This window comes from Rheinheimera sp., from assembly GCF_036568245.1.
Lineage (GTDB): Bacteria > Pseudomonadota > Gammaproteobacteria > Enterobacterales > Alteromonadaceae > Alishewanella.
This window is the reverse complement of record NZ_DATCSY010000383.1, coordinates 1-42,635: the sequence shown is the minus strand read 5'-3', so window position 1 is coordinate 42,635 and position 42,635 is coordinate 1. Positions and strand designations below refer to the sequence as shown.

39 protein-coding genes are annotated in these 42,635 nt (G+C 48.3%); 28 read left to right on the top strand and 11 right to left on the bottom strand.

The features are described from left to right. From VIN66_RS17145 to VIN66_RS17125, 5 genes are all read left to right on the top strand, one after another. Positions 1–631, top strand: a 631-nt coding sequence (locus VIN66_RS17145; protein WP_331925117.1) for an ATP-dependent helicase C-terminal domain-containing protein, incomplete at its 5' end; no start/stop codon positions are given. Continuing rightward, the gene (mrcB, locus tag VIN66_RS17140) at positions 628–2,919 is read left to right on the top strand and encodes a penicillin-binding protein 1B (RefSeq protein WP_331925116.1); all 2,292 of its coding nucleotides are present in this window, start codon (positions 628–630) and stop codon (positions 2,917–2,919) included. The genes VIN66_RS17145 and mrcB, both read left to right, overlap by 4 nt. 18 nt (positions 2,920–2,937) lie before the next feature. Then, positions 2,938–5,091, top strand: a complete 2,154-nt coding sequence (locus tag VIN66_RS17135; protein ID WP_331925115.1) for a winged helix-turn-helix domain-containing protein — start codon at positions 2,938–2,940, stop codon at positions 5,089–5,091. 97 nt (positions 5,092–5,188) lie between these two features. Further along, entirely contained in the window at positions 5,189–5,413 is a 225-nt protein-coding gene (locus VIN66_RS17130; RefSeq protein WP_331925114.1) for a hypothetical protein, read from the top strand. Between the two features lie 86 nt (positions 5,414–5,499). Next, on the top strand, positions 5,500–7,578 hold the full coding sequence (locus tag VIN66_RS17125) for a winged helix-turn-helix domain-containing protein (protein WP_331925113.1): 2,079 nt from the start codon (positions 5,500–5,502) through the stop codon (positions 7,576–7,578). On the opposite strand, the gene hemL is transcribed toward VIN66_RS17125, so the two are convergent. From hemL to VIN66_RS17105, 4 genes are all read right to left on the bottom strand, one after another. Then, complete coding sequence (gene hemL / locus VIN66_RS17120) at positions 7,575–8,855, bottom strand: glutamate-1-semialdehyde 2,1-aminomutase (protein WP_331925112.1); 1,281 nt, start codon at positions 8,853–8,855, stop codon at positions 7,575–7,577. The genes VIN66_RS17125 and hemL overlap by 4 nt on opposite strands. Positions 8,856–8,898: 43 nt before the next feature. After that, positions 8,899–9,912, bottom strand: coding sequence for an aspartate carbamoyltransferase (locus tag VIN66_RS17115; protein WP_331925111.1), 1,014 nt, complete (start codon positions 9,910–9,912; stop codon positions 8,899–8,901). 96 nt (positions 9,913–10,008) lie between these two features. Beyond that, positions 10,009–10,440, bottom strand: coding sequence for a CopD family protein (locus VIN66_RS17110; RefSeq protein WP_331925110.1), 432 nt, complete (start codon positions 10,438–10,440; stop codon positions 10,009–10,011). Then, the gene (locus VIN66_RS17105; protein WP_331925109.1) at positions 10,437–12,143 is read right to left on the bottom strand and encodes a chloride channel protein; all 1,707 of its coding nucleotides are present in this window, start codon (positions 12,141–12,143) and stop codon (positions 10,437–10,439) included. Before VIN66_RS17105 ends, VIN66_RS17110 begins: the two co-directional genes overlap by 4 nt. A 165-nt stretch (positions 12,144–12,308) precedes the next feature. Here VIN66_RS17105 and erpA point away from each other — a divergent pair, with 165 nt between their 5' ends. Then, the gene (erpA, locus tag VIN66_RS17100; RefSeq protein ID WP_092793246.1) at positions 12,309–12,650 is read left to right on the top strand and encodes an iron-sulfur cluster insertion protein ErpA; all 342 of its coding nucleotides are present in this window, start codon (positions 12,309–12,311) and stop codon (positions 12,648–12,650) included. Positions 12,651–13,121: 471 nt separating this feature from the next. Further along, entirely contained in the window at positions 13,122–13,364 is a 243-nt protein-coding gene (locus VIN66_RS17095) for a helix-turn-helix domain-containing protein (RefSeq protein ID WP_134051839.1), read from the top strand. 46 nt (positions 13,365–13,410) lie between these two features. On the opposite strand, the gene VIN66_RS17090 is transcribed toward VIN66_RS17095, so the two are convergent. The 5 genes from VIN66_RS17090 to VIN66_RS17070 all read right to left on the bottom strand — a co-directional run bounded on the left by VIN66_RS17090 (position 13,411) and on the right by VIN66_RS17070 (position 17,503). Beyond that, positions 13,411–14,745, bottom strand: a complete 1,335-nt coding sequence (locus tag VIN66_RS17090) for an AmpG family muropeptide MFS transporter (protein WP_331925108.1) — start codon at positions 14,743–14,745, stop codon at positions 13,411–13,413. Between the two features lie 79 nt (positions 14,746–14,824). Further along, positions 14,825–15,145, bottom strand: coding sequence for a hypothetical protein (locus tag VIN66_RS17085; RefSeq protein WP_331925107.1), 321 nt, complete (start codon positions 15,143–15,145; stop codon positions 14,825–14,827). 54 nt (positions 15,146–15,199) lie between these two features. Beyond that, positions 15,200–15,790 carry a peptidylprolyl isomerase gene (locus VIN66_RS17080; protein WP_331925106.1) on the bottom strand — a complete coding sequence of 197 codons (591 nt, stop codon included), beginning with the start codon at positions 15,788–15,790 and terminating at the stop codon, positions 15,200–15,202. 1 nt (position 15,791) lies between these two features. Then, entirely contained in the window at positions 15,792–16,343 is a 552-nt protein-coding gene (locus VIN66_RS17075) for a YajG family lipoprotein (RefSeq protein WP_331925105.1), read from the bottom strand. A 2-nt stretch (positions 16,344–16,345) separates the two neighbouring features. Next, the gene (locus VIN66_RS17070) at positions 16,346–17,503 is read right to left on the bottom strand and encodes a methyltransferase (protein WP_331925104.1); all 1,158 of its coding nucleotides are present in this window, start codon (positions 17,501–17,503) and stop codon (positions 16,346–16,348) included. 23 nt (positions 17,504–17,526) lie between these two features. On the opposite strand from VIN66_RS17070, the gene VIN66_RS17065 reads away from it, so the two are divergent. The 14 genes from VIN66_RS17065 to VIN66_RS17000 all read left to right on the top strand — a co-directional run bounded on the left by VIN66_RS17065 (position 17,527) and on the right by VIN66_RS17000 (position 32,386). Next, positions 17,527–18,153, top strand: a complete 627-nt coding sequence (locus VIN66_RS17065) for an alpha-ketoglutarate-dependent dioxygenase AlkB family protein (protein ID WP_331925103.1) — start codon at positions 17,527–17,529, stop codon at positions 18,151–18,153. A gap of 133 nt (positions 18,154–18,286) precedes the next feature. Beyond that, positions 18,287–18,628, top strand: a complete 342-nt coding sequence (locus tag VIN66_RS17060; RefSeq protein ID WP_134051821.1) for a BolA family protein — start codon at positions 18,287–18,289, stop codon at positions 18,626–18,628. Between the two features lie 122 nt (positions 18,629–18,750). Continuing rightward, positions 18,751–19,944: an enoyl-ACP reductase FabV gene (fabV, locus tag VIN66_RS17055; protein WP_331925102.1), complete on the top strand. Its 1,194-nt coding sequence runs from the start codon at positions 18,751–18,753 to the stop codon at positions 19,942–19,944. A 320-nt stretch (positions 19,945–20,264) separates the two neighbouring features. Next, on the top strand, positions 20,265–21,602 hold the full coding sequence (locus tag VIN66_RS17050; RefSeq protein WP_331925101.1) for a Na(+)-translocating NADH-quinone reductase subunit A: 1,338 nt from the start codon (positions 20,265–20,267) through the stop codon (positions 21,600–21,602). A gap of 2 nt (positions 21,603–21,604) precedes the next feature. Continuing rightward, on the top strand, positions 21,605–22,810 hold the full coding sequence (locus VIN66_RS17045; protein ID WP_331925100.1) for an NADH:ubiquinone reductase (Na(+)-transporting) subunit B: 1,206 nt from the start codon (positions 21,605–21,607) through the stop codon (positions 22,808–22,810). Then, entirely contained in the window at positions 22,803–23,588 is a 786-nt protein-coding gene (locus VIN66_RS17040; protein WP_331925099.1) for a Na(+)-translocating NADH-quinone reductase subunit C, read from the top strand. The genes VIN66_RS17045 and VIN66_RS17040 overlap by 8 nt, the downstream gene beginning before the upstream one ends. After that, a complete protein-coding gene (locus VIN66_RS17035; protein WP_331925098.1) occupies positions 23,581–24,210 on the top strand; it encodes an NADH:ubiquinone reductase (Na(+)-transporting) subunit D in 630 nt (209 codons plus the stop codon). Before VIN66_RS17040 ends, VIN66_RS17035 begins: the two co-directional genes overlap by 8 nt. Before the next feature lie 10 nt (positions 24,211–24,220). Further along, a complete protein-coding gene (gene nqrE, locus VIN66_RS17030) occupies positions 24,221–24,829 on the top strand; it encodes an NADH:ubiquinone reductase (Na(+)-transporting) subunit E (RefSeq protein ID WP_134051808.1) in 609 nt (202 codons plus the stop codon). 18 nt (positions 24,830–24,847) lie between these two features. Next, entirely contained in the window at positions 24,848–26,080 is a 1,233-nt protein-coding gene (gene nqrF, locus VIN66_RS17025; protein ID WP_331925097.1) for an NADH:ubiquinone reductase (Na(+)-transporting) subunit F, read from the top strand. Between the two features lie 176 nt (positions 26,081–26,256). Further along, entirely contained in the window at positions 26,257–27,168 is a 912-nt protein-coding gene (locus tag VIN66_RS17020; RefSeq protein WP_331925096.1) for an FAD:protein FMN transferase, read from the top strand. A gap of 12 nt (positions 27,169–27,180) precedes the next feature. Further along, positions 27,181–27,393: a (Na+)-NQR maturation NqrM gene (nqrM, locus tag VIN66_RS17015; RefSeq protein WP_134051802.1), complete on the top strand. Its 213-nt coding sequence runs from the start codon at positions 27,181–27,183 to the stop codon at positions 27,391–27,393. A 66-nt stretch (positions 27,394–27,459) separates the two neighbouring features. Next, on the top strand, positions 27,460–28,749 hold the full coding sequence (locus tag VIN66_RS17010; protein WP_331925095.1) for an NCS2 family permease: 1,290 nt from the start codon (positions 27,460–27,462) through the stop codon (positions 28,747–28,749). Between the two features lie 119 nt (positions 28,750–28,868). Beyond that, positions 28,869–31,520, top strand: coding sequence for a hybrid sensor histidine kinase/response regulator (locus VIN66_RS17005; protein ID WP_331925094.1), 2,652 nt, complete (start codon positions 28,869–28,871; stop codon positions 31,518–31,520). Between the two features lie 23 nt (positions 31,521–31,543). Next, positions 31,544–32,386, top strand: a complete 843-nt coding sequence (locus VIN66_RS17000; protein ID WP_331925093.1) for an HDOD domain-containing protein — start codon at positions 31,544–31,546, stop codon at positions 32,384–32,386. A gap of 9 nt (positions 32,387–32,395) precedes the next feature. Here VIN66_RS17000 and VIN66_RS16995 read toward each other — a convergent pair whose 3' ends face one another. Further along, a complete protein-coding gene (locus VIN66_RS16995; protein ID WP_331925092.1) occupies positions 32,396–33,295 on the bottom strand; it encodes a recombination-associated protein RdgC in 900 nt (299 codons plus the stop codon). Between the two features lie 45 nt (positions 33,296–33,340). After that, positions 33,341–35,089, bottom strand: a complete 1,749-nt coding sequence (locus VIN66_RS16990) for a sensor histidine kinase (RefSeq protein WP_331925091.1) — start codon at positions 35,087–35,089, stop codon at positions 33,341–33,343. 184 nt (positions 35,090–35,273) lie between these two features. On the opposite strand from VIN66_RS16990, the gene VIN66_RS16985 reads away from it, so the two are divergent. The 7 genes from VIN66_RS16985 to ung form a co-directional block, all read left to right on the top strand. After that, a complete protein-coding gene (locus VIN66_RS16985; protein WP_331925090.1) occupies positions 35,274–35,639 on the top strand; it encodes a response regulator in 366 nt (121 codons plus the stop codon). Further along, positions 35,636–36,250: a chemotaxis protein gene (locus VIN66_RS16980; protein WP_331925089.1), complete on the top strand. Its 615-nt coding sequence runs from the start codon at positions 35,636–35,638 to the stop codon at positions 36,248–36,250. The genes VIN66_RS16985 and VIN66_RS16980 overlap by 4 nt, the downstream gene beginning before the upstream one ends. Further along, on the top strand, positions 36,250–37,212 hold the full coding sequence (locus VIN66_RS16975; protein WP_331925088.1) for a GGDEF domain-containing protein: 963 nt from the start codon (positions 36,250–36,252) through the stop codon (positions 37,210–37,212). The genes VIN66_RS16980 and VIN66_RS16975 overlap by 1 nt, the downstream gene beginning before the upstream one ends. A gap of 265 nt (positions 37,213–37,477) precedes the next feature. Continuing rightward, a complete protein-coding gene (gene thrA, locus VIN66_RS16970) occupies positions 37,478–39,937 on the top strand; it encodes a bifunctional aspartate kinase/homoserine dehydrogenase I (RefSeq protein ID WP_331925087.1) in 2,460 nt (819 codons plus the stop codon). Between the two features lie 5 nt (positions 39,938–39,942). Further along, positions 39,943–40,911 carry a homoserine kinase gene (thrB, locus tag VIN66_RS16965; protein WP_331925086.1) on the top strand — a complete coding sequence of 323 codons (969 nt, stop codon included), beginning with the start codon at positions 39,943–39,945 and terminating at the stop codon, positions 40,909–40,911. A 9-nt stretch (positions 40,912–40,920) separates the two neighbouring features. Then, entirely contained in the window at positions 40,921–42,204 is a 1,284-nt protein-coding gene (gene thrC / locus VIN66_RS16960) for a threonine synthase (RefSeq protein ID WP_331925085.1), read from the top strand. After that, positions 42,204–42,635 (top strand): uracil-DNA glycosylase (gene ung, locus VIN66_RS16955; protein WP_331925084.1); only part of this gene is annotated, 432 nt, incomplete at its 3' end. The genes thrC and ung, both read left to right, overlap by 1 nt.

Sequence of the window (42,635 nt, the reverse complement as noted above, 5' to 3'; positions counted from 1 at the left end):
GCTAACGGCCGAGCAGAAACAGCAAGCCTGGCTGCATTATATTCGCAGTAAAGGCTTAGGCTGCTTAACCTGGCCGGAGGCTGCTCTCTCGTTAAAAGCGCGCGTTGCGCTGCTGCGCCAGTACCAGCGTGATGCTGACTGGCCGGATTTTTCTGATCAGGCGTTGCTTGATGGCCTGGAAAGCTGGCTTGGGCATCAGCTATCACAAATCAGTAAAAGTGCTGCTCTGGCGCAGTTGCCGCTGTACGATGTGTTATGGCAGCAGCTCAGTTATCAGCAGCAACAACAGTTGCAGCTGCTGCTACCCAGCCACTGGCAGGCACCTACCGGGTCGCGCTTGAGTATTGACTACTTGGCAGAAGGCGGGCCGCGGCTTTCAGTGCGGGTTCAGGAAATGTATGGCCAGATGCAGTCTCCGACGGTACTACAAGGCCAGATTAATATTACTGTGGAGTTATTGTCGCCATCGCGGCAGCCATTACAGGTTACACAGAATTTAGCCAGTTTCTGGCAAAATGCCTGGCAGGAAGTAAGAAAAGAAATGCGTGGGCGTTATCCGAAACACTATTGGCCGGAAGATCCGGCGCAGGCAATGCCAACAACAAAAACGAAAAAGGCGATGCTGAAATGAGTAAAACAAAGAATTCCGGCCCGGCGAAAAAAGGCCGCTCGAAAGCCGGTTCGCAAAACGCACCGTCTTCAGCTATGCTCCGCTTTTTTCGCCAGACCGCGGTGTTTCTGCTGAAGTTAGTTTGCGTATTGGCGCTGATCCTGCTGTTTTATCTGGTGTATCTGGATAGCAAAATCAGCAAGAAGTTCAGCGGCCAGAAATGGCAGGTACCGGCACAAATTTATGCCCGCAGCACAGAGTTGTTACCAGGGGCAACCATTAGTCAGCAGCAACTTATTAACCAGCTGAACAGCCTGCAATATCAGCGTAATGCCGCTTTGTCTGCTCCGGGCCAGTATAGCGTTTCCCGTAACCATGTCACGGTATATCGCCGGCCTTTTACCTATATAGACGGTCTTGAAGCTGCGCAGTTATTCAGTGTTGAATTTAACCGCAGCGGTATTAACCGGATCACCCAGCGCCAGCAAAAAGAGCCACTAAACTTTGCCAGGCTGGAGCCGCAGTTGATAGAGCATTTGGTGGCGGCGCAGCAGGAAGACCGCGAGCTGGTGCGTTTGGAGCAGGTGCCCGAGTTATTTAAAGATACGTTATTGCTGGTGGAAGATCGTGACTTTTATCATCATCACGGCGTATCGCCGTTGTCGGTACTACGGGCATTATGGGTCAACGCGCTGGCCGGGCGCACGGTGCAGGGTGGGTCAACACTGACACAGCAACTGGCTAAAAATATGTACCTGAGCAGCGATCGCACCTTATGGCGAAAAATAAATGAGGCCATGATTGCGCTGGTACTGGATTACCGTTTCAACAAAGACCAAATCCTTGAAGCCTACCTGAACGAAGTGTTTGTCGGACAGAACTACGCCAACGCTGTTCATGGTGTTGGGCTTGGCAGCCGGTTTTACTTTGGGAAACCAGTCAGCGAGTTGCAGCCGGCAGAATATGCGCTGATGATTGGTTTACTAAAAGGACCGTCGTATTTTGATCCGCGTCGTTACCCCGAGCGCGCCCGGCAACGTCGTGATCTGGTGCTGAGGTTAATGTTTGAGCAGCATCTGCTGGACAAAGCGCAGTACGAAAATGCGGTAACTCAGCCAGTCTCTGTCATTCCGCGGGCTCAGTACCTCAATAGTGGTTATGCCGCTTATATTGATGCAGTTAAAAAAGAGTTACGTCAGCTCAGCATCGATGCTGCTGACAAAGAGCAAGGCATAAAAGTATTCACTTATCTGGATACGCAGGCGCAATATGCGGTAGAAACGGCAGTAAAAAACCAGTTAGCAAAGCTAGACCCGCAGCTGCAAGCGGCAGTTGTAATGACGAATTATCAGCACGGTGAAATAACAGCCATGCTGGGCAGTAAAGATGCGGTTCAGGGCGGTTTCAACCGGGCGGTCGATGCGAAACGGCAGATCGGCAGTATTATAAAGCCGGTCATTTATCTTGAAGCATTGGCACAGCGTGGCCGTTATACGCTGGCATCACTACTGGAAGATGTGCCTATCAGGCTGCGCAGTAACGATCAGGATTGGCAGCCGCAGAATTTTGACAAGCAGTTCCGTGGACCTGTCATGTTGATCGATGCACTGGCTAACTCACTGAATGTACCTACAGTACGTCTTGGATTGCAATTGGGCCTGCCAGCTATCAGTGACGGTTTGCGCAGGCTTGGCCTCAGGCGAAAAGTAAAACTGCATCCAGCGGCCTTATTAGGTGCAGTTGAGTTAAGCCCGCTTGAAGTCACTCAGCTGTACCAGACTATTGCCAACAACGGTTTGCATCAACAACTGGCAACCATTCATGCTGTAGCAGGCTATGACGGCCATGCTTTGTACTTACGCGAAGATGAATTAACGCGGCGTTACAACGAGCAGGAAGTTTATTTGTTGCAATATGCATTGATGCAAGCGACAAAAACAGGCACCGGTAAGATACTGCAATCAACCTTCCCCGGGCTTAGCATTGCGGGTAAAACCGGTACATCCAGTGATTACCGCGATAGCTGGTTCAGTGGTTTTGATCAGAACACCTTAACAACAATCTGGTTGGGTCGGGATGATAACAAAGCCATCGGGCTGACAGGCTCTACCGGCGCTCTGAGTGTTTTTAGCCGTTTATACAGCCAGTTAGGGGTAAGCTCCTTACTGCGGCCGATGCCTGAACAGGTTTCTTTACAGGCTTTTTCGTTAAAATCAGGTTACGCCCAGCCACAAAATTGCTTTAACGTATTGTTATTGCCAGCGATTTCGGTTGAAATGCCTGTAATGTCCGAATGTACAGAAGAATAACAACACTTGTCTGACACTATGGCGATAAAATTAGATAAACCATTGCAGGTTGGCGATTGGCAATATGTACCAGAGCAGGACAAACTGATGCAGCTGGCTGCCGATGGTAAAATTGCTGTCACCGCTGATCTGGATAACCTGTCACAGAAAGTGGCGAATTATTTTATTGCTAATGCTGGCAAGCTGATCACCAAAGACGAATTATTGCATGATGTCTGGGGGATCCGGGATGTATCGGATGGCCGGGTTACCCGGGTGATTAGAGTATTACGGGTGGCGCTCGGCGACGATACCCGTGAACCACGCTACATTGAAACCATTCCTAAACGCGGTTATCGCTTTATCGCGCCGGTAACTGTGCTGGAGCCTCAGACTACCGTTGATAAAGATCCATCACCAGCTCAGGTTGGCGTTGACACCTTTGAACAGAAAACAGCACTACTGCCATGGTATGCGGGCTTAGCGTTCATTTTTATCGCAGCAATTACCTGGTGGTTGTGGCCTGCGGCACCTGATGTACAGGATAAAAGTGCTTCAGATATCCCTATGTTGCGTTACAAGCCTGTTACCGCACTGGATGGCCTGGAGTTTTACCATAATGTGTCAGAGGATGAGCGGTATCTGGTATACAGCTATGCCAGCCCTGAACAGGAAAACGTAACCGTGCTGATGCTGCAGGACTTAACTGAGCACAAACGTATAAAGTTAACCGAGTCGTCCTACAACAGTTTCGGCGCGGTATTCAGCCCTGATGGGAAAAGAATTGCTTATCATCGCATGTACGAAAACGGGAACTGTGAGATACGGCTGATTGAATTGAATTTAGCCTCTTTCGCTGCCCAGAGCGATAAGCTGCTGACCGTATGTGGTGCTAACTCAGTATCATCACGTATTTCTTGGTCACCGGACGGAAATTATATTGTCTATCCGACCATGAGTGCACAGAAACAGATGGTCATCATGTTAGCATCACTAAACGGTGAATTGACTGAGCAGCTGACAGTTCCACCGCCGAGCAGTTTTGGCGATTACGTCGCCAGGTTTTCCAACAGCGGCTCTAAAATACTGTTTTTAAGAGATGCGGCAGGCTCTTCCCAGCTTTGGGTGCTGGATTTAACCAGCCGGGAAAACAAGATGCTGGTAAACATTACTGATAATATTCCTGGCAATGTTGACTGGACACCTGACGACAGTTCTATCATCTATCCTTCGACACCAACGACATTAAGTAAAGTCGATGTTGTGACGGGGAGAATCGCTGTAATTGCCTATACTGACTATGCTGCATTTGAGGTTCAGGTTGCTAAAAGTGGTATGGTTTACGTCAGTGTAGGGAGTTTTTCCCATGTTAATATCCGCAAGGTTCCCAATATTTTACTCAATAATGCAGATGCTGCTGAAACTGTATTCAGTTCGAACCGTAATGAAACGATGGCCGAGGTCAGTTCTATACCTGGTAAACCCATCGCTGTTGTCTCCAGACGCTCCGGCTTACCGCAGGTATGGCTGTTCTATCCGGACGGCAATCAAAAGCAAATTACGTTTTTTCAAAGCAGTGAGCGGTTCCGTAGTCTGAGCTTTTCGCCGGATGGCCAGTTTCTGATCACTCAGGTCAACAATGACATCTGGTTATTATCTGCCGATGAGCCAGCAAGGAAAATTGCTGGTGGGGCTGATAATTTGATTTCCTATCCGGTTTGGAGCAGTGACGGGCGGGCTATTTACTATGCTGAGTCTAAAAATGCGCGCTGGAATATTATTCGTTTAGAGCTTAATGACAATATACCAACCGCGCAGATAGTTTTTGAAAACCGTGAGTTGTATATTGAGAGTTATGATGGCGAATACAGCATATGGCGCGATGCTAACACGAAGAGATTCTATATTAAATGGCGTGACAAAGTTACAGCTGAAGAGTTACCCATTCAGTTGCCTGAGAATCAGGTTTGGTTGAAGTTTCAGTTGAAAAAAGATGGGCTGTACTTCACTTACTTACTGGATGATATCCATTACAGATTGAAATATTATGATTTTGCAAAGGGAACTCTGGCAGATGCTGTAGAGTCCACTCTGTATCACAGCAGGTTTAGCCTGTCGCCTGATGAAAAGTCTGTTTATATTCTCGAGTCAGTGAGAGGAGATCTTGATATTGCGCAGCTAGAACTGCCGTAGAGGTTTTATAAAGATTTTATAATGAATTCATAGAGATAAATCAAAGGCTTGCACCTAGTTTTGATGACGAATCGTTATCAACTTCTAAGGTGAAAAAATGAAAGTAAATTTACTCGCAGCCACTGTAATGACAGTATGTGTATTTGCAGTATCAAAAGCTGATTCAGTTAATATACCAGAGCAAAACGCTTCTGGAGATCTGTTAGTATGTGGCTGGTATCCGTTCTGCGGCGATCCAGATGTGTACAGCCCTTTATCAACACCAAAAGATTCTAAATCTAAAACAGAAACTCAGGGAACGAAAAACGAAAAATTAGCCTGACATACTGTCTTACAAATAGAAACGCTAAACATTTCCAATAGTTAAGGTATACTCCGCCCAGATACTTTGAAGTCGGGCGGACCTTAATGTCAAATCTGGACCCTGTGGTACAAATTGGCGACTGGTACTATCAGGTGATCTACGGTCAACTGTGGCCGGCTGGTTCGCCTGCATCCGCAGAACAGATGATTCGGCTCGAACCCCGCTTACATAGCTTACTGAACTTTTTTCTACAGAATCCTGATATATTGCTGGCAAAAGACACTCTTATAGAAAAAGTCTGGCCAGCGAACGAAGGCACGGACGCGGCTGTAATGCGCGCTGTGGGAGCGCTACGTAAAATTCTGGGTGATGATGTCAGGACGCCAAGTTATATCGCTACAGTGTCAAAAAAGGGATACTGCTGGCTGGCGAAAATTCAGTCTGTTTCTTTACCCGTTTCGTCACCTGCCACTACCGTCTTACCTGCCGATGAACACCAACAGATAACGCCGTTTGATGACGCCTCTACTCAGCAACGGCCGTGGCGGTTTATTGCTGTTACTGCGTTATCAATACTGATTGGTTGTGCAAGCCTGGCATTTATTCTGGCAAAGTACACTGCCGCGCCGTTAGTTAAATTGCCGGATACCATAGCGCCGATCAGTGCGTTGAGTGGTCAGGAATACTGGCCGGTGCTTAATGCTGCCCAGACGCAAGTGCTATATCAGCACAAGGCCCCCGATAGTAAGTTGCTAAACTGGAGCTTGCAAAACCTGGCAGATTTGCGGGTGACACATTTGCCACAACGCTATCAACAAATTTCTCAGGCGTTGTGGCAGGACGAGCAACGCATTTTGTTCAGGGCAAATAAGCCAGAGCACAGTTGCTTTTTTTACAGCCAGCAATTGCAGCCAGTTGTTACAGAACCGGTATCATTGTGGCCATGTTATCAGGTTCTGCCGCAAGGCACAGTGCGTTGGCAGGACAAGTGGTTATGGCTTGATAATGATGCAGATAACCAGGTGCAGCTTTGGTTTGCTAAACCAGGTTCCGAAGCAAGCCTGCTTAAGACATTGTCTGGCTCATGGCGAGCATTGCAACACCTGCTGATCTCTGACGATACGCTTTATCTGCTGGCGCAGGAAACCCAGAACAATAGTATTTTGCTTAAACTCGATTTGCCTGACGGAGACCCTGAACAAGTGATCCGTTTTCCTTTTATTGTTAGTGATTTCTCCTGGTGGGAAGAAACTCAGTTGTTGCTGGCACCAGCAAGTCAGGAACTGCAGATCCTGGACATAAACAGCCTGAAATGGCAGGGCCTTGGTGCGCTGACCAGGGATCTAACACAAACTATGCGGTATCCGGGACAGGTATTGGCAACGCAGTTTCTGGACTACACGACTGATATTTTCCAGTTAAAACCTAAAGCATCGCATTACAGCGACGCCACTTTTCTACCCTGGCATGTCAGCAACCGTAGTGAGCGCTCACTGGCCGTGGCCGAGCAACAAACGGCTTTTGTATCTGAACGGGCAGGGCACAGTCAGATTTGGCTGGAGCAGGGACGTGACAGTATACAACTGACGCGACTGAACGAAGATCAGCAGGTACAACAGCTGCTGTGGCATGACAAAGCATTGCTGGTGTTGATTAACAGCGAACTGTACCGGCTTGAGCCGCAAAGCAGTGCACTAACTTTGTACCCGTTGCAGCCTGACAACCCGGGCCGTTATGCCAGCTGCCAGGGGCGGTTGTACTGGACTGAGCTTACCGCTGATGGATGGCAGCTGTTCACTGAAACAGGCGGGGAAAAGCAGCCGATATATGAAGGGGCTGTTGATGTAAGATGCGCACCGGAGCAAGCGTTGGTGCTGCAGTTCAGTAACAGTGACACCTTGTTGTTACGCAGCGCTGGCGGCACTTTGACAACACTGCCGGTGCGGATTGACTGGCGTAAACAAACTGCTGAGCAATGGTTTGTCGATGACACCGGTATTTATTGGCAGGACAATGAACACAGAACAGTGAATACCTATTCCTGGTCGGAAGGGGCGTTAAGCAGTGATAGCTGGACATCGGCATGGCCGGTTGCTATATACTCTGGCGGTCATGGTATTGGCTATGTCGTGCGGCCGAGGCCACACGACACCGACATAGTCTGGTTGCAGAACCGTCGTTAAAGCTGCTTAAAACTCAGCTCCGCCGCCTGTATTGTATGCGCCAGATCTTCAGCGCTGTGAGCCAGTGACAAAAAGCCTGCTTCATAAGCAGATGGAGCAAGGTATACGCCTTGATCCAGCATCAAGTGGAAAAAGCGCTTGAAAGCATCAATATTGCATTGTGTCGCCTGAGCAAAGTTACTGACATTGTTCTCCGTGGTGAAGAAAATACCAAACATGCCACCGACCTGATTCGTCGTTAATGGAATGCCATGCTTAGCGGCGGCAGCACTGAAGCCGTTTAGCAACTCTGTGGTTTTTGCTGTTAACGTCTGATAAACACCTGGCTTGCTGATTTCAGTCAGGGCAGCTAAACCAGCGGCCATCGCGATAGGGTTACCTGATAAAGTACCCGCCTGGTATACCGCACCCAATGGCGCTATATGTTGCATGATTTCACGCTTACCACCAAAAGCACCAACCGGCATACCGCCACCGATAATTTTACCTAAAGTCGTTAAATCCGGTTTTACGTTGTATACAGCCTGAGCGCCGCCGAGGGCAACACGGAAGCCTGTCATCACTTCATCGAAAATCAGTACTGCGCCATACTGATCGCATAACTGGCGCAGGCCTTCCAGAAAGCCCGGTGCCGGTGGAATACAGTTCATATTGCCCGCTACCGGTTCAACGATAATACAGGCAATATCATCGCCATGCTGCGTGAACAGATGTTGTAACTGCGGCAGGTTATTAAACTCGCTGGTCAGCGTATACTTAGCGAAATCGGCGGGTACACCGGGTGAGTTCGGCACGCCCAGCGTTAAAGCACCAGAACCGGCTTTTACCAGCAGCGAGTCAGCATGGCCGTGGTAGCAGCCTTCAAACTTCACTATGGTGTTACGGCCGGTATAGCCGCGGGCTAAACGGATAGCACTCATGGTAGCTTCGGTGCCAGAACTTACCATGCGCACCATTTCCATACTGGGCACCAGCTTACTCACCAGCTCTGCCATCGTCACTTCAGCCGGGCAGGGCGCACCAAAACTTAAGCCTTTTTGCGCCGCTGCAATAACGGCATTGCGGATAGCCGGGTGATTGTGGCCCAGCAGCATTGGCCCCCATGAGCCTACATAGTCAATATAACGCTTACCATCGACATCAAATAAATAGGCGCCGTCAGCCCGGTCAATAAATACCGGGGTGCCACCGACGCTTTTAAACGCGCGTACTGGTGAGTTCACGCCGCCAGGAATAGTGTGCTGAGCTCGTTGAAATAATTCTGCTGATAAAGACATAAATCAAATTCCGGTTGTTAAGGTAACACAGGTCGATTAAAGATTAACCGCTGTGTTTATTGCTGTACCACGGCACAGCGCATTCATAATCGCTGACGATGTTTTCTACACCCAATGTCAGCGCGAAAAGTGCCATTCTAACCAGAATGCCATTGTCAGCCTGGCGGAAAATAGCCAGGTTGGGGTTCAGGTTCAAATCGTTATCGAGCTCATTCGCTTCCATCCTCGAATCCCGTGGCAGCGGATGCATGATGACAGTGTTTGATTTGCAGTAGCGGGTATAAATTTCCTGATTAAGGCGGAATTTACCGCGGTACAAATTGGCTTCAGCCTTAGAGGGAAAGCGTTCTTCCTGAATACGGGTCTGATAAACGATATCAGCATTCAGGTGGCCCTCAAGTACATCGGTAACAGTCACCTGATGCCCTGCATTTTCAATTGCACTGACGATATCGTCTGGCATGGCCAGCTCGCGTGGCGAAATAAGCGTAAAACGCAGGTTTTTATACAGCTTCAATAGCTTCGATAAAGAATGTACGGTGCGGCCAAACTTTAAATCACCCACCATCGCAATATGCATACCATCGATAGTCTGGCCTGAAGCAGCCAGCTCCCGCTCGATAGTAAACAGATCAAGCAGTGCCTGAGTCGGGTGTTCGTTTGCGCCATCGCCACCGTTTAATACCGGTACCCGGCTACCGACTGCGAACTCGGCGACAGACCCGGCTTGTGGGTGGCGCATTGCAATAACATCACTGTAACTGCTAATCACACGGGCGGTATCAAACAAAGACTCGCCTTTGGACAGAGCTGATGACTCCATACCGGTAGTCTCGCGCACTTCACCACCAAGCAGATTAAATGCGCAACCAAAACTGACTCGGGTGCGGGTGCTGGGTTCAAAAAACAGGTTACCTAAAATAGCGCCTTCAAGCACTTTAGTACGTTTTTGCCGGCTGGCGTAGGGCTGCATATTGCGTGCGATCTGGAAGATCTGCTGAATGGTGTCGCGATCAAACTGGTTTACCGAGAGGATGTGTTCGCCTTTAAAGCTCATAGTCTGTGCTCTTTTACGCTGAGATTAACAGAGGCCGGAACCGGCTGTGGACCGGCGTATTATATGCTAATTCAGCGTATAAAAGCGAATGCCGCACTACATAGGTTTAAGATAGGCCAATAAAATGATGGCTAGCAAAACCAGTACCGGCAGCTCATTAAAAATACGATAAAAACGGGGGCTGCGCCGGTTACGGTTGTGTTTAAAATCCGCCAGCAGTTTGAAACAATAGCCATGATAAACGTACAGCAGGCTGACTAATGCCAGTTTGTAATGCAGCCAGCTGCTCACTTTAAACCAGCTGCTGCCGTAGCTATGGATCAACAGCAAACCAAATACCAAGGTCAGGCCGGCAAAAGGCGTGACGAAATACAGCAAACGCCGTTCCATGACCTTAAATTCCGCGTGACACGCTTCGCTCTGGCTACTGGCATGATACACAAACAGCCTTGGCAGATAAAAGATGCCTGCAAACCAGGCGACCATAAAAAACACGTGTAACGCTTTGAAAATGAGCAAAGTTGTCATAGTAGATTGTTCTGTTTAACCAATAAACTGCGTACCTGGTCCCAGCGGATAATGCCTATCAGTTGGGCAGGATCCTGTTCCCGGAAAACATAAACGGCACCTTCGCGCTTATCTTCCAGAATCGCAAAAACTTCAGCCATCGTTGCCTGATGATTTACCCCCTGCAGTGGCAGATATTGCACCGCACTGGCACCTGTCATGGACAACTGCGCGTCGTAGCTGGCCAGCAGATATTCAAATCCCGTTTCAGACTGGCGTTTTACCAACAGTTGCTGCGGTGGTTCCAGTTTGTCGAGCGCCTGCTGCACGTGCTGCTCGTCCGGGGTATCCAGTAACTGATATTGATTGTCCAATAGCGCCAATACTCCGACTTTTTGCAGCACATCGTCGGCAGGTGACAGCTTGTATGGCATTTGCAGAAAATCGAGTTGTAGCAGGAAAATCGACTTGTTATTGAAAAACTGCACGCCAGTAATATAGGCCGTAGTAATTACCAGCATGGCTGGGATAATTATACCCGGGTTGTGGGCCAGCTCCATCACTGCGACAAGTGCGGCAAGCGGAGCGTGCATGGTTGCTGCCATTAATCCTGCCATACCAAGCACCGCATAGGTACCGGCAATACTATTGTCTCCCATCACTGCGGATGGAATAATCGCCAGCAAAGTGCCCAGAACAATACCGATACCAAATACCGGGCCTATAACACCACCCGGCACCCCCAGCCCTAATGCAAACAGCGTCAGTAACATTTTTCCAATGAAGATTGTCAGCAGCAGTGCGACGTCATTCGGTGCGTTAACGGCGTAGAAGATAGCACCTGTTTCTGCCCCCATTGCATGAGGGATCATATAGCCAACAGCTGCTGTTACCGCACCTGCCAGCGCTAACCTGAGTATCAAAGGCCAATTCTTAAACAATCTGATTAACCGCATCATGTTTTTATTAAATACAAAAGCAATGGCGCCAAACACAATACCGCAAAGCACCAGATAAGGCAGGTGCCAACCACTTATCGGGTTTATGTTCAGTAAAGCCAGCTCATTAGCGTTACCGAATACATTTTGTGTCACTAAAGCGCCAACCACAGAAGACAGCATAATTGGGATAAAAACATGTACCCGATACTCCCGCAGTACGACTTCCATCACGAAAATAACCGCTGCTAAAGGGGTATTAAACGAGGCAGAAATACCTGCCGCGATGCCACAACCGGCCAGAATACGAATGCTGTTGTAGGGTAATTGCAGATATTTACCAATAGTGCTGGCGCCATAAGCCCCAAGGTGCACAGAAGGGCCTTCGCGCCCAACCGAAAAGCCACTGGCAAGTGCCAGAATGCCACCAAAAAACTGATTCAGTGTATTGCGGGTCGGCATGGTGCCGTATTTCAATTTAATACGGTGGATAACAAAAGGGATCCCGAGACGGTAATGCTTATAGCCGGTTATCCAGGCGATAAGGCCAATCAGTACGGCGCCGCATAACGGTAACAACCAGCGGATATCAGCGGTAACGGTTGAAAAGTCGTCAGTGCGCTCAAGGAAGAACAGTTGTAAACCGATAATTGCCAGGCGGAACAAAATAATCAGGATGGCTGCGGCCAGGCCGCCCAGCATACCTAAGATACATAGCTGCAATGAAGTTTGCGGTAACGCCAAACGGCGTTGTAACGACGGAAGCCAGATTTGCCAGCGCTGCATAAGCCATAACACCCGTAATATGTACACCAGAGTTTAACATAAGTTGCTGACTATTCAGCTTTAATATCAGCGTATTTATTGATAAAGCGGCAATAGGGCCCAATACTTGAATAAATTAGTCAGGTATTAGATAATTCGCGCCTTAGCGAAACCTGTGGAGTTGTTATGTCAGAACCAGCTGTACCAATTGAATTTACTGAAGCGGCAGCACGTAAGGTGGCGCTGCTGGTAAGTGAAGAAGAAAACCCAGAGCTGAAATTACGGGTTTATATCACTGGCGGTGGTTGCTCAGGTTTTCAGTACGGATTTACTTTTGATGAAAAAGTGAACGAAGGTGACTTTGTCGTAGAAAAGCAGGGTGTTGCCATGGTTGTTGACCCGATGAGTCTACAGTACCTGATGGGTGGGGTAGTAGACTATACAGAGGGGCTGCAGGGTAGTCGTTTTATTGTACAAAACCCCAACGCAACAACGACTTGTGGTTGTGGCTCTTCGTTTTCGGTGTAACTGCTCAGATTTTATGTGAATTTTTTGATGCTATTATGTTGCTGTTTGCGGGCTAGGGTCGCGTCAGCAGCATAATTATCCACAAACATATGGCAATGGTCAGGTTAAAACCAAGGATATAACCAAAGCCTTTCCAGCCTTGCTTTATGCTCCAGCCGTTTTGCTGCAAATATCCATACCATATAGCACACATGATGACAGGCAGCAGAAACAGTAGTTTTATCATGATTTCTTTCTCATCCGGGCAACGTGAGTTGCAATACTAAATTCCAAAGCTTAAGCCGTTTTTCTTCAGAGCCTGCGTAAATTGTAAAGCCCTTTTACAGTTTTTAACGCTTGTAGCTGTACGCTTGTCGCATCCTGTGGTTTAATTAACCGATTTTTATTGCTTATTGCGTTTGCAATAGGGTTTGAGTTTTGCAGGAAGTATTTTAAATAATAAAAGCGTAACACGCTGGGAGAAGAAAAAACATGAAAGGTACAAAAAGCGTTATTTCTGATGAGAACAAGAGGCTGTGTGTTTGGCTGAAACGTCAGCGTCAGGAAAAAGGCCACACTATGCGCAGTCTTTCTGAAATTTTGGGTACGCCTCATTCTTTTATCGGCAAAGTAGAGAATCAGGAGAGAAGGCTGGACGTAATTGAATATGTCCGTTATTGCCAGGCACTGGATGTCGACCCCAAAGAAGGGCTGAAGCAGGTATTATCAGCTTGATTGTTAACACAACGCCGCGCTAAGCGGCGTTGTGTTTTATAGCAGCTTAGGTTCTCATACGTCGCTGTTCAATCAGCACTATCAATACTAACGCCGGCAAGCCAAGTAAGGCTGTCATAGTGAAAAACTGGCTGTAGCCTAACTGTTCGACCCAACTACCTGAAAAACCGCCAACAAATTTCGGCAATAGCAACATCAAAGAACTGAATATCGCATATTGGGTTGCTGTAAATGCCAGGTTTACCAGTGAGGACAGATATGCCAGAAATGCGCTGGTGGCTATGCCTGCACTGAGGTTGTCGGCAGAGATAATAAGGGTAAGCCAGGCAAGGTCATAGCCGATTTGGCTGAGCGCGGCAAACAACAGATTGGTTGCTGCGCTTAGCAACGCACCCAGAAACAAAATCCGGGCTGTACCAAATTGATTGATCAATATCCCACCTAAACCGGCTCCGGCAAGGGTCATGATGACACCGTATATTTTCGATATGCTCGCTACTTCTTCTTTGCTGTACCCCATATCAACATAAAAAGCGTTAGCCATCACGCCCATCACGATATCGGTTAAACGGTAACAGGCTATCAATGCCAGGATCAGCAGCGCCTGCCACTTGTAGCGCTGAAAGAAATCAATAAAAGGGGCGACAACGGCTTGCTTTAGCCACTGATAAAACCGGCTTAATGCATTGCCGGTATGTGTCTGATGTTGTTGTAGCAGGCTGACAGGCTCTTTGCTTAACATGGTTGTCAGAATGCCTGGCAGCATACAACACGCCATAAACATGTAAGCGGTTTGCCAACCGGATAAGTCGTAATTGCTGCCTGACGCGTTGCTGCTATCTGAAAATACTGCAGCCAGCCAGAGTGTGCCGGCTGATGCCAGGATCATCGCCAGCCTGTATCCTGCCAGATAGGCAGCGGCAAGCGCTGCCTGCAGTTTTTCCGGGGCGCTTTCAATTCGAAAAGCGTCAACATTAATGTCCTGAGTGGCTGAAGCAAAAGCCAGCAACACGGCAAAAGCGGCCATTACAGCCAGGTCCTTTTGCGGATCCATCATTGCCATGCATACTATCGCCAGCACTACGGCAAGTTGCGACAATAAAAGCCAGCTACGGCGGCGGCCTAATTTATGATGCAGATAAGGAATTTGCAGGTGATCGGCCAGTGGAGACCAAAGCCACTTTATTGCATAGGCTAGGGCTACCCAACTGAAATAACCTATATCTGCGCGGGATACGCCAGCCTCCCGCAACCAGAATGATAAGACGCCAAACACCAGCATCAGTGGCAAACCGCTGGAAAAACCCAGAGTAAAAATAGCCAGGACTCTGCGCTGGAAATAAATATTGAGGTTTTTTAGCCAGTTAAGATAAATAGGCAATAGCAACACCGGATGACTGCAACAAGTTGATGTAGCTTACCTGTCACCGTAGACGGGTCAAGTATTGTGGTTCAGTTATTTACGGTCTTATGCCAATGCAATCGACTGGCACGATACCCCGGCCTTTCAGGTAACAGATACAATCCTGAATATTTCTGCGCAGCGTTTTGTTCTCACGTAACGTGGTATCAGGCCAGCATTCCAGTTGATGGATCAGATGCCAGAAAACCCGCTCTCTGTTGGTGTAAGGGATATGTATAGTGTGATTAAGATGGGCCCATTCCTCCAGCGTATCCCAGACAAACAGGTGCAACTCACTGTGCGGCAAACGACCGCGCAAATAGCGTGAGATATAAAAAATCAGCTGTTGTGATTTTTGCTCTATAAATTGGTCTGGCATACCTGGCTTTATAGCATCCTGTCATCAGTGCGTTAAAGCCAAGTATAGCCGGTTTTACTGCTCTGGCAGCACGATAGCCGTTTTTAATACAACCTTTTCTACCGGCACATTCGGCCAACCAAGTTCGACTGATGTATCTGTCTGAACTGCACGTATTTTCTCAAGCACTTCCATACCTTCGGTGATGTAACCAAATACGGCATAGCCCCAGTTCCTGCCCGGATCCAGATGACTGTTATCCGACAAGTTAAAGTAAAACTGGCTGGTAGCACTGTGTGGGTCATTCAGCCTTGCCATTGCAATGGTACCGATCTGATTTTTCATACCATTACCGGATTCATTAAAAATAGCTTTGGCTTCTTCAATCGGTTTGTAATTCGTATCATAGCCGCCGCCCTGCAATACAAACTCGCTCTCAAGGCGGTGAAACAGCGTGCCGTCATAACTCTTGTTCTTTACGTAACTAAGAAAGTTATTCACTGTGATGGGAGCTTTACTGCGGTCCAGTTCAACGACTATGTCGCCAAAGGATGTCATCAGCTTTACTTTAGGATACAAATTGTTCGGCTGAATAAACTGACCTGCATCAGCCATAGTGTTAAATCCGGCCAGCGTCAGCAGCACACTGAAAAACACATTGCGCATATTACCCCCTGACGGCTTGTTGCCAGCTGCTATCTTGCAATAACTGTGTCAACACCTGCTCTGTCAGCAGTCGTAATTCACGTTCAACTGCTGCTACATCCATTTTAAACGGCGCCGTAAAACTGCTGTCACCAGAATAAGTCTTACTGAATGTGCCTTGCGCATTTTGTACATAAACTTTAAACGCCACCTGGTTTGTTACCACATGTTCAAGCGTACGTTGATCCACTAAAGCCTGCAGCTGCGCAATCTTAACGGTCATCTGGGTGTTACTGTTGATATCAAGCACGGCACCCTGTGCCGTCAAAGCCTGAGACAACGTTTGCTCCAGTTGACTGCGAACATCATTACTGGTCATGATTTGCTGCACTTTATCACCGTCTTTCAGGCGTAATGTGTAGGCTATACCTCTTTCATCACTCACGGCGAAGGCAAACCTGGCCTGGCTCAGCTGATTTGACGACGCCGGATACACCTGGGGGGCAACGATAAAGTTTGGTACCTGACTGCTGCAGCCTGTCAGCAACAAGGTGGCGAATAGTACATAGCGCATAATTAACTCCTTTTTATCACTTCTAAAATAACAAATTTGGGATCTGCAGCCAGTTGCCGGCAGTTACCGAACAGATGTTTTAACACCTCAGCATAGCCCAGGTGCCGGTTCGCCACTATACGCAAACGCCCTCCCTGTTTCAGTACCCGTTTGGCATCCTGAAACATCTGACGGGCAATATGACTGGTAACGGCATGCTGCTGATGGAAAGGTGGATTACACAAAATATAGTCGGCAGTTTTATCAGCCTGACGGCTCAGACAATCGTCGGTGTAAAACTGACACTGAGATAATTGCTCTGGCAGGTTTTCTGCAATAGTCAGCCGGGCTGATTCCACCGCCATATAGGATTCATCGGCGCAAACTAGCTGAATGTCGTTATTCTGGCTAAGTAAAATAAGACTCAGCACGCCGTTACCACAACCCAGATCTATCACCAGATCGCCGTTTGCTGTTTCAGGCAAGTGCTGCAAAAAGAAGCGGGCACCCTGATCAAGTTTCTCCCGGGAGAACACGTTAGCATGATTAACCAGCGTATAAGGCGTCTGTTCCAGTGGCCAGCGAAGCGGAAAGTCCGATGCCTCGTGCTTCTGTGTATTGACGATGCAGTGTATCAGGCGGCATTTTTTTACAGCGAGAGACGCACTGGCCTGACCGATATTTCGCTCGAATATCGCCAGAACATTTCGGTTAATGTCCTTGGCTTTGGCGCTGGCCAGTACAATAGTATTTGTCGTTACGACTTTTGCCAGCTGCTGCAGAATGTATTGCAGATAGCTGTGGTTATTCGGCAGTTTAAGCAGCACGATATCAACATGTTGCGGATACGGCTGCAAACTGGTTTGCTGCTGCAAAGCGTCAAACCCCAAACCATTGAGCTGCCGGTTATAGCGGGTACCTTGCTCAGCCAGGTAGGAATCATTTACCTGCACATGGGGATAAGCGGCCAATGCACAGGACAGTGCGCCAAAGCTGTCATTAATGATCAGCAATGAAGGTGGCTTGTTATGTTGCGCCTGAAATTCGCTGATTGCTGTCTGGGCATGTTGCAATAATAATTCGTCAGCGGCATCCCATGCCTGTAAACTGGCGTTCGGCTGTTCTAACGGCCAGCGATGTAATTGCAAACTGCCGCCGGCAAAACTAAAAGTGGTATTCATAATGACATTATCGGTGAAGTAAGATGAGCATTTTGACACGGCAGCCAGGCAGCGACAACCGGCAAGCTGCTGCTGAGCATTTTAGTGTGCCTGATGCTGATATTCAGTTATGGCCTGATTGGTTATCACGACCGCACAGCGATGCTTTGCAGCTGCAACTCGAACAGCAATTAAACTGGTCGCAGGACAGTATCATGATGTTTGGTAAGCCGGTTAAAATACCCCGTCAGCAAGTCTGGATGGGGGAACCGCATTGTCACTATCGTTATTCAGGTATGACTTTTTCGCCGCAGCCCTGGCATCCTCAGGTTAAGCAGCTGGCAGAAGAGGTAAGTGGTTTCACCGGATGCCGCTTTAATTGTGTGTTGCTGAATTTATATGCAAACGGCCAGCAACATATGGGGTGGCACGCCGACAACGAACGGGAATTGGGTATCGAACCTGTCATTGCATCGCTGAGTCTCGGCAGTAGCCGGCGGTTTGAACTGAAACACCGTCACCAACCCTGGCAGTTAGCGTGGGATTTGCCTGCAGGCAGTTTGTTACTGATGGCGGGGGCGTGTCAGCAGCACTGGTTGCACCGCCTGCCAAAACAAAGCCGGGTAACACAAAGCAGGGTGAATCTGACGTTTCGTTATATCGCCGCTTAAACTTAGACAAATTTATTTTTAGTAGGCTGGCCAGCCCGTTACTTCTGATTATTTAACTTGACAGCGAACGGTGCTGGCAAGTTTAGTGCTGCCATCTAGAGTTACTGTTAAGGAATAAAAAAGGATTAGAGCTATGTTGATTCATACTGCTATTGAACAGAAGTTACTTAGTGCGTTTGATCCTGTGTTCCTTGAGGTGGTCAACGAAAGCCATCTGCATAATGTACCATCGGGATCTGAATCGCATTTTAAAGTGGTTATTGTTACGCCAGCATTTGACGGTATGCGTCTGCTGCAGCGGCATCGGGCCGTTAATGCGGTTGTTGCCGAAGAGCTGGCCGAGAAAATTCATGCTTTAGCTTTGCATACCTATACTCCATCGGAATGGTATGAGTATTATGCGGAGAAACCACCGGCATCCCCCCGTTGCTACGGTGGTAGCAAACTGGAAAATAACGAAAAAGCGTCGGTATGACGCTTTTTTTCTGCTATGTCTGAACTCAGCATTTATTAAAGGAAAATGGCTGATCAGACCTGTTTTCTGCGGTAAAGTTTTACACTAGCGTCAATTTTGTCGAGACAACAGCAGGAGCTGTCATGGTTATCCAACCGAAAATTCGTGGTTTTATTTGTACAAACGCTCATCCTGTCGGCTGTGCCGAGCATGTAAAAGAACAAATCGAGTATGTTAAAGCTTTGGGGCCGGTTGCAAACGGGCCTAAAAATGTTCTCGTTATCGGGGCGTCAACCGGTTATGGTCTGGCTTCACGTATTACCGCGGCGTTTGGCTCAGCAGCGAAAACCTTAGGTATTTTCTTTGAAAAAGAGCCAACAGAAAGCAAAACTGCCTCTGCAGGCTGGTACAACACTGCCGCTTTTGAACAGGCTGCAAATGCAGCCGGACTTTGGAATAAACACCTCAATGGTGATGCATTTACTGATGAATTGAAAAGTCAGGCAATCGACATCATCAGCAAAGAAATGGGCAAGATTGATCTGGTGGTATACAGTCTGGCCGCGCCACGGCGCAAAGACCCTGTAAGCGGCGAAGTATTCAGTTCTGTATTAAAACCTATCGGTCAGGCATACACGGCCCGGACACTGAACACCAGCAAACGCGAAATCGAAGAAGTGTCTGTGGAACCGGCAAACGATGATGAAATTTATCAGACAGTGAAAGTCATGGGCGGAGAGGACTGGGAGCGCTGGTTGGATCAGCTCAACGCTGCCGGAGTATTAGCAGATAACTGCCAGACGGTTGCTTACACTTACATTGGTAAAGAATTAACCTGGCCAATATACGGTAAAGCTACCATTGGTAAAGCCAAAGAAGATCTGGATCGGGCTGCGGCTGCCATTACTGATAAACTAAGTGCAAAAAAAGGTAAGGCGTACGTTGCGTCGCTAAAAGCGCTGGTTACCCAGGCCAGTTCTGCCATTCCTATCATGCCGCTTTATATTTCATTGTTGTACCGGGTGATGAAAGAAGAAGGTACACATGAAGGTTGTATTGAACAGATTAATGGTTTATTCCGCAAGGGGTTATACAGTGATGCGCCGCTGATGGATGATGCTGGTCGTCTGCGGATGGATGGCAAAGAATTAAGTGCGCATATCCAGCAAGCTGTGAAAGATCTATGGGGCCAGGTTACCACTGACACTATCGATACGCTGACCGATTACAAAGGCTATCATAATGAATTTCTAAGACTATTTGGCTTTGGTTACAACCATGTTGATTATGATGCAGACGTATCGCCTATGGTACCACTGCACAATATTGCCGGATAAAATATTGAAGCCGCCATTTGGCGGCTTTTGTTTATCCGTAAATGGACTAAAGTTGACTAGAATTTGCATTGATAACGAGCTAATGTCGCCGCGCTGTCAGGTTAGACCAATGGCGGAATTGCTCAGCCGGATTGCCGGAAAATTTATGCAATAGCATAGATAGGCCGCGGTAATGATGATAGAATCCGCGACTTTAATACGTGTATCTGGCGTAAAAATAAACAGTGTTTGACACTGAATAAAAAATGCCGGATGCGCTGCGCTCAGAGCAGCTGAAAAACTAGGCCCTGTTTCTTCCCAAAATAGTAGTGCAAGTACGTATGATAAAACTCAAAAAAGGCTTGGACATTCCCCTGGCGGGCAGTCCTAAACAAGAGATCAGTACGGGCAATGCCATTACCACTGTCGCTGTATTAGGCGAAGAGTATATTGGTATGCGTCCGACCATGGCGGTTGAAGTTGGTGATACGGTAAAGAAAGGCCAGGTACTTTTTGAAGATAAAAAGACACCGGGTGTGAAGTTTACTGCGCCGCTGGCGGGCACTGTCACAGAGATCAATCGTGGTGCGAAGCGGGTGTTGCAGTCAGTGGTGATTGAAGCCGCTGGCAATGATGCTGTTCAGTTTGCCAAGTATAGCGCTGATCAGTTAGCAACGTTAAACCGTGAACAAGTCGTACAGAACCTGGTTGACTCAGGGCTTTGGGTGGCGTTGCGTACCCGTCCTTTCAGTCAGACTCCGGCAATTGACAGCACACCTCGTGCGATTTTCGTCAATGCAATGGACACAAATCCTCTGGCGGCAGACCCGGCTGTTGTTATTGCGGCTGACAGCGAAGCCTTTACTCAGGGCCTGACGGTTCTGACGGCACTGACGGATGGTAAGCTTTATGTGTCTAAAAAAGCCGGCGCAAATGTACCTGCAGTGAGCAAAGCAGAAGTTGCCGAGTTTGATGGTCCGCACCCGGCCGGTCTGGTTGGTACCCATATTCACTTGCTTGACCCTGTCAGCGCGAAGAAAGTGGTATGGCACATTGGCTATCAGGACGTAATTGCGGTCGGTAAGTTGTTCACTACCGGTGAGTTGCACAGCGAGCGCGTGATTTCTCTGGCGGGCCCGGCTGTTAAAAATCCACGTTTGGTTAAAGCTGTACAGGGTGCATCAGTTGCTCAACTGACAGCAGGTGAACTGGTTGAAGGCCAGAATCGTATTATCTCAGGCTCAGTATTATCCGGCGTTGCTGCGCATGGTGTGCATGGCTATATCGGCCGCTTCCATACTCAGCTGTCGGTATTGGCTGAAGGCTACGATAAAGAGTTTTTAGGCTGGATTGCGCCAGGTGCAACCAAGTTCTCAGTAACTCGTGCGTACCTGTCTCACCTAAGTCCTAAGCGGTTATTTAACATGACCACGACAACCAATGGTTCTTCCCGTGCCATGGTGCCTATTGGTAACTATGAACGTGTTATGCCGCTGGACATGTTGCCAACATTATTACTGCGGGATCTGATTTCGGGTGATACCGACAGTGCTCAGTCACTGGGTTGTCTCGAATTAGATGAAGAAGATCTGGCACTGTGTACCTTTGTGTGCCCTGGCAAATACGATTACGGCACCATTTTACGTAACTGCCTGACGATCATTCAGAAGGAAGGCTAATCATGAGTTTGAAGCATTTTTTAGAGCGCATTGAGCCGTCTTTTGAAAAAGGCGGTAAATATGAGAAGTGGTATGCGCTGTATGAAGCTGTTGCCACTATTCTTTATACTCCTGGTCTGGTTACCAAGAACGGTACGCACGTGCGTGACAGTATCGATCTGAAACGGATCATGATTTTTGTCTGGTTAGCGCTGTTTCCAGCACTGTTTTTTGGTATGTACAACGTAGGTCACCAGGCGGTTATTGCACTGCAGGCCGGTTTTGGTACACCAGACACCTGGCAGGTTGCCATTTTCCACGCTTTAGGTGGTGACTTAAGTGCTGCATCGGGCTGGGGCAGTAAAATGTGGTACGGCGCCGTATGGTTCCTGCCGATTTATGCTGTCACTTTTGTTGTTGGTGGTTTCTGGGAGGTGGTGTTTGCCTCTGTACGTAAACATGAAGTCAACGAAGGTTTCTTCGTCAGCTCGATTCTGTTTGCGCTAATTCTGCCAGCCACTATTCCACTGTGGCAGGTTGCCTTAGGTATTACCTTTGGTGTGGTTATTGCCAAAGAAGTGTTTGGTGGTACCGGCCGTAATTTCTTAAACCCGGCTCTGGCTGGTCGTGCATTTTTGTTCTTCGCTTATCCGGCACAAATTTCCGGCGATGCGGTTTGGACTGTAGCTGATGGTTATTCAGGCGCAACCTGGTTAAGTAAAGCAGCTGCCGGCGATTTAGACTACGCCTCTAACATGCAACTGTGGTGGGATGCGTTCTATGGGTTTATCCCAGGTTCAGTAGGTGAAACCTCAGTATTGGCGCTGCTAATTGGTGGTTTGGCACTGATTTATTTCCGTATCGCATCCTGGCGCATTGTTGCCGGTGTAATGGTGGGTATGGTGCTGACATCTTATCTGTTCAACGCTATCGGTTCTGAATCTAATGCTATGTTTGCAATGCCTTGGCACTGGCATCTGGTATTAGGTGGTTTTGCCATCGGTATGTTCTTTATGGCGACTGACCCGGTATCCGCTTCTTTCACCGACAAAGGTAAATGGGCTTACGGTATTCTGATCGGTTTCATGGTTGTGATGATCCGTGTCGTTAACCCGGCATACCCAGAAGGTATGATGTTAGCAATACTGTTCGCAAACCTGTTTGCACCATTATTCGATTTCTTCGTGGCTCAGGCCAATATCAAGCGGAGGCTGGCACGTAATGTCTAGTAATAACGATAGCATCAGCAAAACGCTGATTGTAGTCATCTCTTTATGTCTGGTATGTGCGGTTATAGTGTCTACTGCTGCTGTACAACTGCGCCCACAACAAACTGCAAATAAGTTGTTGGACTCCCAGAAAAACGTACTGGCTGTAACAGGCTTGCTGTCCGGTTCTGACATTGCTGCTTTATACAGCAAACACATTGAAGAGCGTTTTGTTGACTTAGATAGCGGTGAGCTGGTTGATAAGCCAAAAGATTATGATTACCGCAAAGCAATGAAAGACCCTGCTACCAGCGAACGTTTACCGGGGGATGAGGATATTGCCTCTATTAAAACCCGCGCTAACGTAGCACCGGTTTATTTTGCTTACGAAAAAGGTGTTGAGTCTGGTGAGTTGTCCGCAATTGTATTGCCAATTCACGGTTATGGCCTGTGGTCTACCATGCATGCTTTCCTGGCGTTAGGGCCGGATGGTACTACCATTCAGGGGCTGAACTACTACGAGCAGGGTGAAACAGCCGGCTTAGGTGGTGAAGTACAGAACCCGAAATGGTCTGCGCAATTCGTTGGTAAGAAACTGCTGGATCAGTCAGGCCAACCGGCGATTAAAGTGGTTAAACCTGGTAACGCCAGTGCAGATTCTGCTTTTGAAGTAGACGGCTTATCTGGTGCTACATTGACCAGTAACGGTGTACAGCATACTTTCGATTTCTGGGCAGGTGCGATGGGTTTTGCCCCATTCCTGGCCAAAGTTCGCGATGGAGCATTAAACAATGGCTAATGCAAAAGAAATTAAAACGGTTCTTTTCGGGCCGGTTTTTGCTAATAACCCTATAGCATTACAGGTACTGGGTATCTGTTCTGCATTGGCGGTTACGACTAAAATGGATAAGGCGCTGGTAATGTGTATTGCACTTACCTTGGTAACCGCCTTTTCAAACTTCTTTATTTCTCTGATCCGTAATCATATTCCATCAAGTGTTCGGATCATCGTGCAGATGACCATTATTGCGTCACTGGTAATCGTGGTTGACCAGTTACTGAAAGCTTTTGCGTATGATGTTGCTAAAGAGCTGTCGGTATTCGTCGGTCTGATTATTACCAACTGTATCGTGATGGGTCGTGCAGAAGCCTATGCAATGAAAAGTGCCCCAGGCATCAGTTTCCTGGACGGTATCGGTAATGGTTTAGGTTACAGTGTGGTACTGATGACGGTTGCTTTTATCCGTGAACTGGGTGGTTCAGGTACAGTATTCGGTATCGAAATTTTACCTCTGGTAAAAGACGGCGGCTGGTACCAGCCTATGGGCTTGCTGTTAATGCCACCTAGCGCATTTATCATCATAGCCTGCTTTATCTGGATACTGCGCACCTTCCGTACCGAACAGGTAGAGAAGGCCTAAGGAGCATTAGATGGAACATTATATTAGTTTATTCGTTCGTGCGGTTTTCATTGAAAACCTGGCACTGTCATTCTTCCTTGGGATGTGTACTTTTATTGCTGTATCGAAAAAAATTACCACGGCTTTTGGTCTGGGTGTTGCGGTAACAGTAGTATTAGGTATTTCGGTACCAGTGAACAATCTGGTATACCAAAACTTATTGGCGCCAGGTGCGCTGGACTGGGCAGGCTTCCCAGAAGCTGACCTGAGCTTTTTAGGTTTCTTAACTTACATCGGCGTTATTGCTGCGTTAGTACAAATCCTGGAGATGATTTTAGATAAGTTCTTCCCGGCGCTGTACAACGCTTTAGGTATCTTCCTGCCGCTTATCACCGTTAACTGTGCCATTTTCGGTGCGGTAGCTTTCATGGTTGAGCGCGACTACAACTTTGGTGAGAGCGTTGTATTCGGTATTGGCAGTGGTATTGGCTGGATGCTGGCAATTACCTTACTGGCAGGTATTCGTGAGAAGTTGAAATACGCAGATATTCCACACGGTTTACGTGGACTGGGTATTACCTTCTTAATGGTTGGCTTAATGGGGTTAGGCTTTATGTCTTTCTCTGGTGTTTCACTGTAAGGGGTAAAGGCAGACAAGATGGAAAATTTAGACATATTTCTTGGCGTTGGCATGTTTACCCTGGTGGTTCTGGCGTTAGTCGTTATTATTTTAGCGGCTAAATCTAAGCTGGTAGCCTCAGGTGACATCACCATCAGCATTAATGGCGATCCAAGCAAGGCCATTAAAACTAAAGCCGGTGGCAAACTGTTAGGTGCGCTGGCTGATAAAGGTATCTTCTTATCATCAGCCTGTGGTGGTGGTGGTTCATGTGGCCAGTGTCGTGTGCATGTTAAATCAGGTGGTGGCGAAATTCTGCCAACTGAATTGGGCCACATCACTAAAGGTGAAGCGCGTGAAGGTTGCCGTTTGTCATGTCAGGTTAACGTGAAAACAGACATGGAAATTGAAGTTGAAGAGGAAATCTTCGGCATCAAGAAATGGGACTGTACTGTTATTTCTAACGATAACAAAGCGACCTTCATTAAAGAGCTTAAGCTGCAGATCCCTGATGGTGAATCTGTACCGTTCCGTGCAGGTGGTTATATTCAGATTGAAGCGCCTGCGCACCATGTGAAGTACAAGGATTTTGATATTCCGCAGCAGTTCCGTGGTGATTGGGAACGCTTCAACTTCTTCAGCCTGGAGTCAAAGGTAGACGAGGAGACGATCCGCGCATACTCGATGGCGAACTATCCGGAAGAAGAAGGCATTATCATGCTGAACGTGCGTATTGCTACGCCGCCGCCAAATAACCTGACTCTGCCTTGCGGTAAGATGTCGTCTTTTATATGGAGTCTGAAAGAAGGTGATAAAGTGACTATTTCTGGTCCGTTTGGTGAGTTCTTCGCCAAAGAAACCGAAGCAGAAATGGTATTTATCGGTGGTGGTGCAGGTATGGCACCAATGCGCTCACACATTTTCGATCAGCTGCGTCGGTTGAAATCGAAGCGTAAGATCACGTTCTGGTACGGTGCACGCTCTAAACGCGAAATGTTCTATGTAGAAGATTTTGACATGCTGGCGGCTGAGAATGACAACTTTGAATGGCATGTAGCCTTGTCTGATCCGCAGCCAGAAGACAACTGGAGTGGTTATACCGGTTTTATCCATAACGTCATTTATGAGAACTACCTGAAAAACCATAAAGCACCTGAAGACTGCGAATTCTACATGTGTGGTCCTCCGATGATGAACAAGGCCGTGATCAATATGCTTAAAGATCTTGGCGTTGAAGATGAAAACATCCTGTTAGACGACTTCGGCGGCTAATATTTAATGTGACAACAAAAGGGGCGACCGTAAGGCTGCCCCTTCTGCTATCTGGAACTGCTATGCATATATTTTCTTCCGTCAAACTCTGCTTTATTTTCATCTGTATAAGCGTTATCGCTGCGTGCAGCCCGGCTAAGCCAGGCAATCAACAAGTGCAGCTCAACGGCAGCACGATGGGGACCTATTACGTAGTCAAACTGTATAGTGCGCGGGAACCGGATACGGCGGCGCTACAACAGCAAATTGATATCGAGTTGGAACTGGTCAATGATTTGATGTCAACTTACCGGCCGGAGTCTGAATTGATGCGGTTCAACCGCTTCGACTCTGGCAAGGCGTTTCCCCTGTCAGAACAGACAAGGTTAGTGGTGGCAGAGGCATTGCGTCTTGCTGAGCAAACTGATGGTGTATTAGATGTTACTGTCGGGCCTTTAGTCGAGCTATGGGGGTTTGGCGCTCATGGCCGTATAGAGCATGCACCGGAGCAGGCTGATATTGATAACGCGCGTTCTGTCGTCGGTTATCAGAAACTGACATTGTCAGGCGAAGGCCTGACTAAATCAGTACCACAGCTGGCCGTTGACTTATCAACTATTGCTAAAGGGTATGGCGTAGACCAGGTCGCAGAGATTCTAGAGCAGAACGGTATCAGTAACTATCTGGTCGAAATCGGTGGTGAAATGCGGATCAAGGGTAGTAAGCCAGACTCACAGCCCTGGAAAATAGCGATAGAGAAGCCGGTTGATGCTGAGCGCTCGGTGCAGCGGATTTTGCAGACAGGTGATATGGGCGTTGCTACGTCAGGTGATTACCGTAACTACTTTGAAGAAGATGGCATACGTTATTCGCATCTTATCGATCCACGCAGTGGCCAGCCGATACAACATAAGACAGTGTCAGCTACTGTACTACATCCCTCGTGTATGACGGCAGATGGTTACGCTACTGCACTAAATGTTATGCCATCAGAAGAAGCAATTGCTTTTGCAAACCGGTATAATATCGCTGTGTTATTGGTGGTTAAAACCGAAGATGGTTTTACTGAACTGGCATCGGAAGCGTTTAAACCTTTTCTGACTGAGTAAGCGGAGGCAGCTATGACCTTGTTTTTACTGACTTTTGGCCTGTTTTTGCTGGTAGTGGTAGCAATGGCCTCTGGCTTTCTGCTGCAGCGCAAGACTATTGCCGGTAGCTGTGGTGGCCTTGGTGAAATTGGCATCGAAAAAGCCTGCGATTGCGATAAGCCTTGTGAAAAAAGACAAAAACGCATGGAAAAAGAAAAATTCTGGCAACAGAATAAAATTGTCTGATTATTCGGTTTTAGTAAAATAAAAAGCTGGCGTGTCGCCAGCTTTTTGTTTTTTGAGGAAAAGCCTTTGCTGAACAAACTATTTTTGCTGACTGAACGCCATACGACAGTGAAGCGGGAAGTGCTGGCCGGTATCACGACCTTTATGGCGATGTCTTACGTGCTGTTTGTTAATCCATCAATGTTAGCGCAGACCGGCATGGATCATGGTGCCGTGTTTGTTGCAACTTGCCTGGCGGCAGCTTTGGGATGCCTGGTGATGGGGCTGCTGGCAAATTTGCCGGTCGCACTGGCGCCGGGCATGGGGTTGAACGCTTTTTTTACGTATGTGATAGTGCTGGAACAGGGCCATAGCTGGCAGACCGCTTTGGCTGCGGTATTCTTTTCTGGCTGCCTGTTTCTGTTACTGAGTATTTTTAAGATACGCGAATGGATCATCAATAGCATTCCACTGCCGTTAAAGATGGGGATTGCTGCGGGGATTGGCATGTTTCTAGCGCTAATAGCGCTGAAAACTGCCAACATTATTGTTGCCAGTCCGGCAACACTGGTGAAACTGGGTGATCTGCACAACCCGCAGATTCTGATAGCTCTAGCCGGTTTTTTTGTGATTTTTGCGCTGGCACACCGGGGCTGGCACAGTGCTGTACTTATCAGTATTTTGTTGGTAACTGCCGCAGCCTGGTTTATGGGGGATACAGATTATAACGGCTTGATATCTGTGCCGCCTTCACTGATGCCGACTTTTATGCAACTGGATTTTGCCAGTGCATTACAGCTCAGTATGTTGCCCGTTATTCTCAGCCTGTTATTTCTGGATTTGTTTGATACCTCGGGCACGCTGGTAGCGGTTACTCACAGAGCCGGTCTGATGCAAAAAGACGGTTCAGTTCCGGCGCTGAGTAAAGCACTGATTGCGGACAGCTCCGCCAGCATTGCTGGTTCACTATTGGGAACGTCAACAACAACCAGTTATGTAGAGAGTACCAGCGGAGTTGCAGCAGGTGGACGTACCGGCCTGATGGCAGTTGTCACCGGTTGCCTGTTTCTGGCTGCGCTGTGGTTCTCTCCGCTGGCGGCCATGGTGCCGGCATATGCAACTGCAGGAGCGTTGTTGTATGTTGCTACGCTGATGTTGAGTAGTCTGCAACATGTCAAATGGGACGATGTTATTCAGGCCGTGCCGGTATCAGTGGTTCTGATTATGATGCCGCTGACGTTTTCTATTTCAGATGGCATCGGCATGGGTTTTATTACTTATGCACTACTGTGTTTGCTGACCGGGAAGTTACGACAAACAACGCTCAGCGTGTGGGTGCTGGCGCTGGTGTTTCTTAGCAAATTTATCTGGGGATAAGCCCCGGGTAGTATTGTTGATGTGGTTAAACTAGTACTTGTCGCTTTGATGTATGCTGGTTATGCTGTAGCAGTATATTAACTTGCTAAGCATTGCTCAGCAGACACGTCAGGACAAGGATGAAATTACGTGAAACCTTAGTAGCTTATATGTTGCCGTTGCTGGTGCTACCGGTAATGGCATTTGGCTATCTGGCGTACCAGTTCAGTAAAGAATATCTGCAGCAACAGGCCTATTTTCAGGCAGAGAAGGCATTAACATCACAGCAATTGCAGTTAAGTGATTTTTTGCAACAGCACCAGACCCGTCTTGGCATGTTGTCACAAAGCCCTCTGCTACAGTCGTATATCAAGCAGTCCACTTCAGAAAACCTTAGTGAGCTTGAACAGCAATTCAAGCAGTTTGTCAGTGCCGATCGCAGGATCGTATCGTTGAAATTGATTAACCTCAACGGTGATTATGAATTGCAGCTGCCGGCCACTACCGAATATTCAACGTTACCAAACCGGTTTCGCAACGAGTACTTTTCGTCGCTGCAGGCGCAGGTCGACAAAGAGGGATACTTTCTGGCCGAAGACATTGACAGTAAAAAGCTGCAGTTATTTTTTGCCCATAAGCTTTATGGCAGTTCGGTAACGGAGTCCAGACGGTTATGGGGCTATCTGGTCGTTGTGGTAAACCCGGATATGTTTGCCGAGGTTGTCAGCTACCGTCATACTCCTAACAGTGTCACTTTACTGATCAGTAAAGCGGCCACTATTACTTATGCTGATAATCCGGCGTTGATAGGCAGTGCTTTTGCGCCGACCAACTTCAGAGCAATACAGCGCAGCATAGATGCTAATGCTTTCTCATCTGAGCTATTGCTGGGGCAGCAACGGATGTTGTTGGGCAAGAGCTTGCCGGGAAGTTATCAATTGCTTTATGGCTTAGACGAAAAAGAAATTTCCCGTCAGCAACGTACGTTATCGCTGGTACTGATTTTGCTGACTGTGATGGTGAGTTTCATTTTACCTCTGCTGGTGTACTGGTTGCTGATCCGCAACATTTTTGAACCCATCAAACAGCTGACGGCAGCAAAAACCGCAGTCGGGCGCGGAGACTTGTCCACTTTGCTGGAAGTAAAAAAGCAGGATGAGCTCGGTGATATGTTTGCTGCGTTTAATGTGATGGTTCGCCAGCTTAGGGTTTATCGTGAACGTGAACGTGCTTACAAGCAACAGTTGGAGGACAAGGTGTTGCGCCGGACGCAGGATTTAGCCCGGGCCAACGACGATCTGGCTGCGGCTAACCAGGAGCTTATACTGGCCCGCGAAGCGGCTGAACAGGCAAACCGGTTGAAGAGTGTGTTTCTGGCCAATATGAGCCACGAAATCCGCACACCACTTACCGCTATTATCGGGTTTTCTGAACAGGCACAAGGTGAACGTGATAGCAGTAAACTGCAGGATTATCTGCAGCGGGTGTTAAAAAGTGGTGATCATCTGCTTAATCTGATCAATGACATTCTGGACTTATCCAAGATTGAAGCCGAGAAGCTGGAGCTGAATTATGAACCGTTTGATTGTCTGGCATTGATCGAAGATGTGTTTTTACTGACCAGGAGTCAGGCGGAAAGTAAGGGGATCCAGTGTTTGCTGAACTTACATTTTCCTCTGCCGGCAAAACTGTATAACGATGCTCTGCGGTTTCGGCAGGTACTGCTAAACCTAACCAGTAACTCGGTCAAGTTTACCCAGAAAGGCAAGATTATTATTGATGTGTCCTTTGACGTGTTAACCAGCCAGTTATCCATTAAAGTTAAAGACAGCGGGATCGGCATGAATGCCGATGAGTTAAGCCGTATTTTTCAGCCCTTTGTACAGGCTGATGCTACAGTAACCCGTAATTTTGGTGGTACGGGGCTCGGTTTATGTATATCGAAAAAGCTGATGCAGCAGATGAGCGGCGATATTCGGGTTGAGAGTGTTAAAGGCATTGGCAGCTGTTTTGAGTTAGTGTTTGATTGTAGCTCTGCACAAACCCTGTTGCTTGATAGTTATGTTAAAGAGGCGACGCAAAGCGGTACAGATGAAAAAGAACCTGTAGCGCAGCAGCGGCTGCATATTCTGGTAGCCGAGGATAACCCGGATAATCAGTTGCTACTGCAGCTGATGCTGGAGAAAGCAAATGCCAGCGCTGAACTGGTAGACAATGGGCACAAAGCGGTAGAAAGAGCGCTGGCGGAAGATTTTGATCTCATTTTTATGGATATGCAGATGCCGTTGATGGGAGGTGAAGAAGCTACCCGTCTTATTCGCCATGCTGGTATAGATACGCCGGTTATAGCGGTAACGGCCAACGTTATGTCAGAAGATTTAGAACGCTACCGTCAGGCCGGCTGTCAGGGGCTTTTACCCAAACCTGTGATACAGGCCGACTTGCTGGCAATATTGACCAAGTATGGTTCGGGTGTCACAGTGCAGGCAGATACACTGGCGCAGCAGCTGGCCTCTGATCCGCAGATGCTGGCGCTGAAGCAGCAGTTTACCGCTCAGTTACCACACCTGTTAAGTGAACTGGAGCTGCATTTTAGCGCGTCACGCTGGCGTGAGCTGGCTTATGCGGCTCATAGCCTGAAAGGTAGCGCTGGTAGCATGGGCTATCCTGAACTGACTGAACTGGCGGGCAAACTGGAGCGTAGTGCCAACAAGCAGCTACGCGGCGAATGTGACGCTTTACTCAGTGCTATGGCACAGATTATCAGCCGGCAGGTGCCGGTTGATCACTGATTCTGGCTTGCTAAGGAGATACCATGACAGCACAGCAGCAGTTACTGCAGATCCTGCAGCATAAAATCCAACATGATGAGCTGGTACTGCCGACACTGCCAGATATAGCGTTGAAAGTCAGACAGCGGTCTGCTGATCCAAACGTCAGCTTAATTGAAATGGCCGATATCATTGCACAGGACCCGGCACTGGCTGCCAGGATGATTAAAGTAGCGAACAGTGCTTTTATGGGGCGCTCCATTAAAGTCAATACGTTGAATCAGGCCGTCACACGCATTGGTCTGAGCCAGATCCGCAATATTGCTGTGGCGATGGCACTGGAGCAGGTATTTGTCTCAAAACATAAACAAGTGCAGCAGCAGTTGGATATGCTTTGGCAAAGCAGCATTGATGTTGCCTGTATTGCAGCGGCATGCCTGGCGTATTACAACGGACGGGTGCCAAGAAGTGGTTTAAATAAAGATGTGCTGACACTGATGGCGCTGGTGCATAATATTGGCGCTTTACCCCTGATAACCGAAGCTGAGCGGCAGCAGGATCTGCTGGGAGATTCGCGCTTTTTATTATTTGTAGCAACGCGTCTGGCAACCGATGTCAGCGTCAGAATACTCTTTGCCTGGAGTTTTGATGAGCCTTTTCATCAGGTAGCGTTGAACTGGCAGAAGCTACAGCCTGAAAAGCCAGGCCCGGGGTATACTGATTTTATCCGGTTGGCCGTGATCGCCCGGGATGGCTACAGTGACAAGGATGTACAGCAGCGTCTGTTAGACTATTACGTGAATTTGCAGCTGGTACCGCAGCCGGACTTTATGCAACATCCTGAAATACAAGCTGTATATCAGGATGTCAGGGCTATGTTCAGTTAAACTGCTGCTTTACTCAGCGGCACCAACCTGCTGGCTGATACTGAGTAACGCCTGATTCAACGCAGACGCCATTAACATCAAATCGGCATCAAGGCGGGCAGTTAAATCTTCCCAGCCAAGTTCGTCATTCTGGCCTGTCAGCACATCATGAAACTTAATGCGTTTAACGGCGCCGTCGTCAGTGACAGCCAGAGAAAGGGCGTCGGCTTGCTCCAGGCTAATACTGGTAACCAGTTTATCCTGTAAATGGCTTTGTACTTCATCAGCACTTAACAAATGGTTGCTGAACTTTACTTTAGCGCCTTCGTCATCCGGTGCTTTCAGCTCGGCATCACTACCAAGTGCAAACCCTTGTGGCAGTGCTTGATTCTGCAGCCATAACTGCAGGTGTGTATTGAGTTTATGGTTGTCCAGCCAGGGTAAGGCTGGCAAAGAGCCTAGCGCTTTACGCAGCAGCGCCAGTACATCTTCAGCTTTAGACGCGCTGCCGCTGTTTATGACCAGCCACTGATTTTGTGGATCGTAATAACCCTGGGTCAGGGTGGAACGGCTGAATGCCCTCGGAAGCAAGCTCAGTTGCAACTCTTCTTTCAGGCTTTGTTTCTCTTTACGGCTAAGCGGGCGGCCTTTTTCCTGTTCCATCGCTTCCAGTTTCGGCTGCATTTCTTCGTTAATAACGGCAGCCGGTAATATTTTTTCCTGTCGTTTCAGTGCGAAAAACAACAAATGCTGACAAGCATGGCAATATTGTTTAATGCTGGCATGCAGTGGAAAACTAAAGCCGCTTCGCACTGCTTCCTGTGCAGTGAGCGGGGTGAACTTGAATTCTGTCAGTGCCTGCTCCCAAACAGCAGGATCAGTGCTTAACGGCGCACTGAGTTTGTAAACCCGGATATTTTTGAACCACATAATTTAACCTACACAAAAAAAACTCGGCAGGCAGTATAGCGTGGTTTAGCTCTGGATTTTCAGGTTTTTTGGAAAGCAAATATGGTAATGCAGGCCCTTACCAGGTTCGCTGCTGACCTGAATACTGCCACCTAATGTCTGGCGCACCAGGTTATAGGTAATGTGCGTACCCAGGCCGCTGCCACCCTGATCACGTTTGGTGGTGAAGAAAGGATGAAACAGTTTTTCCAGCTGATCCGGGCTTAGACCCTTGCCGTTGTCGCTGTACTTAATGTCAACATTATCATCTTCGTCTAACACGGTAATACGCACCAGACCATTTTCCATGTCTTCAAAGCCATGAATTAAGGAGTTCATCAGCAAATTAGTAAAAATCTGTGAGATAGCACCGGCAGGGCAACTTAACACGATATTGTCGGGGCAATTAACTTCAATCTGATGATGAGTCTTCTTGAAGTTAGGCTGTAATGAACGGATAACTTCATGCAGGTAATCCGCCAGATTAATGGTACGCACGGCTTCACTGGTCTGGTCTACCGCTATCTGTTTAAAGCTGGCAATCAGTTCTGACGCGCGGATAAGGTTAGATTGCAGCAGTTCCGTGCCCTGGCTTGCTTCTTCTATAAAGTGTTCAAGCATTTTAGGCGTCAGGGTTTTGTCTGCATAAGCTGCTGACAACGTCTGTAATTTTTCCGCCAGAAAACTGGTTGCTGTTACACCTATACCAACCGGGGTGTTAACTTCGTGGGTTATGCCGGCAACCAGGCCTCCCAGGGCGGCCATTTTTTCCGACTGTACCAGGCGATCTTGTGCTTGTTTTAAATCGTCGACAATTTTTTCCAGTTCAGTTTGCTTGCCACGCAGCGCACCCTCTGTGTGGCGGCGGCGTTCAATTTCTTCACGCAAACTTTGCTGCTTCACTTCAAGCTCTTGTTTTTGCTGCTGCAGATCCATCATCGCCTGGCTTAAACCCGATGTTTTGCGTGCAACCTCCTGCTCCAGCATCAGATTTTGCTGATCGAGCTTTTCATTCGATAGCAGTAACTGCTTTTGTGTTGTCTCAAGCTGATTTTTATAATCCTGAACCCGGCCAATCAGGCGGTTAAAGGCGTCAGCCATTACACTGAGCTCTGAAGTGTCATCATGCTGAATTTCCACTTTGGCACCGTCAAGCTGATCCAGTTCTAAGTCTTCAATCTGCTGCGTAAGTTCCGTCAGCGGTAATGTCAGCTGCTTGCGAAATGCCATCAAAAACAAAATGATCAAAAAGGTGGTTTTGAGCATCGCGTTGCCGACCAGAAAATAAATGCCAACTTTTATCCGGTCTATAACAACAGCCCGGCTTGAAAACAAGGTGACATCGCCCACCTGGGTGGCGCGGCCCGAAAATTCAAAAATAAGTGGGAAGGTATAACCAAAGATGCCTGATTGCTGCTCCGTCAGCCTGACCCCTTCACGTACCAGCTGAGTGCTGAATCGTTCCTGAATATTGATATAACGGCCAAGCTGGGTAATGACAGCACCACTGTCATCGCGAACGATAATGCCTTCTATCGCCGGGATAGCCAGCAGGCCGTCAGCGATGATCATCGCCTGCTGGGTGTTAAGCTCCCAGATAGCACGGGTCAGACTGCCGGAAAACGTCTGTTGCAGCGTTTCCAGCTCGCCATTGATGTGATCTTTAGTATTAAAGTACTCAGCAACAATCTGCCCCAGAGTAACCACAAATGTCAGAATAAAATAAACCGACAATACTTTGGTTAATAGCTTACGGGATAAGCTTTTATGCTGCATGAAGGTACCTTGTGGCGAATTAAAATTGCTTTTATGGCTCTACGATAACCAATAACCGGCTGTTTGCAAATAGCACATACCGATCTGGGCTATTTATAGCGCAGATATTGCTTTATAGTGGCGTAATGTATATATTTTTTGACCAGATATTGCCAAGAACCACAATAACAAACAGGCAGCAGACATGGCTTTAACCGCGTTAATATGTGATGACTCTTTACTCGCCCGCAACCAATTAAAGAAGTCCCTTCCCGCAGAATTCGATGCCAGTATTGTGATCGCTAGCAATGGTGTTGAGGCATTGGCCACTTTGCGTTCACAGGAAATTGGGCTGGTGTTTCTCGACTTAACTATGCCGGAACTGGACGGTATCGGTGTGCTTGAAGCTATTAAAGCAGACGCTTTGGATTGCCTGGTGATAGTCGTCTCAGCGGATATTCAGCCTGAGATGCAAAAAAGGGTTATGGAGTTGGGCGCGCTGGCATTTATTCAAAAGCCGGCCAGCGCAGCGAAGCTGGCCGATGTGATGCATAAGTACGGTTTAATATGACGGACTTCCAATTTAGCGAAGAGCAGCGCGACTGCTTGCAAGAGTTGGTTAACGTCGCTATGGGGTTAGCCAGCGATAAGCTTGCGCGTTACCTTAATACGTTGGTTCATTTGCAGGTGCCGGCCATTAAGCTGGTGAAGACGGAGCAGCTGCCTGAACATTTTGCCAACCGGCATCAGCAGCACAGTGTGACCATGATCAGTCTGGGCTTTTTCGGCGATCAGGGGCTACGTGGTGAAACCATCATGCTGTATCAGCTGGAGAATGTCGGCGTGATTGCTAAGCTACTGGGCTATAGTGACGACGACAGCTCAGAAGCAGAAATGCTAACCGATATCAGCTCAGTATTAACGACAACGTTTCTTAATGGCCTGGCAGAGCAACTCGAGAATAGTTTCTCTTACGCGGCGCCACGTATTTTATCCAGTCGTGATAAGCATTTTGCCGAAAAGCTGGCCTCTACTGCGGAACAATGGCAACTGGCATTACAGGTCGATATCCGCTATCAGCTGACCGACTATAGCTTTAATTGCGATATGATTTTACTGATCCCAGGTGAAGCAGTACTGCGGCTGCGTTTAATACTGGATCAAATTCTGGCCAGTTTTTGATGCAGTTAGACTGGTTATTGCAGCCATTACTGACCCAACTGAATACCGGAGTGTTGGTACTGAATGACCAGCACGAGGTGGTATTTTTCAATCAATTTATTGCCCGCAGAGCAGATAAACAGCTTGAACAAAGCCGTGGCCTGCTGGTTTACGACGTGTTCGACGATTTACCCAGAGCCTGGTTACAACGTAAGATAGATGGCGTGCTGTCACTGCAGGCCCCGGCATTCAGTAGCTGGGAGCAACGCCAGTATATTCTGAAGTTACCGCATCTGCGTCCGCTTAGCAGTGATAGCCTCTATATGGCACAGAACTGCACTATGCTACCGCTCACCGCACCTGATGGCGTTTCACATTACGTCTGTATGCTGATTGAAGATGCAACGGATGCTTATGTATATCAGCTGCAGTTACAGCAAAGTATGGCGCAACTTGAGCAGGCCAACCGTACTGATGGCTTAACCGGTGTCTTTAACCGCCGTTACTGGCAGCAACAGCTGGGTTACGAAGTCGCAAGGGCTGTTCGTTATCAGCATTCTTTAGCGCTGCTACTGTTTGATCTTGATAAATTCAAACAGCTGAATGATCAATACGGCCACCAGGGCGGGGATGCGGTGTTGGTTGAGCTCTCTGCTGTCATTGGTGCTTTGCTGCGCGACACTGACTTACTTGGCCGTTATGGCGGAGAGGAATTTGGTGTGGTATTGCCTGAAACAGATTTGCAGGGGGCTGTTCTGGTCGCCAACCGTATTTGTAAAGCGGTGGCAGAGCATCAGCTGCTGTTTAATGGCCTGACCCTTAGCGTTACGGTAAGCATAGGCGTCAGCAGCTATAAAGGTCAGACGGCGGACGAACTTATTCAGCAGGCTGACATGGCGTTGTACAATGCCAAACGGCAGGGGCGCAACAGAGTTGTAGCCTGGCAGGAGCCTGCTGAAGTCTATCTAAAACAGGTAAAATAGCCGCTTGCAAGAATTAGCCATTGACAGACGTCTAAAAGTCTGTGCATAGTGAAAGCCATGAAAATAAAAACGACTGTACTCACCACCATTATTATTACCACCACCCCTTCGGGGTAGGAGGTCGGCGGTGTGTTGTCTTTAAAAAAGACCCGTGACCTCAAATGTCACGGGTCTTTTTTTTGGCTTCGGCATACGGGGCTATTGTTGCTTAACCAGGTAGTACGATAACGGACAATAACAATTAATTATGCGCAAGGAGTTTAAAATGAGAGTGCTCAAGTTTGGTGGATCGTCGCTGGCGTCAGTTCAGCGTTTTGCCGAGGTTGCAAAAATTGTCCAGCAACTGACTACTACGGATCGTATATGTCTGGTGTTATCTGCACCGCAAGGTGTCACCAATACCCTGGTTGAGCTGACTGATTTAGCCTATCTTGGTTCTGATTTCAGGCCTGTACTGCAGCAGCTTCAGCAACGTTATCAGCAGTTAGCTGAAGATGCAGCAGCGGCTTTTCCCGCAGCGACCTTAGAGCAGGTGCAACAAATTGCGCTACAGCAGTTAGCGCAGCTGGATGCTCAGCTAACCGGTATTTCACTGCTAAAACACTGCCCGGATCATATCAAAGCGCAGATCCTGGGTCTTGGAGAGCAGTTTAGTGTGGCACTGATGACATCGATGCTAAACGCCAGTCAGGTACAAACAGTGGCGTTAGATGCTGTCTCGCTGGTTAAAAGTAGTGGTGACTATTTAAATGCCACTGCTGATGTTGCAGCCTCTGAGGTAACTCTGTCTCAGGCGATTGCCGCACAGAATGCGCAGGTATATGTCATCGCGGGTTTTGTTTCCAGTAATGCTCAGGGCGAAACCTGCCTGCTGGGGCGCAATGGCTCTGATTATTCCGGTGCTGTGGTCGCTGCCAGTATCCGCGCTGAGGCGTGCGAGATCTGGACTGACGTCGATGGTGTTTATAGCGCAGATCCACGGCAGGTTAAAAATGCTAAGTTGATTGACCGCTTATCTTATGATGAGGCAATGGAGCTGTCATATTTTGGTGCCAAGGTGCTGCACCCGAAAACGATAGGCCCGCTGGCTCGTTACAATATTCCTTGTTATATCAAAAATACTCTTAATCCATCGGCGCCGGGTACTTGTATTGATAACACTGGCGAAGGTGATGCACTGGTTAAAGGGATTTCCAGCTTAGAGCATCTGGCGCTGATAACAGTATCCGGACCGGGGCTTAAAGGCGTGGTAGGCATGGCCAGCCGGGTATTTGCCTCTATGGCGCGCTCGCAAATATCGGTTAGTCTGATTACCCAATCATCTTCTGAGTTCAGTATCAGCTTTTGTGTGCCGCAACTGCACCTGAGTGCCGCTAAAAAAGCACTGCAGCAGGAGTTTGAGCTTGAGCTGCAAACCGGCCTGTTGCGCCCGCTGAATATTTTATCTGACATGGCTATCGTCAGCTTGGTGGGCGATGGCATGCGTCAGCACCGTGGTGTGGCGGCGAAGTTTTTTGCTTCGCTGGCCCAAGCCAGAGTCAACGTGGTGGCAATAGCGCAGGACAGTAGTGAGCGTTCTATCTCTGCAGTAGTGGAGCAGGCGGCCTGCAAAAATGCGGTGAAGGTGTGTCATGAGAACTTTTTCAGCCATATCCCGAGCATTGATGTATTTCTGGTTGGCTGTGGCGTAGTCGGTAGCGAATTACTGGCACAAATTCAGCGTCAGCAGGCGTTTTTACACAGCCGGCAGGTAAAAGTCACGGTTTATGGGATAGCCAATAGCAAGGCACTGTTGCTGGACAACGACGGTATTGATTTACAGCACTGGCAGCAGCAGTTACAAAGTGTGAATCAACAGTTTTCGTTAGCAGCACTGAACCAGTTTGCCCAGCAGCAGCATTTGACCAATCCGGTACTGATCGATTGCACCAGCTCTGAGCAGGTCGCGGCGCAGTATGCTGATTTTCTGGCGGCCGGTTTTCATGTGGTCACCCCTAATAAGAAAGCCAATACTGCCTCGCTGGCGTATTATCAGCAGCTTAGGCATGTTGCGCAGCAGCACCGGCGCAGGTTTTTGTATGAAACTACTGTCGGCGCGGGCTTGCCGGTGATCGATACGCTGCAGGGTTTGCTGAATGCCGGAGATGAACTGGTCGCCTTTGAAGGTATTTTGTCCGGTTCGCTGTCCTATATTTTTGGTGAGCTGGAAGCTGGTGTACCGTTATCAGAAGTTACCCATAAAGCAAAAGCTATGGGCTTTACCGAGCCTGACCCGCGTGATGATTTATCCGGTATGGATGTTGCCCGTAAGCTGCTGATATTAGCCCGGGAAGCAGGCATGAAGCTGGAGTTAAGTGATGTTGAGGTTGAGTCGGTATTACCTGCAGGTTTCGCCCAAAATGCGACTATCGATGAATTTATGGCGCAGTTGCCGCAGTTAGACAGCGCTTTTGCTAAGCGCATAGCGCAAGCTGCGGCAGAAGGTAAAGTGCTCAGGTACATTGGTGAAATTGTTGATGGCAAATGCAAAGTTGCGATAAAAGCCTTAGACCTGTCTCATCCGCTGGCGAAAGTGAAAGACGGTGAAAATGCGCTTGCGATCCACAGCCGTTACTATCAGCCAATACCTTTTGTGCTGCGTGGTTACGGCGCGGGTGCCGCAGTAACGTCTGCGGGTGTGTTCAGTGATGTCATGCGCACGCTTGGCTGGCAGCAGCAGGTGTAATGGTTATGCAAACAACTTCTGAACTGGCGCCTGGCGCTTATCTGAAACGTTATTACGCGCCGGCATCTACCGGTAACTTCTCCGTTGGTTTCGACCTGCTCGGCGCGGCATTTGAACCAGTCAGTGGTGAGCTGTTTGGCGATGTACTGGATATTGTTGCTGAACAAGCTGATATGCAACTGACGATAGTGGGGCGTTATGTACATCAGTTACCTGCTGATCGGAATGACAATCTGGTTCTAAGCTGCTTCGACGCTTTTGAACGCAAAGTCGGCCGCAACTTGCCAAAGCTGGCGCTTAGGCTGCATAAAAACTTGCCGGTCGGCAGTGGTTTGGGCTCCAGCGCATGTTCTATCGTTGTCGCTTGCTATGCATTTAATGACTACTTCGGTAAACCATTATCCGAAGCTGAACTACTGCAGCTGATGGCAGAAGCTGAAGGCGGCGTAAGTGGTAGCGTACACTATGACAATGTGGCACCTTCTTACTATGGTGGCTTACAGCTGATGTTACCACAAAGCCAGCGCATCTGCCGCAGCCTGCCCTGGTTTGCGCAGTGGCGGGTTGTACTAAGTTATCCGGGTACTGTGCTATCGACTAAGGCTGCCCGTGCTGTATTACCACAGCAACTCAGCCTGGGGCAGAGTATTGCCTTTGCCGGTATGTTAAGCCGCTTTGTCAGCGCTTTGTATGCAAAAGATGAAGCCGATGCTGTGGCAGCGCTGCAGGATTTGGTTGCGGAACCCGCCCGGACGCCATTATTGCCAGAACTACCCGGATTAAGAGCCGCCCTTGCTGAGAAGGGGATTTTGCATCTGGGGATTTCCGGCGCCGGACCGACACTGTTCGCTTTATGCAGTAATGATGAACAGGCACAGCTTGCCGCTGATTATTTATCGCGGCATTATGAAAAGAATCAGGATGCGACAACACAAATTTGTCGCTTGTCACAAGGCGGCGCCAGAGCGCTGTAGGATAAAGACATGCAGTTAAGCAATATTAAAGTACCTGCCGAGCAGGTCAGTTTTTTACAGGCCGTACGGCAGGGGTTAGGGCAACAGCAGGGCCTGTTTTTTCCAACCAGCTGGCCTAAGCTGGACATTGAAGCCTTGCTGGCGATGCCAATGGTCGAGCGCAGTGCTGCTATTTTAAAGGCGTTGATAGGTGACGAGTTAAGCGCAGCCGAAGTACATGAGATGGTAGCAAATGCTTTTACGTTTGCTGCGCCGCTGGCGCCGGTTACCGATGATATCAGTTGCCTTGAACTGTTTCATGGCCCGACCCTGGCGTTTAAAGATTTTGGTGGCCGCTTTATGGCGCAGGCCTTAGCCAAAGCGCAAGGGGGCAGAAAAACCACGATCGTTACCGCAACCTCAGGTGATACCGGTGCAGCAGTAGCCCATGCTTTTTATAAGCAGCCAGGGGTGCAGGTGGTTATTTTATTTCCGAAAGACAAAATCAGCCCGCTGCAGGAGAAACTGTTTACGACTTTAGGTGAAAACATTACTACGCTGGCGGTGGAGGGAGATTTTGATCAGTGCCAGGCGCTGGTTAAGCAGGTGTTTGATCATAAAGCCTTAGTCGAGAAGCTCAGTATTAATTCTGCAAACTCTATTAATATCAGTCGCTTGTTTGCACAAATTTGTTATTACTTTGAAGCTGTCGCCCAGGTTCCTGCAGAAAAACGCGGTCAGGTGGTTATTGCTGTACCAAGCGGTAATTTCGGTAATCTGACGGCCGGGCTAATTGCCAAAGCACTGGGTTTGCCAATCAAACGCATGGTCGCAGCGACGAATGCCAATGACACGGTGCCACGCTACTGGCGCTCGGGGCAGTGGCAACCTAAACCCACAGTGGCAACCCTGTCCAATGCGATGGATGTAGCTGCACCGAATAACTGGCCAAGGGTAGAGGCGTTGTTGACACAAGGGGTGATAGCACGCAGTGATATCGAAACATTAATGGTAGATGAAGACGATACCGTGCTTGGAGTGCGACTGCTATCACAGCTGGGATATGTCAGCGAGCCACACGCGGCTGTTGCTTATAAAGCGTTAAAGCGCAGCCTGCAGGATGGTGAATACGGTATTTTTCTGGGCACGGCACATCCAGCCAAGTTTAAAGAGCAGGTAGAGAATATCCTTGGTACACCTTTGGCGTTGCCCGAAGCGTTGGCCCGCTGTGCAGCAGAGCAGGGATTAAGCATTGATATTCCTGCTGATTTTGCTGTATTGCAGCAAGAGCTGCTGAAACTGGAGCAGCGCTGATGTCGTGGCAGCAGTTACTGGGTGAAGAAAAGCGTCAGCCTTATTTTGTTGATACGCTGACCCAGGTAGAGCAGGCCAGGCAAGCCGGTCAGGTTATTTATCCGGCACAAAGCGATGTGTTTAATGCCTTTAAGCTGACGGAGCTGGATAACCTGAAAGTAGTGCTGCTGGGGCAGGATCCTTATCATGGGCCGAATCAGGCACATGGTCTGGCGTTTTCTGTCCGCCACGGCGTGCGTGTGCCGCCATCACTGCAGAATATGTATAAAGAACTGGCGCTGGAGTATCCCGAGTTTGTGATCCCAGCCCACGGCTGTCTGGAGGACTGGGCAAAGCAGGGCGTGTTACTGCTCAATACCGTATTAACGGTCGTGGCGACTGAGGCTAATTCACACCGGCATTTAGGCTGGGAGCAATTTACTGACAAAGTG

What these genes read in the sequence shown, in the direction of transcription:
- VIN66_RS16985 (WP_331925090.1), top strand. Translation starts at nt 35,274, where the DNA reads ATGGCTTTAACCGCGTTAATATGTGATGACTCTTTACTCGCCCGCAAC.
- VIN66_RS17080 (WP_331925106.1), bottom strand. Translation starts at nt 15,790, where the DNA reads ATGCGCAATGTGTTTTTCAGTGTGCTGCTGACGCTGGCCGGATTTAAC.
- VIN66_RS16990 (WP_331925091.1), bottom strand. Translation starts at nt 35,089, where the DNA reads ATGCAGCATAAAAGCTTATCCCGTAAGCTATTAACCAAAGTATTGTCG.
- VIN66_RS17135 (WP_331925115.1), top strand. Translation starts at nt 2,938, where the DNA reads ATGGCGATAAAATTAGATAAACCATTGCAGGTTGGCGATTGGCAATAT.
- VIN66_RS17065 (WP_331925103.1), top strand. Translation starts at nt 17,527, where the DNA reads ATGAGCATTTTGACACGGCAGCCAGGCAGCGACAACCGGCAAGCTGCT.
- VIN66_RS17125 (WP_331925113.1), top strand. Translation starts at nt 5,500, where the DNA reads ATGTCAAATCTGGACCCTGTGGTACAAATTGGCGACTGGTACTATCAG.
- VIN66_RS17075 (WP_331925105.1), bottom strand. Translation starts at nt 16,343, where the DNA reads ATGCGCTATGTACTATTCGCCACCTTGTTGCTGACAGGCTGCAGCAGT.
- VIN66_RS16975 (WP_331925088.1), top strand. Translation starts at nt 36,250, where the DNA reads ATGCAGTTAGACTGGTTATTGCAGCCATTACTGACCCAACTGAATACC.
- VIN66_RS16995 (WP_331925092.1), bottom strand. Translation starts at nt 33,295, where the DNA reads ATGTGGTTCAAAAATATCCGGGTTTACAAACTCAGTGCGCCGTTAAGC.
- nqrM (WP_134051802.1), top strand. Translation starts at nt 27,181, where the DNA reads ATGACCTTGTTTTTACTGACTTTTGGCCTGTTTTTGCTGGTAGTGGTA.
- VIN66_RS17035 (WP_331925098.1), top strand. Translation starts at nt 23,581, where the DNA reads ATGGCTAATGCAAAAGAAATTAAAACGGTTCTTTTCGGGCCGGTTTTT.
- VIN66_RS17000 (WP_331925093.1), top strand. Translation starts at nt 31,544, where the DNA reads ATGACAGCACAGCAGCAGTTACTGCAGATCCTGCAGCATAAAATCCAA.
- VIN66_RS17045 (WP_331925100.1), top strand. Translation starts at nt 21,605, where the DNA reads ATGAGTTTGAAGCATTTTTTAGAGCGCATTGAGCCGTCTTTTGAAAAA.
- hemL (WP_331925112.1), bottom strand. Translation starts at nt 8,855, where the DNA reads ATGTCTTTATCAGCAGAATTATTTCAACGAGCTCAGCACACTATTCCT.
- VIN66_RS17060 (WP_134051821.1), top strand. Translation starts at nt 18,287, where the DNA reads ATGTTGATTCATACTGCTATTGAACAGAAGTTACTTAGTGCGTTTGAT.
- nqrE (WP_134051808.1), top strand. Translation starts at nt 24,221, where the DNA reads ATGGAACATTATATTAGTTTATTCGTTCGTGCGGTTTTCATTGAAAAC.
- fabV (WP_331925102.1), top strand. Translation starts at nt 18,751, where the DNA reads ATGGTTATCCAACCGAAAATTCGTGGTTTTATTTGTACAAACGCTCAT.
- VIN66_RS17095 (WP_134051839.1), top strand. Translation starts at nt 13,122, where the DNA reads ATGAAAGGTACAAAAAGCGTTATTTCTGATGAGAACAAGAGGCTGTGT.
- VIN66_RS17050 (WP_331925101.1), top strand. Translation starts at nt 20,265, where the DNA reads ATGATAAAACTCAAAAAAGGCTTGGACATTCCCCTGGCGGGCAGTCCT.
- VIN66_RS17020 (WP_331925096.1), top strand. Translation starts at nt 26,257, where the DNA reads ATGGGGACCTATTACGTAGTCAAACTGTATAGTGCGCGGGAACCGGAT.
- mrcB (WP_331925116.1), top strand. Translation starts at nt 628, where the DNA reads ATGAGTAAAACAAAGAATTCCGGCCCGGCGAAAAAAGGCCGCTCGAAA.
- thrC (WP_331925085.1), top strand. Translation starts at nt 40,921, where the DNA reads ATGCAGTTAAGCAATATTAAAGTACCTGCCGAGCAGGTCAGTTTTTTA.
- VIN66_RS17040 (WP_331925099.1), top strand. Translation starts at nt 22,803, where the DNA reads ATGTCTAGTAATAACGATAGCATCAGCAAAACGCTGATTGTAGTCATC.
- thrA (WP_331925087.1), top strand. Translation starts at nt 37,478, where the DNA reads ATGAGAGTGCTCAAGTTTGGTGGATCGTCGCTGGCGTCAGTTCAGCGT.
- VIN66_RS17005 (WP_331925094.1), top strand. Translation starts at nt 28,869, where the DNA reads ATGAAATTACGTGAAACCTTAGTAGCTTATATGTTGCCGTTGCTGGTG.
- VIN66_RS17085 (WP_331925107.1), bottom strand. Translation starts at nt 15,145, where the DNA reads ATGCCAGACCAATTTATAGAGCAAAAATCACAACAGCTGATTTTTTAT.
- VIN66_RS17115 (WP_331925111.1), bottom strand. Translation starts at nt 9,912, where the DNA reads ATGAGCTTTAAAGGCGAACACATCCTCTCGGTAAACCAGTTTGATCGC.
- VIN66_RS16980 (WP_331925089.1), top strand. Translation starts at nt 35,636, where the DNA reads ATGACGGACTTCCAATTTAGCGAAGAGCAGCGCGACTGCTTGCAAGAG.
- erpA (WP_092793246.1), top strand. Translation starts at nt 12,309, where the DNA reads ATGTCAGAACCAGCTGTACCAATTGAATTTACTGAAGCGGCAGCACGT.
- VIN66_RS17130 (WP_331925114.1), top strand. Translation starts at nt 5,189, where the DNA reads ATGAAAGTAAATTTACTCGCAGCCACTGTAATGACAGTATGTGTATTT.
- VIN66_RS17070 (WP_331925104.1), bottom strand. Translation starts at nt 17,503, where the DNA reads ATGAATACCACTTTTAGTTTTGCCGGCGGCAGTTTGCAATTACATCGC.
- VIN66_RS17105 (WP_331925109.1), bottom strand. Translation starts at nt 12,143, where the DNA reads ATGCAGCGCTGGCAAATCTGGCTTCCGTCGTTACAACGCCGTTTGGCG.
- thrB (WP_331925086.1), top strand. Translation starts at nt 39,943, where the DNA reads ATGCAAACAACTTCTGAACTGGCGCCTGGCGCTTATCTGAAACGTTAT.
- VIN66_RS17110 (WP_331925110.1), bottom strand. Translation starts at nt 10,440, where the DNA reads ATGACAACTTTGCTCATTTTCAAAGCGTTACACGTGTTTTTTATGGTC.
- nqrF (WP_331925097.1), top strand. Translation starts at nt 24,848, where the DNA reads ATGGAAAATTTAGACATATTTCTTGGCGTTGGCATGTTTACCCTGGTG.